Origin of the sequence: Tepidanaerobacter sp. EBM-38 (assembly GCA_001896545.1) — a bacterium.
In the GTDB taxonomy this organism is placed as follows: domain Bacteria; phylum Bacillota; class Thermosediminibacteria; order Thermosediminibacterales; family Tepidanaerobacteraceae; genus Tepidanaerobacter.
On record MPOT01000055.1, the window covers coordinates 1 to 57671 of the forward strand.

Below are 57671 nucleotides of genomic sequence, written 5' to 3' on the forward strand. Positions count from 1 at the left end.
AATTGCCCATTTTATTGTTTTTTTATGGGGTAAAATTATTTTTTGCATGCCATCAAACCATTATATAGTCTGGGCCTTGGAACAAAGCAATTAACTCTTAATAATCGATTTTTGATTTATTTGTTATTTGTAAAATTAAACTGCTACTGTAGATGACCATTTGCCGCATCTGTCGCCCCATCTTGCCATTAGTTTTTTATCTGAAAAGAGTTGTATTACTTCGCAATTATTGGGGCAACCCATGCATTCAAAACTTTTAACTTTATAATTTTGAACGGCTATATCCATTCCTAAAAAACGAGTTGTTTTTTGCTGGGAAATGATATAGTCCGAAGCTAGTATCGCCGCTCCTATTGCACCCATAACATCATAATTCTCAGGAACTGCAACATTATAATTAAGTTGTTCTTCAAAGGCTTCTTTAATACCAATATTTGCTGCTACACCACCTTGAAATAATATTTGAGGTCTTATATCTTTTCCTTTGCCTACATTTGAAAGGAAATTTCTTACCAATGCTTCACAAAGTCCTTTTAAAATATCCTCAATAGCATGTCCCATTTGCTGCTTATGTATCATGTCCGACTCAGCAAAAACCGCACAGCGTCCAGCAATTCTTGTTGGATTTTTTGATCTTAGGGCTATTTCACCAAATTGATTTATGGGAATTTGCAATCGCTGGGCTTGTCTATCTAAAAAAGAACCAGTACCAGCAGCACATACTGTATTCATTGCAAAATCTACGACGGTTTTGTTTCGAAGTATTATTATTTTGGAATCTTGACCGCCTATTTCCAAAATTGTTTGTGTATCAGGGTAATAACTGAGTGCAGCAGTTGCATGAGCTGTAATTTCATTTTTTGTAATATCGGCTCCGACTAATATAGAAGCCAGTTGTCTTCCACTTCCAGTAGTCCCTACAGCATAAATTTTTGCATCTTTCAATTGCTCTTGTAAAATGGCAAGACCATTTTTAATAGTTGCTATGGGGTTACCTGCAGTACTTAAATACAGCTTTTTAACAAGATGTTTTTTTTCATCAAGCAAAACTAGGTTAGTACTTACAGACCCAACATCAATTCCAAGTGCATACTCTTGCAAAATCTTTGCCCTCCTTGTTATGATATATCATATCTATAAAAGCTTCTAATCGAGTTCTAAAACCTGTCTCAGCCGAGTGTTCGTCTAATACGATTGTCATTACCGGAATAGAATACTTTTGACTTACTTTTGGTATAGCGCTTTTCGCTACTATTTCAGGCATGCAAGTAAAAGGAAGTAGATGAATAACACCATCAAAACCCATCTTAGAAAAATTAACAATCTGAGCTATTGATTCTTGGCCATGACCTCCTATAAAACAATTAATAAAAGGTCTAGACAAGTCTAGCATTTTTTTGTAATCTTTGGGCTTCAAAAACGATGGTAAGAGATTTTCACGCACCCAATCAGTTATATATATATTTCTGTATACTTCAGTTCCTAATTCTCCTAACTGCTTTTCAATATCTAGATTCACAAATGGTTCAAGAATAGTATATATTTCTCCTACTATGCCAATTTTTATAGGCTTTTTATCATTATTTACTGGTATAGATGAAAAACTTTTCAGCATTTCAACTTCATATGCACTCATTTCTTTTTCATCATTAATTTCAATTATGCGTTGCAAATTATAATTATATAATCCGTCACTTTGTCCTTTTGTTATTTCAATAGCTCTTAGTTTACAAATTTCTACATCTAATTTGTCTAAAAGAACGGCCTTTTTCCATGCCAAAGTTGCTGCTTTTATAATGTCTTTTATAGAATTATTTTTTTTATTTATAATGAAATTAATTTTTTTAAGCAATTCAAAAAAGTGACCTTGTGGTGGCTCGAGAATAATCATGTTAAAATTAAATCCCAAGTCTTTCAAAATTTCTCTTTGCACTTGTCCATAATATCCAAACCTGCATGGGCCTATACCACCAGCCATTACAATAGTATCAGCTCCTTTTTCAAATGCTTCTATGAAATTGCCAACATTGATTTTAAGTGGTAGACATGCAAATTCAGGTGAATTTGCAACGCCTAATTCAAGAGTTCTTTTTGTGCAAGGAGGCGGTGGAATAACCTCAAAGCCAAGGTTTTCAAACAAGGTTTTTAATGGAATGTATATATTACCCATATGTGGAAATGTTATCTTCAAAATATTTCCTTCCTTCCAATACATCTAAAAATGCTTCCAGTCTTGTATTAAATCCAGTTTCTGCAGCATGTTCATCCAAATTCAAATATAAAAATGGAATATTATAATCACGCTTAGTTCTTTTTTCGATAAGTTCACCTACTAGTGAATCCGGACCACATCCAAAAGACGCCACATGAATTATCCCATCTACCTTCTTTCTATCCAAAAAATAATATGCCGTACCAATAGTTTGTTTTCCTAAAGTCCAAAACATGTCTTTTTCTAATTTTTTAGTTCCTTCAAGAATGATTTTTTTCGTTACCATTTCACTAGTTATGAAATTAATATTTTGTTTCTGTAGTTTTCTAATAAGACCCATGCTTATAAAATCATCATATATATTATAATTATGACCTAATAACAGAACTTTTAAATTATTAGAGTTTTTTATATGAGAGTTATTAGAAGAGATTTCCTGATTATTATATAGAGCATCTTGAGGAATCATCTGTTTTTCAACTAACTGAGAGTCAAACTGCCGTTGAATTCTTAGCGATTTATTATAAGCTACAAAGGCCTTTCTCTTGCTTACATTTAGAAATTCACTTATTTGTAAAATATGATTCAGAATCTTATTTTTCCCTCTATATAGATTTAGCTCGGGATCAATAACATATGGAAGATTAGGTATACTATTTCTAATCATGTCAGGTAATCCTAAAAATTTTGGACAAATGTACTCCTTTGGTTCTATGCTTATTATCCTAGGTATATAAATTGCATCAGTTTTACCTATTAAGTCGGCCACATGGCCATGGAAAACTTTAATGGGGAGACAAGCATCATCGACGCAGAGTTCAATGCCTTTTTTTACTATTTCTTTATTTGTAGGTGAAGACAAAACTACTTTATAACCTAATGATTCAAAGAAATTCTTCCAAAAAGGATAATATTTGTAATAAAATAACGCTCTCGGTATTCCAATATACAAAGCTCCTACTCTCCTAAGTAATATAATATTTTGATTCTGTTATAGAAACTTTCTTTTTCTAAATTTACGTTCAAAACATAGTGTATCTTATTATTAATTAAAACAAACAAGTATTTTAATTTTTAGGTCAAAATTCACTTTTTACAGCAGAATCATTTTTTATTGTTGTCTAGTTTAGTAAATATATAACCATGATTCTGAATAATGAGGTCTTTATCATCAATGCCGGCCAAGGTCTTTTAAAATTTGCAATTGGATTAATTAAATCTAGCCATGGTATTTTTTTATCTTTATGAAGTCCCAATCCCAACATAAGAAAGAAAAGAGGACTTAGTATAAGCAAAAAGTTTTTATTATTTGGACCGGCCACTGTAGTAAAAATACCTCCAGCAATTACTTCTGTTATGTTTGACTCTAAAACCATTGAAATTAAAATAGTTAAAGCAGATTCTGCAAAACATAGTGGTAAAACAATAAACCAATATCTGGGGCTTACAATTATAACCGTAAGTAGGATTCCAACAACATCTATAAACATAATCGTTTCCTTACTTAGGCTTTGGATTAAAAATCACAGCCATAAGATACCCAAAAACTATAGCAGCTGTTATCCCGCCGGCAGCAGCTCTTAGACCTCCGGTAAATACACCTAAAAGGCCATATTCATCTACATCTTGAATAACTCCAGTTACAAGGTTATGACCAAAACCTGTAAGCGGTATAGTCGCACCGGCCTTTCCAATATCTACTAACGGTTGATAAAGACCTATCCCACTAAGAACTGCACCTGATGTTACAAAAAAAACTAAAACATGTGCCGGTGTCAATTTTGTTGCATCCATAAGTATTTGCCCTATTACGCATATTAAACCCCCAACAATAAAAGCATTTATAACATCCATTTACTTCTCTCCCTATTTTTATAAATTTTCCAAAGAGATTGCATGGGCAATACAAGGTATGGTTTCTCCTTGTTGGCTGCTCGTAGTACTCAATAAAGCACCGGTAGCTATCAGCAGCACCTTATTATATTGCCCTTTTAACATTTCTTTAAAAATATAACCGCAAGTAACAACTGCAGAACATGCACAGCCGCTACCTCCAGCATGAACATCTTGCTCTGGATAATATATCAAAACTCCGCAATCAGCATATTTATTTGATATATTATAGCCTTTTTGTTTTAATAGCTCTTCAGTTATTTCTTTACCAAGACTTCCTAAATCACCAGTTACAATTAAGTCGTAATCATCAGGAGTCTTCCCCGTATCTTGAAAATGTCTTATAATAGTATCTATGGCAGCAGGTGCCATAGCTGCTCCCATATTGTTAGAATCTGACTCCCCCATATCAATTACTTTTCCGGTAGTTGCAAGAGTCACTCTGGGGTTTTGCTGTTTTGAAGATAGCACCATTGCTCCTGCACCTGTTACTGTCCATTGAGATGTAGGAGATCTTTGGTTACCCAATTCCAAGGGGAATCTAAATTGTCGCTCAGCAGTACAAAAATGACTCGAAACTGCTGCTACCAAGTTTTCAGCAAAACCACCGTCCACTATAATAGAACCTAACGTAACCCCTTCAGCTAAAGTAGAACACGCACCATATATTCCTAAAAATGGTATTTCCAATTCACGAGCAGCAAAACCTGCAGATATAATTTGATTCAATAAATCACCGGCAATAAGATAGTCTATTTTAGGGGTAGTAAGATCGGCGTTTTTTATAGCAATTTCAATAGCTTCTTTCAATATTTTTTTTTCTGCTTTTTCCCAACTGCTTTCAGCATAAATGTTATCACTTAAGATCAAATCATAGTAATCCTTAAATTGGCCTTGACCTTCTTTGGGACCGACAATCGATGCAGTCCCGATTATAGAAGGAGGATTTTCGAATCTAATAGTTTGACTTCCAAGTTTTTTTATAGACAAAAAATCTTTCCTCCTAAAGTTTAATTAAATAATAAATTAAACCTATAATGGTTGCAGAATTTATACCATATACCAGTACCGGCCCAGCTATTACGAACATTTTAGCTGCAACTCCAAATACATAACCTTCTCTTTTAAACTCCATAGCAGGAGAAACAATGGAATTAGCAAAACCGGTTATTGGAACCACTGAACCAGCTCCAGCAAACTTACCAATTTTATCATAGACCCCTAGACCCGTTAAAAGAGCTCCTAAAAAAATCATGATAATAGAAGTAGGAGCACCGGCTTGTTCAGGAGTCATACCTCGAGAAACAAAGAAATTCAAGATTACTTGGCCAATAGCACATATAGTTCCTCCTACAGCAAATGCTGCAATTATATTTTTCAACATGGGTGGCTTTGGCCGTTTTTGCTTTACAAGTTTTTGATAATCTTTTTGTTCTTTTGTAAAAGCAGACATGCAATCACCTTAATCTCAAAATATAAAAATCCGTTTAAAAACGAGCACTTTTAGTGCCCGTTTTTCTTAGCTTTCTGTTGTTCCGTCTACTTTAAAGGCTATTTGTACATTAGATTTATATTCCACTATTTTCCCGTTCTGTACATTTGCAGTATTGTTTAAGACCTCTACTCCTGTAATATTTCTAATTGTCTTATTAGCGTCCTGCACTGCATTTTGCACTGCTTCCTGCCAGCTATTTTTGGACTCCCCTACCAATTCTAAGACCTTAACTGTCATGCAAAAAGTCCTCCTTGTTTTATCACCTTATTATTCTTTTATAGTTTGCCCAATAATTGAGCAGTTATTCTTTTAACATAAAAACTAATTTAGCACTTTTAGGTATTCTACTATTGTCAAAACTTCTGAAAATAGACAGTCCTGCTATTAGGAATAATAATAAACATATTATTATAACAAGCTTTTTGTTTATACTTGTCATTCGGATTTCCTCCTCATCTTTTATTATGTATGATTAAGTTTTTTTTATACAAAAAAAGCCTAAACTAACTTAGGCTTAAGATAATAACTTTTTTACTTTTGTCAAAACCTTTCTTTCTAATCGCGATACTTGAACTTGAGTCATATTTAATTTTTTTGCAACATCTATTTGAGTCATGTCCTTAAAATATCTAAGAGTAATAATTTGTCGTTCATCCCTATCAAGCTTTGAGAGTGCTTCCTTCAAAGCTATTTTGTCATGCAATAAATTTTCTTGATATTCATTTTCATTGAGTTGATCTATTAAATAAATAGGAGAACCGTCATCTTGGTAAACCACATCATTTAATGAAACTAAAGATTGAGAAGCTTCCATTGCCATTACAATTTCTTCTACAGGAACTTCCATTTCGTCAGAAATTTCGTTAATTGTTGGTTCTCTATCTAAAGTATTTGTGAGTTCTTCTTGAGTTTTTTGAATTTTATAGCCTAATTCTTTTAATGAACGAGATACCTTTATAGGCTTATCATCACGTATGTACCTTCGAATTTCACCCATTATCATAGGAACAGCATATGTGGAAAATTTGACATCATATGAAAAATCAAATTTTTCTATTGCTTTTAATAGCCCAATACTTCCAATTTGAAACAGGTCTTCAGGCTCATAGCCTCTATTATTAAATCTCTTTACTATGCTCCATACCAAACCCAGGTTAAGGGATACAAGCTCATCTCTTGCCTTTTTTTCACCTCTTTTAGCTTCTTTTAAAAGTTCTATAATAATTTCAGAACTCATGAATTATTCCTCTCTGAACTATCTCCTAAATTTTTAACCATTGTAATAATTGTTCCCTCACCCGGGGTGGATTCAATTTCCAACTTGTCCATAAAATCTTCCATTATTGTAAATCCCATACCGGATCTTTCTAACTCAGGTTTGGAAGTCCATAAAGGCTGTCTTGCTTTCTGTATATCTTCAATACCTTTTCCCCAGTCTTGAACAGATATAATTATTTTATCAGTATAAAGTTTCGATTTGATTCTTATGACTCCTACGGTATTCTCATAGCCATGAATTATACAATTTGTTACGGCTTCTGAAACTGCTGTTTTTATATCTGCAAGCTCGTCCAAAGTAGGATCCAGCTGTGATGCAAAAGCTGCTACAACAACTCGTGCAAAAGATTCGTTTTGAGATTTGCTTAAAAAATCTAATTGCATTTCATTTAATGCAGTCACAAAATCACCCCTCATAATTTTTCTATGGCCTCTCTCTCATCGCTAAAACAATTTACAATATTTAAAAGTCCTGATATCTCAAAAATCTTTTTGACTTGAGGAGTTAAATAAATAACCCCTATCTTCCCTCCTGCTTTTTGGAGCTTTTTATAACGTCCTATAATCATACCTACGCCGGAACTATCCATAAAAGAAACATCTTTAAAATCAAATAAGATATTTTTAATTTTGTGTTTTTCAATATATCGGTCTATTTCATCTTTAATAATCGATGCTATATGATGATCTATTTCTCCCCTTAGGTTAATCTTTAACATATCATCCTTTACTTTTATTACCCCGCCCATACTCCACCCCCCTTTATTCTATTAAAATAATTCGATGAATTTTATTAATTTCCTTCTATAAAATTACATGATTTACATATATTTCTCTTTAATGATTTAAGACTTCCTTTAATTTTATAAGGAAGTCTTAAATCATTAAAATCCACGTATTAGTAACAGAATGTCTAGCAGAGGATGAAAATAGTCCTCTAAATCTTCAATTGTAGGGGAAATGTATTCATCAATTAAAGAAAAAAGGAAAAATATATTTAAAAATTAAACCATTTATTAAATATCTTTTTAAACATCTCAATAATATTTGCTTTCATTACATCTTCAGCTATGACAAGATTTACTTTTTTTACTATTTTACCACCTTGCTCAATTAAAAGAGTTCCTGCCGTATTACCTTTCTTTAAAGGTGCACATAGTTTATCAGGCACATCAACTTTTGTCCTAATTTCTCCTTCTTTGCCCTTTTCTATTAAAAGACTTACATCCTCTGGAACAATTACATTTACATTTTCTAAATGACCTTTTTCGACAGGGAGAATTTTTTGTATTGAGCCCTTTTCCACTACTTTAATTGCGTCAAAATGTCCAAAGCCATAATCCAGTAATTTTACTGTATCTTCAAATCTCTGACTGCTAGTATCTGCATTTAGTACTACTGATATTAACCGAAAATCTCCCCTTCTTGCAGTACCTGCAAAACAATGTCCAGCTTTATTATGAAAGCCGGTTTTTAAACCGTCCAATCCTTCATATTTCCCAAGTAGCTTATTTGTGTTAGCAAGCATTGTCGCATCACGTTTTTTATCAGTATGTTCGAGATAGTCTATCCATATGGTTGACCAATTAAAAAACAAAGGATATTTGACTAATTCTCTTGACATCAGTGCAATATCATGTGCAGTAGTATAATGTTCAGGCGATGACAAACCATGTGGATTTACGAAATTTGTATTCCTCATCCCTAGTTGTTTTGCTTTATCGTTCATTAGCTTAACAAATCCTTCAACGCTGCCCCCAATATGCTCAGCCACAGCCATCGATGCATCATTAGCTGAAGCAATAACAATACACTTCAAAAGTGTTTCAAGAGTCTGTTCTTCTCCAGGTGCAAGAAAAACTTGACTACCTCCAGTTCCCCATGCCCTTTCACTTACCCTAACAATATCCGACAAACTGACTTTGCCCGATTCGAGAGCTTCAAGAGCAATAATCATGGTCATTATCTTTGTAATACTAGCAGGTTCCATTTTTTCATGGGAGTTTTTTTCAAAGAGAATTGTTCCAGTGCCAGCATCCATCAAAATTGCCGATGGAGATTTGATATCAAGTTGTGGCGCGGCTGCAACAGGACTTATAATGATAAAAGGAATTAGAAACGTAATAAGTAGAATGCAGGATATCTTTTTATTATAATAAACCATTTATCGTTCCTCCCTTCTTATAATAGTTTTCCATAAGGAAGGAATGTTATACACTCTTATGCTCTAGGATGAGTATTATCATATACTTCTTTTATTTTATTTCGTGTTATATGAGTGTATATTTGTGTTGTAGAAATATCGGAATGCCCTAATATTTCCTGGACAACTCTTAAATCCGCACCATTTTCTAATAGATGTGTAGCAAAAGAATGTCTGAATGTATGGGGAGTTATTTTTTTATCAATACCGGCTTGCTGAGAGTATTTTTTAATTATTTTCCAAAAACCTTGACGCGTCATTGCGTTACCTTGCCGATTAAGGAATAAAATTTTCGATTTCTTTCCATTTAAAATTTTATTCCTGGCATTAAGGGTATAAAGCTCTAAATACTTTACAGCAATGGAACAGATAGGAACAATCCTTTCTTTCGAACCTTTTCCTATACAACGTAAAAATCCCATTTCTAAGTTCACATCTTCAACACTTATTGAAATTAGTTCTGAAACTCTCATACCGGTAGCATATAATAATTCAAGCATACTTCGATCTCTTATTCCTAAAGGATTTGACATATCGGGCTGAGATAATAATTTTTCAATTTCTTCTACACTTAGCACTTTAGGCAATCGCTGTTCTTGCTTCGGTGCATCTAAATTTACTGTTGGATCTTCACTAATTATATGTTCCATAAATAGAAATTGATAAAAAGATTTTATGGCAGCACATGCTCTAGAAATACTGCTGCTTGCTTTACCATTCTTTTGCATTAATAACAAATAAGATACAATAATTGATCGATTAGTGCAGTTTATATTTGTTATGTTTTTTGTTTTTAAATAGTATATGTAACTTTTTAAATCCCGTCTATAAGCATCAATGGTATTTTTTGCAAGTCCTCTTTCAACTGATGAATATTGAAGAAAATTCTCTAAAAGATCTTTCATATTACTCATCCTCTCTAAGCTTGCCCATATTTTGATATTCAATATTATGTCTACAATTCCTGCCTTATTAATAAAAAATAAAGGCTTTATTAAAAAAGCAGCCTTAGTTTTAGACAAACTTTGTTAAAAATTTAAATGATTAGAGTAAAATTTAATAAATGCAGGAGAAATATAACCTTCGATTAAACCAGATATAATAAGTAAAAAGCTAAAAAAAAGATTTAGTAACAAATACCCGGCTACCATTTGTGAGTAATTTTCATGATGGTTTTTGATTTTATTTTTAATTACTGTCGTAGCGAATGTTAAACTTGTTACGCCTATTGATAAGATACACGGTAATATAACTATATTTTGTGGAAGAATTGATAATGCTGATAAAACTATACCTTTAGGACCTAATTGTTCAATTAGAAACCCTACGGTAAAGCCTAATACGAATCCTCTGAAAAAAATTAATGCTAAAATAAATGGTAAACCTACAACCGAAAGACCAAATAATATTAACGCAATGGCGGTTTTAAAATTATTGGACAATGATAAATAAAAAACAGAAGAATTGTCAATTGAAATATTGCTGATATTGGCTAAAAAACCGCTAATTAGACTTAATATGCTTTCTCTCTGGATATCTGATATCATGTTTACCGTAAAACTACCTACTATGATACCAACTATTAATATAATACTTAAAAGCACATACTGTATTATATTTTTTCTTAAATATTCTAAAAAAAATCTGGGGAAATGGCTCATTAAAATAATCCCCCTTCCTTACATTTCCATAGAAAATATTATGCTGGAAGGGACGAGATTATACATTTCTATTTAAAACCTTACCGTAAAAACCCCCACCACCTACTTGTAGACTTATTTTTCCTTCTCTTGCTAATACTATATTTTCAGCTTTTTGCTCTCCAACTACTTCCGCTAATTCTTTTATATCAGTATTATGAATTACATCCATTTCTGTACCAAAATTTAAAAGTAGTTTTTCAATGGTTTTTTTACCGATTCCTGGAATAAATTCTAAAGGAATCTGATAATGGTATGGAGGCCTATGTTTCGGATGAATGGGAGTATTATAATCAGCTATAAGAGTTATTCTATCAAGTACACCGAGCGTTACTGTCTCATTGTTGCAGTTAAGGCATTTTGTTACTGGTGGAGTTCCTTTTGAAATGTTACTACAAACTGGGCAAAAAGTTCTATGATATTTACCAAGTTTGGGATTTAAACCATAATTAGCTATTATGCAATTATTATCTAAATGTCTTAATGCAGAAAAAACATTGTTAAAATCCGGAAATTTTAAATTCATTTTGTTATATTCTCTTGCTATTTTTTCTAGTGAATGAGCATCTGAGTTACTTAAAAACGTCTTATCAGACAGTTCAACTATAGTATCAGCAAAATCCGTATCAGCGCTTAAGCCTAATTCCACTGCTATAATGTTGTCAATGTTATCTCCAAAAGCTAGCGAAAGCCTATCATAACAGCTACCATAAAAACTCTTAAATGGAGTAAAAACATGAGCGGGTATTAGTTCGCCGCCTAAACCGCACACTATTTTAAACAAATCTTTTGCAGAAAGACGTGCTTTTTGAGAACTTAAAGTAATATTCGTTATATACTTGGAAACAATTGTAGAAAATTCTTTGATTTGTTCGTAATAAGGGAAAAAAGCAATACTATGAGCTACGCCTTTTTCTTCTGTAGTTTCAATCTCAGCTCCGAGAATAATTGTAAGCTTATCTTTATACCTAAGGCCTCCTCCTTCCAAAGGCCTCACTACTCCAGTTTTTAATTGCTCTGCTATCTCCTCCAGGACATATGGCGAGGCACAATCTACGATGCCTATAATATTAATACCTTTCCTATTAAGGCAGCAGTCATAAATATTATCAAGAGTTAAATTTCTAGAAGCAGTAATCTTTATAGGTTGCTTTTTGGCTTGACCGATGTGAATATGTAAATCTGCAAAATATTCCATTTATACATCACCCATAATAAAAGAATATGTCAAAAGAAGCCCAGTAATTGTTTTACCATCAACGATTTGTCCACTGTAAATTTTTTTAATAGCATCCTTAAATGGCATAATTTCTAATTGCAAATATTCATCGAAGTCAGCTTCCGCATCCTTTTTTTCTAAATTCTTTGCTAAAAATAAGTGTATTATTTCATTGGAAAAACCAGGAGAAGTGTAAAAACTTATTATATGCTGTATTTCATTAGGATAATACCCTGTTTCTTCCATCAATTCTCTTCTAGCACAGATTTCTTTAGACTCGTCTTTTTCTAATTTTCCTGCAGGAATTTCTAAAAGTTCTTTTTCTATTGGTTTCCTATACTGCCTTACCATTAATATATTATTTTCCTCGTCCAAAGCTACTATAGCAACAGCACCAGGATGTTCAACAATTTCTCTGGTAGACTTTCTGCCATTCGGTAGCAAAACTTCATCTAAACGAAGTTTTAGAATACGACCAGAAAAAATATTCTTAGAATTTAGTGTGATTTCATTAAAGTTCATTTTTTCATCTCCTAATTATTGAATATACTTTTGGTTTATATATAATATTTTAAGACAAGTTTAGAAAGAGGTAAAGACTAAAACGCAGTTTTGAACAACTTAAGCACCTTTATTTATTTAGATATATCTAAATAAATAAAGGTGCTTAAGTAAATTTTATTATTTATATATATTTTTAGTATAAACCACAACAATTGTATATTTCTCTCTTTTTCCTTTATATTGTCTTATATGTTCTCAATTGACTTTTTTAACTTCAATAATCTTGCATTCTTTATCTAAAAATTGTATGGAAAATAATAACGCTTGTTAATATGAATTTATTAGTAAATATTTATCAATAAACTAGAGATGTTCATGATTTCAAATTTAAGGCTTCATAGTATTGTGGCAATACTGTTTTAAGTAATTTGTCGGTTTAATTAAAAAATATAACCCTTGATATAACCGCATTAACTTGCTTCAAGCTCCATCCTTAATTTGTCTTAAATCATGGCAATAAACTCTGAGTTGGTAGGTTTTCCTCTATCATTTGTAGTGGTATATCCGAAAAGATTATTAAGAGTTTCTACACATCCTCTATTCCAAGCTACCTCAATAGCATGTCTTATAGCTCTTTCTACACGACTAGGAGTAGTATTATATTTATTTGCTATATTAGGATACAGCTCTTTGGTTACCGCAGAAAGTAAATCAACATTGTTGATTACCATATATATGGCTTCTCGAACATAAAAATATCCTTTGATATGCGCAGGTATACCTATTTCATGAATAATATTAGTGATTAATAATTCTAAATTATTCTTTTTATCGATAGAAAATCCCGTGTCTTTTTTCTGCGTTCGATACTGTGAAGGAATATTACTATCTACTATTTGTCTTACGCGATCTACAAGAATATTTAAGTCGAAAGGTTTTACAATATAATAATCCGCACCAAGGTTTATTGCTTTTTGTGTAATTTTGTCCTGCCCAACAGCAGAAAGGACTATAATTTTAGGTTTTTTAGGTTTATTTGATAGTCTTTCAATTACGCCTAAGCCATCGAGATTAGGCATAATTAAATCTAGGATTAAAACCTCAGGTTCGAGCTTTTCTGTTTTTTCTAATACTTCCAAGCCATCATAAGCCACCCCTACAATTTCAATATCTTCTTCATTCTCAAAAAACTCTACAACCAGATTACAAAACTCCTTGTTGTCATCTGCAACTAGTAACCTTATTTCTTGTTTCTCCAACATGAAAAACCCCCCAAAAAAGATTATTTGTAATAATTAAGTAATTCGACAATCTCTGGAATATTCCTCCTTGTATTCCATATTTTGTTTTATTTTTTAAACTTTTTCGCGAAAATTTAAATTATTTACTTCGTTTAGCATCCATTCGATGAAAATACCATAGCCTTTTGTCGGATCATTTACAAACACATGAGTTACAGCTCCTACTATATAACCGTCTTGGATAATCGGGCTTCCACTCATACCCTGAACAATGCCACCGGTTTTTGCAATTAATTCCTCATCGGTGATTTTTATTATCATGCCTTTCCCGTTGGGAGATGATTGTTTTATTATTTTTTGTATTTCAATATCATATTCTTGAATTTTTTCATCCTCTACTACTGTTAGGATTTTTGCACGACCTTCGTGAACTTGGCTTACAGTTGCTACTGGAAGTGAGGTATAATATGGGTTTTCAAATGATTGATAGGCTTTCCCAAAAATCCCATATGGTGTATTTGCAATTATATTTCCAATAATCTTTTCTTCATCTATAAAAACACCTCTTTTTTCTCCTGGCTGGTTTTTTTTGCCTGGAGATATGGATGAAACTCTTGCACGAATTATTTCACCCTCGCCCACTTCAATAATTTTTCCTGTGTCTGCATCAGAAATTATATGACCTAATGCGCCATAAAATCCGGTTTGTGGGTCATAAAAAGTAAGAGTACCAACTCCAGCTGTTATATCTCTAACCCATAATCCTATCTGATAAAGACCAAAATTATTTTTCACAGGGGTTAAGTTCACATCAAATATTTTATCATTCCTTTTAACGGTCAAAATAACTGATTTTTGATTATCAATAATTTGGGACAGTTCCTCTGCTTGAAATATCTTTTTGTTATTTACCATAACAATAATATCGCCAATCTGTATACCCGCTTCCTGAGCCGGTTGATGCTTCAGGCCGTTTTTATCTGTAATAGATGCAAATCCCACAACTATAACACCATTGGGACGAAGTTTAACTCCAAGAGAATGTCCACCGGGCACTACACGAGTTTCAGGTAATACATGAACTTTAATTTTTTTCAATGGTATAAATCCTAATAATCTAAACTCGAAATCATAAGTTCCTTTAACAGAAGATTTTAAAATCAGAGGTTCTTTTAAATTTATTATTAACTTTTCGTTTAAATAATTGCCATTAACAAAAAAAGGTTCTTTGCAACATAATTGCAAAGTCATTGGAACCTTGAATTCTAGTTTTTGCTCTTTGCCTTCAATTATTTTTATTTCTTCTGGCAAAGTTACAAGAAAGATATTCAAGATTGATGTAATTAAAATCAATATTACTAATAAAAGCATACTCAATTTACTCGATTTACTTTTTTGCAAGTCTTTCACTCCCTGCAGAAGAATGCGTATAATTCTATATAATTTAATAGCATGACTACAAGCTATTAAACTTTCCTATGGGTTATAAGATAACCTTAAAAAATCTTTTTTATACGCCGATATATCAGGGAGTTAATTTTTGTAAAAAAATAAAAAGCCTTATCCAGTTTACAAGGCTTTTAAATCTTTATATTTATGTTTTATATTACAAGAGTTATGCTAAGCGTTAAATAAGATGATTCAAGATCCCTTTATTTTTTTTGCCATATTCAACATTTCCTGAGCATGAATTATTGTATTTTCTGTAATTTCAGCTCCTCCCAACATCCGTGCTAGCTCATTTATACGTTCCTGACCTTCTAGATTATAAACTCTGGTAAATGTCTGTCCATTTATATTTTCTTTTTTTATTAAAAAATGAACATCACCAAGGCTTGCAATTTGTGGTGAATGAGTCACACAGAGAATTTGATGCTTGCTACTAATTCTCGAAAGCTTTTCTCCAACTACTTGTGCAGTCCTTCCACCTATCCCAGCATCAATTTCATCAAAAATCAGACAAGAAATATTGTCAACTTGAGCTATGATGCTCTTCATTGCCAACATAATGCGAGAAGATTCTCCACCTGAAACAATTTTAGCCAATGGTTTTAGAGGTTCTCCGGGGTTTGTAGAGATTAAAAATTCTATATTATCAATACCTTCTTCGGATATATTAACTCTTTTACCATCAATTTCAATACCATTTAAATCTTCCTTTAAAGTCATACTTACTTTAAATTTAACATTTTTCATACCTAGATCTTTTAATTCTTTTGATATGCTTTGTTCTAATTTCTTCGCTGTATACTTTCGTTTTTTATGTAATTCTAAAGCACTTTGGCTTAAAGCCAATTTTATTTTTTCCTGCTCTGCTTTTAACTCGCTAATTTCTTCATTTATATTAAGTGCTTTATCCAATTCAGCAGCAGCTTGAGCTTTATAGCTTAATAGCTCAGGTATATTTTTACCATATTTTGACTTAAGTCTATTTAGTAATTCTAATCTTGCATTGATGGTATTGAGTTTTTCTGCATCAAAATCTATTGAATCTCGAAGATTTCTTATTGTAAATGAAATATCTTCTAATTCATATAAAATACTTTTTAAAGATTCTGTAATATTATCAATTGGTTTATAAAAATCCATTATGGCTTCGAAATTATCAACAATTTTACTTAGATTATCAATCACAGATGAAGCTTCATAACCTTGATACAAAACACTATATGCAAATTCCATGGCACTGAATATCTTCTCAGCATTCTCTATAACTTTTCTATTTTCCTCTAACAAAATATCTTCTTCAGGCTCCAATTGAGCCATTTCTAATTCTTCTACTTCATATCTTAATCTATCTTGTCGTCTATAAAAATCTGCATATTCCTTCTCTAAAACTTTAATATCATCCTGTACCCGACAGTATTTTCTATAAAGAGAACTAAACTCGTCTTTCGATTCTGATATACTTTCATGGCCTAGTAAATCCAATATACGAATATGATTTTTGCTATCCAACAATGATTGATGTTGATGCTGACCGTGAATATCAATTAATAATTTTCCTATTTTTTTTAGTGCAGAGGCAGGAACCATTTTGCCATTCAAACGAGAAAAACTGCGACCTTGTGCATTTATTTCCCTACTTATAATCAATGTATTATCTTCTGGTTCTATACCATATTCTTCCAGAATATCGTCTATGGCTGCATCTTCATAGTCAAAAGCTGCCTCTACGCTAGCATTTTGTTTTCCTGTACGAATAAAATCGGTATAAGCCCTTTCCCCAATAATAAGATTAATCGCGTCTATTATTATTGATTTTCCTGCTCCAGTCTCGCCGGTAAGAATATTCAATCCTGGACTAAAAGCAATTGATAAATTATCAATTAACGCATAATCTTTAATGCAGAGGTTAAGGAGCATAAGTCTGCCTCCTTATCTCATGATTTCTTCAAATTTCTTTAAAATATCATTTACAACTTTTTTAGATTTAGCAATAATTAAAATAGTGTTATCACCTGCTACAGTTCCTACTATATCGGACCAATTAAGCCCGTCAATAGCCTCAGCCACAGCCGACGCAGTTCCTGATGACGTTTTAATCACAATAAGATTTTCTGCTGTATCAAAACTTATAATAGATTCTTTAAACATTTTGAGCAATCTGTCTGAGGATATTGAGGTTTTTTCAGGCTCTGCATAACAATAATGTTCATTGTCTCTTAAAACTTTTATGAGCTTTAATTCTTTAATATCTCTGGATACTGTTGCTTGAGTTACATTAAATCCTTCTTTTCTAAGTTCAGCCGCCAATTCTTCTTGAGTTTCTATTGGCTTTTCTCTTATTATTTCACGAATTTTGAAGTGCCTTTTTTGTTTCACAGATGCACCTCCCTCATATTATTGTGATTTCGCTCATTCACTTAGTTTTTTCCTAAGCACATCATAAAAGCTCCTTTTTTTAATACGTATTAAACGAGTTGAAAAGGAAGACTTCTTGACGATAATTTGATCTCCGGGTAGCAACTCATATCCTTGTTGTCCATCTACAGTCAACATAATTTCAGGGTGTTCAGCTAAAAGTTTTACTTTAATAATATCATCTTTAGATACAACAATAGACCGACTTCGCAGTGTATGAGGACATATTGGGGTCAATAACAATAAGTCCATGTCAGGATTTATAATTGGTCCTCCCGCTGATAAAGAGTAAGCAGTAGAACCAGTAGGTGTAGCAATAATTAACCCATCAGCATGATAAGTATCTATATAATCTTCATTAGCATAAGTTTTGAGACGTATTAATCTTGCAAAAGGTCCTTTAGTCACAACCACATCATTGAGAGCCAAAAAACTTTTTAAAACTTCACCGTTCCGAACCACTTCAGCCTCTAACATCATTCGAATATCTATACTGTAATCCTTTTGGTTGAAACGCTCTAAATCGGTATATAAATCAGATATCTCTATTTCCGTCAAAAATCCTACATGGCCTAAATTTATACCTAATATAGGTACTTCATAAGGGGCTACTTGTCTGGCAACATTTAAAAGTGTGCCATCACCGCCTAAAGTCACAGCAACATCTATTTTTTTTACAAGTTCATTTTTATCAGCCGAAAGATGAGATAAGTTAAGTGAATCAGCAACTTCTTTTGGTAGCATTACTGAATAGTTCCGGTTCTCAAACCAGTTAATCAAACCTCCAGCTATTTTTATCAAATTTTTTTTATAAACATTTGGATACAAACCTACTGTGAACATTTCATCCTCCCCTGGTTAAGAAACCAATGATAAATCCAATAACAATTAAAATCACAATCCGTATCAAATATTTTATATATACTGTTTTATCATATTCTAAGATAGAGTATTCTACCGTCCTGATTTTTTGTCTTTCCATATCAACTAAAATTAGGCCATTGGGTTTGAATACCATGTAATACTCCAATAACTGGCGGCGTGTATCAGTATGTTTGGGTGAAGTTACTTTTTCACCGGTTTTTACTTCCGCAACATAGGACCTATTGCCCTTCTTAACTATCATATCGGCTCTAACTGTTATTTTATGTGGCTTATCATCAATAAATAATGTATAGGAACCTTCTTTTTGTAAATCTAATATTTGATAGCCCTTATTCTGCATAAACTCTATAGCCTTATATTCACTTTTTTTTGCCTTTTGCATTCTCTTTTTTAGATTATATCTTCTTAAATATTTTAAAATATTAACAGTTAAAATAGCCCCAATTATCACGCCAAATATTATGTAAGAGCTAATATCCATTTTCATACCTTTCATGAGCAATATAATAGAAACAGGCAGTATGCACTTGTCCCCTTATGTTCAATTCTACAAGAATAGAAGAATTCCTTTCATCTTTATAACAATTCAATATGCGACTTTTTTACTATATCTTCTACATCAACGGAATTGCCAACTTTTAAATCCTTCCTGAAATGGGCAAGATACTCTATATTGCCCTTTGGGCCTTTTATAGGAGAAAATGTTAGACCGAGTACATGGAAATTATGTTCAGCAGCATTGGAAATTATCTTGTTAATTGCTTTTACATGAAGATTAAAATCTTTAACAACACCTTTTTTGCCAACCTCTTCCCTGCCAACTTCAAACTGAGGCTTTATTAGAGTGATTAAATCTCCATTTTCATTAAGTAGTTGATAAAAAGGCTCAAATACCTTAGATAAAGATATAAATGATAAATCCGCAGTGATAATATCCACTTTTTCGCCAATATCTTCAAAATTCAAATACCTAACATTTTTTCTTTCTAAGACTACAACCCTTGCATCTTCTCTCAGACTATATGCTAGCTGGCCATATCCAACATCTACCGCGTAAACTTTCTTCGCACCTTTTTTCAACATACAGTCAGTAAAACCTCCAGTAGAAGCACCTGCATCTAACGCTATTTTGTCTTTAACCTTGATATTAAATGATTCAAGAGCTTTTTCTAGCTTAAGTCCTCCTCTGCTTACATATGGAAGTGATTTTTGTTTAATTGTAATATTACTTTCTACATCAATTAAGGTTCCAGGCTTATCAATAATTTGAGCATTTACTGACACATTTCCGCACATTATTTCTGCTTTTGCTTTTTCCCTGCTATCAATCATGCCTTTATTTACCAATAATACATCTAACCTTTGTTTGTTTTGACTCATTATTATTCTCTCCTAATTTTCCCCTTAGTTCCACCATTTTTTGGTAAAATATCAATATGCAGTCTATTGCTTAACATATATAAAAATAAAGCTACATTATATACAACCTTTTTGGAATTGTTTATAGCTATACCCTTTCCTATTGCTTTTCCTCCGATGGTCAGTGTTGAAATAATCCCGGTCAATAATATGCTGAGAATTATATCATTGTTACCATAGGCAACCTTAAGTATTATAGCCGCTCCAGCAGCTCCGCTTATAATCCCACATATATCGCCAACGACGTCATTACAAAAGTTCGATACTATGTCAGCATTTCTAATCAACTTTACTGCTTCTTTTCCACCTGGAATCTTATCTGCAGCCATAGCATGAAAAGGTGCCTCATTTGCTGAAGTAACAGCTATACCAATTATATCAAAAATAATTCCTATAGCAATTATTATAAGCAAAACTACTAATGATACAACAACATTAACCTTTTTCAATAGCAGTTCTGAAATCAAACTAAAAAAAACGGAAAGTCCAAAAGCCAAAATGCACGCTCTATGCACCCATCTGGTTTTTGAATTCCCGTTATTTTTTTTAAACTTTTTGTTTTCTACATCTGAATTCAATAAACTACCTCCGTTTTTTTTGACGAGAACAGGTGGTAATGGAAAGGGTAAATTTTGTGGCTTAGGTCTAGCAGGATTTCCCCAGCAGACATCTAATCGTTGCCGAAAAGACGGTTCCCCTTTAAGTCCGCTACTGCTATGTCACCATAAGCAGGGCTAGATTACCACTTAGTCCACACTGTAATCCCCAGTCCATTTCCCAAAAGGACAGTCTAGGAGATTTCCTCACCAAAATCACTCTCCTCCTAGCCTCTTTTGCAAAATGGATTTCAAAGGTAAAAAATTGATTTGCAATTTGGCCAAATTACAAATCAACCGATAAGCCTTTTTCCGCCCATCTCACTCAAGGCAGGCTACACTGCACCCAACATTTCATCGAATGCAGGTTCACACCCTAAGCCATAGCAATTGAGGATCTCTCTCAAACCACGCACTTAGGTCTCCGCGGAGGTAGGGTCAACGCCTACATGCCTTTGTAGATCGCCCCATCCTCCTTACTCCCAGCACCAGCTCCCAACTGGGCGTCGGCAGCCAGCACTAAGAACTTCATCGATATGCCCTTGACGGATTTTTAGCCCCGCCTTCAGAGGAGCGATTTTGACTAGAATACTGTACCACCTGTTTTTCTTATTTAGAAATTATTATACCACAAAAAATAGATGGATTCAATAATTGTAACCGTACATTTTAATAATCTCGTTTTGAAATAAAATCAGTTAATTGCATAAAGAAATCATTATTATTATAATTTGATATTAATTGTTTTGCCTCTAATGATAAATTGTTAACTATTTCTACTGATTTATTAAAGCCCAATAAATTGACAAAAGTATTTTTTTTATTTTTCATATCGCTTCCTACTGGCTTACCCAAAACTGCTTCACTGCCTTTGATATCTAAAATATCATCGACGATTTGAAAAATCAAGCCCAGCTTTTCTCCAAAACATTTAATTGTTTCCAAATCTTTCTTTGATGCTCCTGCAAGCCTAGCGCCAGACCAAAAAGAAACGCTCATCAAGCATCCCGTTTTATGGGTACTTATATAAAAAAGTGTGTCACTATTAACATCTTTTCCTGATGTAATAATATCAACGGTTTGTCCCCCAACCATCCCATATCCTCCAGCTGCTAGAGAAACTTTCTCAATAACATCTACGACTGCAGCAGGATTTATACCACTAATTTGTGAATTTTTAGCTATTGTTGCAAAAGCATGTGTCAAAAGGGCATCACCTGCCAACAGTGCCACTGCATCTCCATATACCTTATGACATGTCGGCTTTCCTCTACGGAAATCGTCATTGTCCATAACAGGTAAATCATCATGTATTAAAGAATATGTATGTATCATCTCAATACCACAGGCTGTAGGAATTACTTTTTCATAAGGTGTTCCAAAAAGTTCTGCAGCCTTCATAACTATTATAGGCCGGAGTCTTTTACCGCCTGAAAGAGTGCTGTAATGCATTGCTTCATAAAGTTTTGAGGGTAATTCATCTTTTCGAGGAAGATAGTGGGGCAACTCTTGTTCCACAACTTGTGCCATATATTTCATTTCACTTTCGAATTTATTCAATTACTTCCGAACCCCCGTTAAAATCTTGTATAATTAAATCTCCATTTAAATCTTTTGTCAAAACTTGTATTTTGCCTTCAGCTTCATCCAATATTTTTGAACATGTCTTGATAAGGTTGATTCCTTCCTCAAAAAAAGTAAGGGCTTCTTCTAATGTTAAATCACCTTTTTCTAGCTGCTCTGCGATATATTCTAATCGAGCTATAGCATCCTCATATTTGAGAGTAGAATTCAATCATCATCACCCTTTCCTTTGCTATCTTCCACACTACATAAAAGGCGGCCACCAGACAATAATACAATAACGGAATCGCCATTTTTAACATCCTTTGGGCGTTTTATAATTTTGTTCTCATCAGGGCTCATACATATACTGTAGCCTCTCTTTAATATGGATAGAGGGTTTAAAGCTTCAAGTCTAGCAATATAATGATTTAAAATTGATTTCTTTTTCGATATGTAAAAGTCAATATCCTTTTGCAATCTTTTTGAAAGCTGGTCCATTATCAGACTGCAGTTAATAATATATGTTTCTGGCCTTTTAAAAATAGGTGCTCTTTTTAGATATTCAAGTTTTTGCCTTCTGGCACCTATATAACCTAATATGCCATTAATTAACCTAAGACTTATGTATCGAATTTCATTTTGTAGCACTCGTTTTTCAGGTACAGCAATTTCACCTGCAGCCGATGGAGTTGGCGCTCTTTTATCAGCCACAAAATCACTTATGGTATAATCAGTTTCATGGCCAACAGCAGAAATAACAGGAATTGGCGAATTTGCAATTGCCCTAGCAACTTTCTCTTCATTAAATGCCCATAATTCCTCAATAGAGCCGCCACCTCTACCTACTATAATTACATCAATATCTTTTAACCTATTAAGTTCAAGTATGGCAGAACAAATCTCTTCAGCCGCATCTCTACCTTGAACCAGCACTGGAGCAATTATAATATCAACATTGGGAAATCGCCTTTTTATTACAGTTAATAAATCTCTTATTGCTGCCCCTGTCAAAGATGTTATTATGCCAATCTTTTTGGGCAAGAAAGGTATCGGTTGCTTTCGTTGTAATTCAAAAAGGCCTTCTTTAGCCAATCGTTCCTTTAGCTTTTCAAAAGCAATATGTAATGCCCCAATGCCGTCTGGCTGTAAATCTTCTACATATAGCTGATACTCACCACTTTTAGCAAAAATACTTATAAAACCAAACGCTACTACTCTCATTCCGTTCTCTGGTATGAAAGGAAGTAATATATTGCTGTTTCTGAACATCACACATCGAATTTGAGATTTTTCATCCTTTAAAGTAAAATACATATGCCCAGATATATGATGCTTAAAGTTGGAAATTTCTCCTCGTATATACACATGCCTTAAAATCTCATTTGTATCAAAAAGATATTTTATTATATTGGTGATTTCACTTACGGTTAAAACAGGTTTCAAAGTAAGCCTCCCTAAAATTTACGGCGATTAGCAAAATAATGCCTTGAAAATATACTCTTTGATCATCATAATGAACTTCAATTTTATTACACAGTTTGCTAATTTAAGAAAAACATAAAACAAGATAATGGCTATGCTATTGCTTTGACGAGTAATCTTTAGCAATAGATCCTAATAGCCCATTTATAAATTTGTAAGACTGCTCATCGCCATACTTCTTTGCAATTTCAACAGCTTCATTTATAGAAACACTCATTGGTATATCTTGAGAATAAATAATCTCATATACAGCAAGTCTTAATATATTTCTATCTGTGGAAGCCATTCGATCTATTGTCCAGTCATCGGAATATTTATTTATAACCTTGTCAATATTCGTTAGATTGTTAAGCACTCCCCTAACTTCACTTTGAATAAATGACTTTTGGTTTTCATCTTTTAAAAATTCAATCACAATTTCTGATGCTTCTTCAACTGTATTATTACCGACATCAATAGCAAAAAGTATTTTAAATGCTTGTTCTCTTGCAATTTTCCTACTCAAAAAAGGCACTCCTCATCTACTACCCGGAGGTAAGATTTTATCTAATATATCACGAATATCCTCTTTGCTGTCTATAGATTTACCTATATAATATCCCGCTAGAGTACATAGGATAACAAATAAAGCTTTTAAAAAACCCATCGTAATTATTATTATGCCAATTAGGAGTCCAAAGATTCCCCCAAGTATTTTCCCTCGATGCTCAATCCATAACTCATGTAAGAAGTCCAATTACTCTCACCTCTCATTTTGCAACTTTTTGCTTGGGCTGATTTGAAATGTTATCTATGCTTATTTGTATATCATTAACTGAAATTCCTGCAGTAGTTTCTATGTAATCTTTAATAGTTTTTTGTAGTTCTAAAGTCATCTCGGGTATTATAACATCATAATTGACCGTAAGTTTTAGTAGTATTGAAACTCCATTTTCTTGTTTTTTAACCTTTATCTTAGAATCTTTTATATTTTCAATATCTCTTATTACTTTTAAAGCAAGGTTTTCTATAGCGTCTAAGGTTATGCATACTTTCCCTAACTCGCTGTCTTTTACAGTAGTCTCAGACACTCTATTAGATTTTAAGCCATAGAATAAAAACCTCAAGCTTATAAGTAGCAAAACTAGACCTATAGCACATGTCTCCCATCTACCATATAAAATTGATAGACTTGTAATAACATATTGAAAACTAACTATTTTAATGGAAAATAGAATGAGAACAATAGACAGTAAAGAAAAAAACAGTGCATAAATAGCTAGTATAATCCTATCGAAAAGATTCATATTAAAAGCCTCCTCCCAAGCTGAATCAGCCCCCTGATAGCAATTCAGGGGGCATTATTAGATTTTATTTATTATTTTCTTCCTTTACTGTTGGAGAATCAAAATTTACACCTTGGACATGGATATTTACTTCAGCAACGGATAAACCCGTCATATTTTCAATAGCTTTTTTTACATTTTCCTGCACGTTCCATGCTACTTCGGGTATGCGCACACCATAGTCTACAATAACATATAAATCTACAACAGCTTCTTTTTCGTTTACTTCAACTTTAACACCTTTAGCCAAGTTTTTACGTCCCAATATTTCCGTAATTCCACCAACAATGCCTCCACTCATACCTGCTATGCCTTCAACTTCTGTAGCAGCAAGCCCTGCTATCACCTCAACAACATCATCAGCAATTTTTATAGAACCTTTTTCGTTATTCTCATCTTTATTATTATTCATACCTTTTCTCCTTTCAAAAAGTATCAAAACCTAAGGTTATTATAGCAAAATAATCGGAGTATTACAATTGCAATTGAAGTATTACAATTAAATCTCTTATTTTCTTTCTATAATAGTAATTTTATCTACAGTAACACCAGTTGTTTTTGTAACCACATCTGTAATTTGTGCAATATCTTTAGGCAAAAGGCCATCGGCCTTAACTACAATATTGATAAATTCATCAGAGAAGAAAATTACTGCATCCTCAAATCCTTTTGCTTTTATCAAGTTCTCCACAATCATCTCTTTCTCAATTTTTTGAGACAATGTAATTAAATCATGTTGTGCTTTTTCTTTAGAATCATTACTTGCATTAGGATTGTTTATTAGTTCCCGCAAATAATCAGCTTCTTGACTCCTCAAACGGTCTCTTTCAAGTTTGTAGTCTATAAAAAAATCACTTTCTAGGTTTTTGATAATTTCAGTGTTAACATCATCAGTATTTGTATGAATTGTTGATGTTTTTTCTAAGTCTGTTTCTAAGTCTGAAGGATTAAGCTGTTTTTCATATGTTACTTTAGGAAAGTTACCTAAAAACATCATGTAAATTGATAATAATAATACTAAAGCAAATAGAATTATTAAAATGGTTCTTTTTCTCACCACAAATGACATCTTATTTTCCCTCCTGTAAAGAATTGTTTTCGATAAACCAAGGCATGGTACCAAGTTGTAATAGAGTTTTATCAATTAATTATATTTGATTTATAATTTTATTTTTTTGCAATTATTTTTCCAATACACTTATTTTATAAATTGGAATATCAAATAATGTAGCTGTTGATTTGATAATTTTTTCCCTAACCTTCGATGAAAAAGCTCCATCAGCAATAATAAGTATTCCTTTTATCTTAGGGGTTGTTTTCTTTAAAATCAAAGGCTGTTCTTCTCCGTTTTTTTTAAGCAGTACTAATTGAGTATTTGTTTGTTTTTCTACAATAGTTCTCACACCCCCTTCATTATCTTTCTCCTCAGAATTTTTCTCAGTACTGGCAATATTGAACGCAGGTTCTACTGAGCTTTCATCTTCTAATGTAATCATTATTTCTACATCCCCAACGTCTTTAACCTGGTGTAGTAATTCAGAAAGTTGTTTTTCCAGTTTTGCTTCATATGAGAGCTCTTTTATAATCAAGTCTTGCTCTGCTTCATTACCTATATTTTCGGATGAAATATTATCATATTCATTTTTATTTGCAGTCAAAAGTTTGCTTAAAGATAACATCAGTAATCCTAGAATAAATAAAGAAATAAGCCTTGACACTGCTTTGTTTTTAGGATTTTTAATCCAGTCCGTTAACAAACTTATATTTAGGTTTGGTCTCATATGTTCATTCCTCCAAATTTATGTGAATATTTTCTTTCGGGATGCCAAATGTTATATGTAAATATTCCTTGATGTTTTCAACTTCATTATTTTTTTGCTCGCGCTCAATATCAATATTTTCCTTTTCGCTTTTGTCATATCCAATTTTAATTGTTTCAACTGAAATTTTTTCTTTTTTTGATTCATTTTTTTTATCTGGCTCTTTCACTAATACTACTGAAAGTTGAGTTATCCTTCCAAAGTTTTCGTCTGAGTCATCCTCATCTATTGCAATTCTTACATTTTTTACATCATAAATGCTAATATTTTTTATCTCTTGGGTTAAATGTTTTTCAACCTTATCTTTATACTTATTGATAGCTAACTCATTATTTTTTTTATTCATAATATTTGCGTTATATTTTATGGTATTCTTATCGACAAAGTCTTCAAAAGCAAGCGTAATCGCAGTTGAATGTATATCTTTTTGAAAAATTTGTAGCAGTGGATTTATTATTGCTAACATAACTAGAAGACCAAGAAATACTTTAATATATTTCAAAAATTTGTTTTCAGGTATTAGGAAGTCAACAAAGGTTGTAAACATAACTACTAGAACAATCTGCTTTATCCAAAGACTAATAGCATCAATCATGAACTCACCTCATCATTACAGTTATATTTCCAGAAGCGATTATTACTGTAATTGCTACAAAAAACATTAATGCTACAGAACCCACTGTAATTGCAATAAATGTTATATGGCTTGCCATATTATCCAGGCATTTAACCATTGTTTCTTCTCCAAGTGGTTGTATGATTGCACCAGCTAATTTATAAATAAATACGATTGTCAAAATCCTAATTATCGGAAATAAAATAGTTAATAATATTATTATTAATCCAGTAAATCCAATGGTATTTTTTAAAATTAAAGAACAACTTACAATCGTATCTACTGTATCTGAAAAAATGCCGCCAACAATAGGAATAAAATTTTTCGAGGCAAATTTAGCAGTTCGTATTGATATTCCATCTACTACCGATGCCGCAGCTCCTTGAACAACTAATATGCCTAAGAATGTGCTTAGGAAAAGCCCTAATAGAAAAACACATATTTGTTTTAATAATGTAGATAGTGCAGATACATGTAAATGCTCTGAAAAATTGCTTATCAATCCTAATACGGCTACAAAATATATTATTGGTAGAAGAATATTTCTAATCCACATACTTGATATCGTTATACCTATGAAAATTAGTGGATTAAAAACTGCAACAGAAGTCATTCCACCTACAGAAGCTAAAAGTGTTAAAATTATTGGCATCAAGGCTTGAATAATGCTAACCATTTGATCAATAGCATCTTTACCTATATTTAGTGCTAAATTAAAGCTCTGAATAGCAATTGTACTTAATACTAAAAACACAAAACCATAAGTTACTTTTTCTATATTATCGTTTTCAAAAGCGCTTTGGACATTTTTTAAAATAGCACAAATTATCGATAAAGTAATGAGTTCACCTAATAAATGAAGGTTTATTGATATTTCGCGAACAAAATACTCTGTTATACCTTTTAATAAACTCTTGAAATCATAAGATTTTTGTCCTCTAATAACCTTAATCAGCTCATTAAGACTGTACTGAGGTATATAATCTTTATAGTCGTAATTTAACCGGTTTACAAAGGTATCAAACTCGGATTTGTCAATCATTTCAAGCTGCTGTTCTATAATTTCATCATCAGCAATAGCCATCGTATTTATTGGGAAAAATACAGTAAATAGCATAATAAGAATTACGGATGTTTTTTTTAAAATAATACCAGCCCCCTTCATGGAAGAATTCTCAATATTAAATTCATAACAGCCATAAGAATCGGCAAAGATAAAACTAAAATTAATATTTTTGCGGCAAATTCTATTTTTGACGCTATTGAAGATGAACCAGCATCTTTACAAATCTGTGACCCAAACTCAGCAATATAAGCAATGCCAATAATTTTAAAAATAGTAGAAATATATAAATTATCGATATTTGCCTTTTGGGATAAATCCTTTAAAAACTCTATCACTACAAAAATTTGATTCATTATTCGTAAAAAAATTATTATCCCTGCAACTAAGGTCATTTGAAGTGCTATTTCTGGCCTATCTTCACGTATCAGCACAATAAGTATACTCGCTATAAGACTTAATGCTACGATTTGTATAATTTCCATCAAACAACCTCCTAGTAAAGCTGAAACAAGGTTTTTACACTTGAAAAAAGTTGATTGACTAATTGTATTACCATCATGAGAACAATCACTACACCGGCAAGAGTTGTCAATTGTGCTTGTTCCTTTCTTCCTGCCTCATCTAACACTTTACTTAAGATAGAAATAACTATACCAATAGCGGCAATTTTAAACAAAATATCTACATCCACTCTAACACCCCTCTTACTAATTAATATAATAGTAAAAATATCATGAGTCCTGATAGTATTCCTAAATATTTCCATAACTTTTCATTTTTTTGTTTCTCTTCAAGTGCCATAATTTCTTGTTGCTTTAAATTATCTATAGTCAGTCTAATATTTTTAATTTGATCCTTCTTATCTGTAAAACCTAAATATTTACCAAAAGCTATTAATATTTCATAATCGTTTTTTGTAATATATGAATTGTTGTAAAATTTATTCAATGCTTTTTCCCAAGCTTCACATGCAGTAAATCCATTGCGCACAGCTAGGTTATTTGTGGTTAGAACAAAAAGCTCAGCAACATCTTTTTCACATTTCCTACTTATGCTTCTAAGGGCCTCAGGCAGTGTTGAATGCCCATAATTTATTTCAGTTTCAAGCATAGAAAGAGCTACTTGCAAATCCCTTAAGATCTTGGGCCTGTATTTGAAATTATCAGCAATAATAAATCCTATAATACTGCAAGAAATAACAACTGTTGTACCACCTATCATCTTCAACCACATTGCATTTTCTTTCCTTTCTTACATTTATATATATTCTTAAAATTATCACCTTCAAGTATAGCTTCAATACTTCCCACGCCGGAGCTTGTGCCAAGGATTATGTACCTGTTAAAAAAACCTTTGTTTATCAGTTTCCTAATAGTGGGTCGCCTCCTTATATCATCAAGGTCCGAGCCATGTGCCGTTGTAATAATTGCAACTCCAGTATTTATTGCTTCTTCAATTGCTATAACATCTTCATTTCTCCCAATCTCATCAGTTGCTATTATATCCGGTGACATAGATCTAAGAAGTAACATAATACCTTTAGCTTTAGGACAACCATCAAGAACATCAGTCCTTATACCAACATCATTTTGAGGTATACCTTCATAGCAACAAGCAATTTCTGATCGTTCATCCACAAGGCCTATATTAAAGCCTTTTATTCCCAATTCATTAACTCCAGAACTAAGTTGCCTTATAATATCCCTTAAAAGCGTAGTTTTACCGGCTTTCGGTGGAGAAATAATAAGAGTGTTTAGTACCTTGCCGCAATTTATTATATAAGGTAAAACCTTATCCGCAGCTCCAATAACTTCTCTTGCAATTCTAATGTTAAAACCCGAGATATATTTAATAGTTTTAATATTTTCATTTTCCAACAAAACATGTCCCGAAAAGCCGACCCTATGACCACCCGATAACGTTATATAGCCATTTCTTAACTCTTCTTCAAAAGAATAAACTGAATACTGACTTATAAAATGAAATGTTTTATAAATATCATCCCTTGTTGTATGATAAGCCTTGGTGTATTCCTTTGTTATTCTTCCGTCATAATTAATCATAAAATCCTCATTATTCATTACTAGCATTAAAGGTTTAGTTGGCCGTAATCTAATTTCTTCTAAATTTAAGAGCTGATTAATTGGTACCTTTTTTATCAGTTCTGCTATGTTAAGTGGTAACAATGGTAATATTTCAAAATCTAAGATTCTTTTTATAGTTTTTTTATTATATGTATCTTCCATTGCCTTGTCCTCCTTTTTATAAATTTATATTTATGGGTTTTGTTTATTATGACTGAGATAAAAAAAAGAGGGGTTAAACCCTCTTAATTAGTAGTAATATTACTTAGTTTAATCATTATTATTTTGAATTTCGTTCAACTCAATAACTGCTTTACAGTTAGGACATTCGGCTTTGCCATCATCAATAAAATCTTCGTCGATATACACAGTTTCATGACAGCTTGGACAATCAATTTCTATAAAATCGTCATAATTAAAATCAAACTCATCATCATCGTCGTCGTAATCAAAATCGTCCTCATACTCTTCGTAGTCTTCGCAATCGTCATTATAGAAATCCTCTTCCAATTCACCCAAATCTTCATCAATGCTTTCAACGTACTCTTGAGTATCTTCTACCGTTATTGTTAAATCATGAATAGCTTCAGCCATTTCATCTAAGACATTTATTATCTCAGACATTAGTTTTTTGATCTTATTGTCCTCAATCTCTAGACCTTCTACGAGACCTTTTACATAAGATACTTTTAATCTGACATCATACATTCTTAATTCCTCCTTTATAATGTTTTATACTCTACTTAAATACTCTCCTGTTCTTGTATCCACTCTTATAACATCCCCAATATTTACAAATAATGGAACCTGCACTATTGCTCCAGTTTCAAGGGTTGCGGGCTTTGACCCACCAGTTGCTGTGTCGCCCTTAAATCCTGGTTCGGTTTGCACCACTTCCAGTTCAACAAAAGTTGGCATCTCTATACCTATCGAAATACCCTCGTAAAACATTACCATAACTTCCATATTTTCCTTTAAGTAATTAATTGAATCTCCTATTTGCTCCTTATTCAGGGGTATTTGTTCAAAAGTCTGCGTATCCATAAAATAGAACACATCGCCTTCCGAATACAAAAATTGCATATTTTTTCTTTCTATTATAGCTCGATTAAGTTTTTCTCCTGCTCGAAAGGTTCTTTCAAATACTTGCCCTGTTTTCACATTTTTTATTTTGGTCCTAACAAAAGCAGCTCCTTTTCCAGGTTTTACATGTTGAAAATCCACTACCATATAAACATCGCCATCAATTTCTACAGTTACACCTGTCCTTAAATCATTGGTTGATATCAAAAAAAGCACCTCCAACTATAAACTATAAACATATTAATTGTTTTTCACTTTTTGTCAAGTTTTCAAATCCATTTTCAGTTATGACAAGCATGTCTTCTATTCTCACTCCGCCAAAGTTCTCTATGTAAATTCCGGGTTCGATGGTTACTATCATTCCGGGTAAAAGTTTATTTTCGCCTTTTGGAGACAATTTTGGCGCTTCATGAATCTCTAGACCTACACCATGTCCTAAACCATGACCAAAGTAATCACCAAAGCCTTCTTCTTGAATAAATTTTCGAGCTACTCCATCTATATCTTTGCCAGTCAAACCAGGTTTGACATGCTCAATAGCCTTAACTTGAGCATCAAGAACCGTATTATAAATAGAAAGCTGTTTTTCTGAAGGCTTACCGATAATTACAGTTCTGGTCATATCTGAACAATATCCGGAAAAACGGGCACCAAAATCTATAGTCACCAAATCTCCTGCCTGCAACACACGTTTTGATGGAATACCGTGAGGCAATGAAGTTCTTGGTCCGGAAACCAATATAGTCTGAAAGGCTGTGCTTTGGGAGCCGTTTTTCTTCATAAAATATTCCAGTTCAGCAACTAACTCCAATTCACTTGCGCCCGGTTTTATAAAATCCAAAATATGTTCAAAAGCCTTGTCAGTTATTTCCTGAGCTGATTTTATAAGACTAATTTCATGTATGTCTTTTATAGCCCTCAGTTGCTCAATCAACCCTTCTGTTTTTATCAGGCTTGTATCTTTAAAACTCTCAGTCAGTTCATCATATTCTTTAACAGTGAGTGAATGGCTTTCAATGCCTATTCTCCGCAAGCCCAATTCTTTTATTATTTGAAAGGAAATTGAAAAAGGCGAGAAACCGGCTTTTGTTTCAATAATTTCAAAATCTGAAGCCTCTTTCTTTGCTTGCTCAGTATATCTGGAATCCGTAATAATATAATTTTTATTTCCCGTAATTATTGTTAAACCTTCACCGCTAAAACTACTTAAATAATATTGGTTTTCTGGTTTGCTTACAATAAACCCATCTATATTATTTTCCATGAACTTTTCTACTAACTTTTTCACGCGAGTCAAAATACATATCCCCCCTTTTTAATAAAAGTCATGTATAATTTCATTGAAGATGCTACTTTGAGTATTTCCCCCGAAGTTTACAATTATTCTATTATTTATATTATCATATTTCCTTTTTTTTGAATAGGTTTTAGCGCTCATATTTAATTTGGGATGGTAGGTAATAAAGATTAACTTTGACCGTAAGTTCCCATGGAAATTGCAATTTTACCGATGAATCAGTTGATGCATTTAATTTTAATCCTTCAATCTTTAAAATCCTTGAATAGTTTTCCATCTGGCCAATAAAACCCAAAAGTGAATCATAGCTACCTTTGATGATGATTTCGAAGGGAATAAAATTAACAGTAGTTTCTGCAATATTTTCTGTCATTATGCTTTGGGAGTAAATTGAAATAATAGTAACTCCTTGCTCATCAGCCCATTCCTCAATATCTACTAAAAATCCTGATACATCTTTGTTTTTTGGCACTTTTTTAATAATATCACTAGACCTAACTACTGCCGCTTTATAATTATTATGGTTTTCATAAAGCCGACTATAAGTTACTTTAGAATTTGTTACTTCCTGTAATTGTTTCCTTAAATTACTAAGGTCAATTATTTTAGGATAAAATATAAAATACAAGCCGTAGAATATTAAACAAATAGTAAAAGCAATCACTAATTTATGCTCTCGTTTTGTAATAGGTCTGTTTAAAATCGACCACTGTACTTTCAATTCTTCATCAATCCTCTGCTAGTTCTGCTACTATTTCAAAATAATAGCTATGACTAGATTTATCTTCATCTTCTTTATACAGAATAAATCCCAGTGATACATCAGATATATCATCAATACTCTTTACATCTTCCATAATTTCAGCCACATATCTATTGTAGGGAGCATAACCATTTATTATTAAGCAACTAGATTCATCTATTTTCAAAGAAATTATAGTTGTTTCTTCCGGTATCAGCGATATCAATTTACTTAAGATTTGTGAGTAATCAATTCTATTTTCTGTTAAATTCTCGTATATATTTTGCCTTTTTTCACATTCTTCCAACATTGCCTCAAGGTTATCCCAACTTTGCATTTTGGTCTTTATATCAGCTATATCTTGGTAGGTATTTTCAATTTCACCTTTAAGAAGAATCTCAGAATTTTTTATAAACATCAGGATACATATTAATGATACTAGAAAAGCACTTACAATCAAGATTAAAAATAGACGATGTTTCTTTTTTGATTGATTAATCAATACTTCTGTTGGAAGAAGATTCAACCTATGCATAATACTCTTAACCCCTTAGTGCAAATCCAATGGCGCTAATATAATCAACATAGTCGCCATTTGGCTTAACATTTTCATTTATAAAATCAAGCTTAATTTCTCTACCTGTGTAAACTTCAAGATTAAAATAGCTTCTAAGAATGTCTTTACAGTACCGTGATTCTCCACCCTTCCCTATTAACATAATTTCATTTATTTGGCGATCTTTGCTTTGCAAAGAATAAAATTCAAAGGTTCTTGAAATTTCTAAAATAATGTTTTGATAAGGCAATGGTAAAAAATCAAAACCTGTTCTGATGTTATCAAACCAGCTACTATCAGTTTTAATAATTTTACATAATTCATCATCAATTTTATTGATATCAAAAAAATCTAGGCATCTGTTAAAAATAATTTTGCCATTGTCTACCATAGTTATTTCACTATGGCTTGAATTCAGGTCTATGATTGCTGTTACGCAATGTCTTTTTTGAGTTTCTAAAACACGTGCATTAGCAAGAGGATATACATCTAATGCTTTTAAGTGGAGCCCTGCATTGACGGCAATTTCTGTATAATCCACAGCTATGTCTTTAGGCATTGCAGCCAATATAACGTGATATATGTTGTTTCGATTATCTAGCAACTCATAGTCACTTATAAATTCGCCATTAAACATCGCAGAAAATTCCTGAATTTCCCAAAAAATGGCTTCATCTAGTTCCCTTTTTTTTAATAAGGGAAACTTCACATGCCTGAATATTACATGCTTACTAGAAATTCCAATTACTGCACTCTTAGAAGGAAAAATCTTATTTATCTTTGCAAAGCATTGACGTATTGCATCTTTTTCTTCCGGTCTGCTAAATGCTATCTTGCCTATAGGATTTTCTATTTCATAAAGACTTTTTATAGTTTTTGTATTTCTTTTCTTTGATAAATGTGCCACCTTAATACTATCTGCCCCTAAATCAATGCCTATACATAATTGTTCGAATAGCATTTTAATCCTCAAATATACTTATGATGTGGATTTTTCGAAACAATTTCCATAGCTTTTAGTAATTGGATAATAACATCTGTTCGATATTGCCTACTCAAAAGATCGGTTTTGGCATAAACTTCACCTTTTTTTGTTACGATATATTTCGTAGGCAGATTATTTAAAGCAATGGCCATTATGTCCAAGCGACAAAGTTCGCATTTACACATATCCCTATCTCTTATAAGCTCATCTAGTAATAAAGCTACTACATCTTCCATATAGTTTTTAAGTTTCAATTCATCTTTCTTCATTTCTATGCCCCTCATTCCAAAAATCGTTACATTGCTTTTAATTTATCCAAGATCCAAAAGGTGTTGCTTTTGTTTTTATTATTATATCGTCGCCTTTCTTTACCTGTATAGCTAAAAAGATTTCTACATACTTTTTGTCTTTAGGCTGCTTAAATTTTAACTGACTTAATTCGGCTATTGGATTTGTACCATTGTTTTTTTGCCTGTAGAGCACCCCATTTTCAAAATAGTATATCAGCTTTTCTCCATCACTGGTTACAATTTTTATGCTATTTTCAGATATTACTTCAACACTTCTAGCCTGCTTGACGGAAGTAGACAGCCATAAAAAAGCTTGTCTTGCATTTTGCTGAGCAAAAATCTTATTATTCTCATTTTCATAAGACTTTTGCCCAGCATCGTAAAGGTTAAATGATGTGGTCAGAATTAAGCTTAAAAGTCCTAATGAAAGAATTAATTCAATAAGTGTAAACCCATTTTTACGCTTAGTATTTGCCTCGATATGTAACAAGATTAATCTCTCCGTTTTTCCCTTTTACTTTAACAGTAATTTTTAAAAGATTTTCTTTTTTTATTTGTACATTTACACTTCGTTGAAAGTAATGATTATTAAATTCTATTCGCTCTTCTATTTGTTCTCCAAGCTTAGCCATTATTTCGTTAAAAGAATCGGCCTTTAGTTCTTCAATTGTATCTTGAGCCAAGGCAGTAGCGACCATCATTTCTTTGACTTTTAAATTTGAATATACGCTCTCGGATAAAAGAGTGCATATAGGAACAGTAATTAAAGCTAATATGGTTACAGCAATAATAATTTCAATAAGAGTTGAGCCTTTTTCATGCATTATAATCACCTCTTCGGAGGTACTCTCGCTACTCTTACCCGGCCAGTCGCAACAGAAACAATCACATAAAGTGTATTATCGCCACTCATAATCGCTATAGTACCTCCTTGGTTTGGAGCTCCCGAGGGGCTAAACGACAAAGTCTTATTAACCTCATAATAAGTTGTCCACTCAAAAAATACTCCAGAAGGTAATTTTATAAACTTGCCACGTCCGGAAGAAAGCATTTGATAACCATTTTTCTGATTCAAATCGAATACTATTTTACAGGGAATACCCTCTGAAATAGATTTTTGCTGAGTCAAACGGATATTCTGGGCAAGTTCATAAGCAGCCACTTCTAATTTGTACTTTGACATAGTCCTTTTAAAATTAGGAAATGCTACTGTAGATAATAAACCCAACAATGCTATTACCATGACAATTTCAATCAGAGAATAACCATCGCTATTTATTTTTCTTTGTAATTTACCTTTCGAGTTAAAATTCATCATAACATTTTAATACCAATTTATTCTCCTTGTTAAAATAGATTGTAAATGTCAAACATTGGAATGACTACAGAAATTACAATAAAGGAAATTATGAGTGTTAATACTATTATTATCACTGGTTCAACAAACAAAATTAGTCTATCTTCTAGAATTTTCGCTTCATTTAATGAAAATGAAGCGGCTTTATCAAGCATTTCTTCTAAAGCACCGGACTCTTCCCCTATAGCTATAATCTTGACCATCATAGGAGAAAAAATTTTTTCAGACATAAGCTCTGATAGGTTTTTCCCCTGCTTTAGACCCTTATGGACTTTTTTAAGCTCCATTTTTATAACCTGGTTTTTAACAGTATTACAAGAAACTTCTAGAGCTTTCAATATCGGAATTCCACTGGAGGTTAAGATATATAATAGCCTAGCTATTTGAGATGAAATAGATTTTTTTATTAGTTGACCCATAAATGGAATTGAAAGCTTTAATTTGTCAATCTGGTACATGATTTTTGCTGATTCTTGATATTTTATTATTCCTAAAAATAACAAAACAAACAACACAAAAACTATTATACATAAATTTACAATATTTGAGCCTAGAAACATGAATATTTGGGTAATCTTGGGCAACTGCACTCCAACTGAGGAAAATATATTCACGTAAACAGGTAAAACTTTTGTGGTTAGAAAAATAACTACAAACAAAGATGTAACACCTAATATACTAGGATATATCATAGCACTTTTAATTTTTTCATTTTGTTTTGACATATCGGAATAATAAGCAGATAAAATCTTTAAAATATCACTTAAATTTCCCGATAATTCTCCTGCCTCAATCATACAAATAAAAATTTCTGAAAATACATAAGGTTGATTTCTGCATGCCTCAGCTAAAGAGTCTCCACGTCTTATATGCAAATTTAGATTAAATATGATTTCACGTAACCGCTTATTTTCTGTTTGTTTTGCTATTGAAGTAAGACTTTCTAAAATAGTTACTCCGGCATCAAGCATCACTGCAAGTTGCCTACAAAATACAGCTAAATCACAGAAGCTAATCTTATTAAAAAAAGCAGTTACTGTATATGTAAAACTATTAATATTAATTTTTTTTATTTTAACCGGGATATAACCTTGATTTTTTATTTTTTTTACAATCAAAGATTCATTTTTAGATTCTATAACACCACTAATTTTTTCACCACTTAGATTTTTCCCCTCATAATAAAATAGCGCCAACGTTATCAATCCTTAATCGAGACTTTCCTGAAAAATGACTCGCATTGCTTCTTCAAATGTAGTAATTCCACTTTTAACCAATTTTAGAGCATTATCTTTTATATTTTCATAGCCAAAGCTGCGGGAGACTTTATCGATTTCTTGCAAAGTTGCTTGCCTTGAGATTAATTTGCGGTGTGCGGAATGGATATTAACTATTTCACCGACTACTGTACGACCGCTATAACCGGTAAAATTACAAGAATTACACCCTTTACCTTTAAAAAGCTTAAAGCCTTCATCGCTCACATCCATATAGGCTTTTTCGTTTTCTGATGCCAGGTAATCTTCCTTGCAGATAATACAAGTTTTTCGGACTAACCTTTGCGAGATAATTCCTGCCAGGCATGAAGCCAAAAGATAAGGTTCAACTCCCATGTCTAAAAGGCGCGCAATTGCTCCTGATGCACTATTAGTATGTAAAGTCGAAAACACTAAATGACCGGTAAGTGCTGCTCTAATAGCAATATCAGCAGTTTCCCGATCTCTGATTTCCCCAACCATAATAACATTAGGGTCTTGCCTCAAAATAGCACGAAGTCCATTGGCAAAGGTAATGCCACTTTTGGGATTAATTTGCATCTGATTAATGCCACAAAGTGCATATTCGACCGGATCTTCCAGTGTTACAATATTTTTATTAGGTTTGTTTATATGATTTATCATTGAGTAAAGCGTAGTAGTTTTACCACAACCGGTAGGGCCGCATACCAGAATCATGCCATGAGGTAAATCAAGCATTTTATATATGCAATTTTTTTGTTTTTTATTAAATCCTAGCTGATCTATGCTGAGCAAAAACCTATCACGGTTTAATACCCGCAGCACAGCCTTTTCACCGTTAATGGTAGGAATCGTTGACACGCGGATATCTATTATGTGATTTTCAAATGTAAGTTTAAAGCTCCCATCCTGAGGAACTCTCTTTTTCGTAATATCTAAGTTCGCCATTATCTTAATACGCGCTATAATCGCTTGAAGTAATGCCTTATCAAAAAACATTATTTGAGCTAGTTCACCATCCAATCTATATCTAACACGAACATTTTTTTCTTGAGGTTCAATATGAATATCACTGGCATTTTTCTTTACTGCTTGGTGAACTAAAGTATCGACCAGTTTTATTACAGGTGCTTTTTCAGCTTCTTCCAACTCTTCATTTACATTATTAGTTTCATTTACAACTATATTTGCATATGGATTATAATAAGCTTCTATAGCTTTCTGGATTTCTTTTTTCGTAGCGATAACAACTTGTACATCGCAACCACTCGCTATCTTAATATCATCAACAGCAAAAATATCATAAGGGTTACTTACTGCTAATATTAGTAAATTGCCATCCTTTTTTATTGGCAGAACCGTATGTTTTATCGCTAGATATTCTGGTACTAATTTAATTACATCTGGGCTAATATATAGTTTACTTAAGTTAACGCGCGGAAAACCCGTACTAAGAGCTAATATTTCTGTCAATTCTCCTTCTGAAATAAAACCTTCATCAATAATTATCTCATATAATTTTTTATCACTTGCAATTTGTATTTCTTTAACTCTTTTTAGGTCTGCTTCTGTCATGTAGTTCTCTTCTAATAAGTAATCTTCAAGATTTTTCCTATCCATCAGCACAGGCTCGCTCCCTATCCTTACGTTGTATATGCTATTTTACTATTATTCAACAATTTATCTAAAATTCCTTCTTTATTCGATACAATTAGACAAAAAATAAAAGCCCCACTTTAGCGGCTTTTTAACAAAATACATTTTTGTTTTGCAATGTTTTTAGACCTGATAATTAAAATACATTTCATTTATCGGTTTAATGATATTAGCTTCTTACTTTCCATTATTTTTAATAGAAGGTTTTCCAGCTTTCTTATAATTTTCGTCCAATAAAACTCTTTATCATTTATTGGTTTTACTAAAATTGCAAATAATCCCATCCGCTTTGCTCCTAAAATATCGGTAAATATTTGATCACCAAGAACCGCAGTTTGCTCTGCTTGAGTTCCTAAGATGTCTAGGCCACGCTTAAAGACTTTTTTAAACGGTTTAAATGAGCCGAATACTGCAGGAATCCCAAGCTGTTCTGCGCAATGCTTTATACGACCGTATTTATTGTTAGATATAATGCATAAAGAAATACCTTCTTCTCGACATTGCTGAATCCAACTCATCAATCTATCTTCAATATAGACTGAATCCCATGGAAGCAAAGTGTTGTCAAGGTCTATCAATATTCCTTTTATATTTTTTCTCTTGATATACTGTAAATCTAATTTATAAATATTTTCGATGTAAAGATCTGGACAGAATAGTTTCAGCATAATCCTTCCTCTATAACATGTTTTAAATATATATTATATAATCCACTACTTATTTGCAACTGTTCAATCGTAACAATTGCTTTTTTATCGATAATGATTAAAGTGTTTTAAAACTATCATTTAATTCTTTAGAAAGCTTTTTTATGGCTCGCTTTTCTATTCTTGACACATAAGATCTTGAAATTCCCAATATTTTAGCAATCTCTCTTTGCGTTTTAGTTACTCCGTTAAAGAGGCCATAGCGAAGCTCAATTACTTTACGTTCCTGGCTTTTTAGAGATGAATTGATTTTTTCATATAGTTTTTCATTTTGAAACTTTTTTGTTATTTCATCTGTAACAGCGTCAACCTCGGTACCCAACACATCAATTAGTGAAATTTCATTTCCTTCCTTATCTACACCAATGGGTTCCTGTAGATAAACTTCAGACTTTGTTTTCTTGGTAGATCTTAAATTCATAAGTATTTCATTTTCTATACAGCGGGCTGCATATGTGGCAAGACGGCTGCCTTTGCTATAGTTAAAGGTTGAAATAGCCTTTATAAGGCCTATGGTGCCAATGGAAATTAAATCATCCATATCTTCACCGGTACTTGCAAATTTTTTTACAATATGCGCAACCAACCTTAAGTTATGCTCAATAAGCATATTTCTTGCTTCTTCGTCTCCTTCATTGTATAGTAGTATATACTTTTTTTCTTCTTCCGGAGTAAGAGGCTGTGGAAATGTCGTAGAACCTGTTATAAACGCTAACCATGCTAATATTTCCTTAAAAAACAAAACACCCAAAGTCACTAAAACTGACAGGGCATCTCCCATTTTCTAGAGCACCTCCCCTGTGCGGTACCTATAGTATATGACTTCAGATGCTAAAACGTGCATGTTTTTAATTACCTTATTACTGATATTCTTTCTATTATTTCTTTGAAAATTGGTGCAGCTGTAGCCGAACCCGAGCCGCCATGTTCTACAAATACAGACATTACTAATTCTGGTGCATCAGCCGGGTAATATCCAACGAACCATGCATGTGAAATTTGATTCTCAATTTCAGCGGTTCCGGTTTTTCCACCTACTCGACGATTATTTTGCGGATTAGCACTTTCACCCGTACCATATTCAGTAGCAGCCTCCAAAGATTCCCTCACTTTTTTGGCTGTTTCTGCAGACAGTATTCTTTCAGGTTTTTCATCTGAAAGCTTAAATACTGGTGTATTCCCGTCTTGGTCTATTACCTCTTTTATCAATATTGGCTTCTTAGTAACCCCATCATTAACAATTGTTAAAATAATTTGTGCTGCTTGAATTGGTGTAATACCAATAGCTCCTTGTCCGATTGATAAATTTCCTAAGTCCTGGCAAAAGACTTCATCTTTAGATGGTAAATTACCTTCTTTTTCTTCCGGTAAACCAATAAGAGTCTTTTCGCCCAAACCAAATAAGCTTGCATATTCGAGAATCTTATCTTTTCCCAGTCTAATACCCAATTGAATAAAAACCGAATTACATGAAAAAGCTAAGGCATCTTTTAAAGTTAGTTCTCCATGACCACCGCGTTCATAACTTGAACATTTGAAAATATTATCTCCAACTTTTTCAAATCCTGAGCAGTAAAATACTTCATTTAATTGTGTTAGTTTTTCTTCAAGAGCAGCCGATAAAATTACTATCTTAAAAATTGAACCAGGAGCATAACTTTCAACTGCTCGATTAATCAATGGTGCATTTTCTTGATTTAAATACTGTTCTAATTGAAACTGCTTATAATTAGGTCTGCTTGCCATAGCCAGAATTTCTCCGGACTTCGGTTCAATTACTACAACTGCTCCACTTTCTATACTTTTATCCATAACATCTTCAACTATTTTTTGAAGATCTTTGTCTATAGTTAATTTCACGCCCCAAGTTTTAGCCACTTGTTCGTTTAAAGCAAGACCAGCAATAGGCTGTCCTAAACCATCGTTATATACATACCTACTTTCTATATTACTACTTAAAAAGCTGTCAAAGGTTTTTTCAATTCCGGTTTCACCTTCAAAACCTACCACATGAGTAGCTAAAGCCGTTGGCCCATATCGAATATTTTTATTATAAATAAATATACCAGGTGTTTTATCTTTTAGATTATACAGCACTTCCTGATTTTCATGAGTAACGCTAATGTTTTTGGCATCATCATCGTCAATAGAATTCAAAATATTTTCTTTTACCAACAGTTGTTTTTCCGATAGTGTCAGCCAGTTTGGAGATATAATAGCATAGCTTGAAGAATAAGTTCCTGTTAGAGGTTTACCATTTCTATCAAAAATTTGTCCTCTAACTTTTTCTCCCACACCTGAGGTTTTTTGCAAAAAAGACTCATGAGTCAAAAAAGGGCCTCTCACAAGTTGAATATAAAAAAGTCTAAAAATTAGCATCATACAAATAACAGCAACTGAAAAAAACAAAATTAATATCCTATTGTTTTTTTTCATTTAAAATTCACCCAAAAGTATGATGCCCATACGATAGCTTTTTATGCTCAAAAATAAATCATCTATTACTTGTATTGAACTCTGTTTTGAGCTTTCAAATGTTCGGCATAAGTTCTGCTAAACACATGAGAACCATCTCCCTTAGCTACAAAATAAAGATAATCTACTTTTGCCGGATCGGCTGCCGCTAACAGGGATGAAAGCCCCGGCGCTCCAATCGGTCCAGGTGGCAAGCCTTCGTTTTTGTATGTGTTATATGGGGAATCTATCTCTAAATCATCAAGAGATAACCATTCTTTGTGTTCATCCAAAATAAACTCTATTGTTGCACAGGACTGCAAAGGCATCCCTTTTTTTAGTCGATTATAGAAGACGCCTGCAATTATTGGTCTTTCACTTTCCAGTTTTGCCTCACCTTCTACAATGGAAGCCATGGTTACAATTTGGTATATATTAAAATCAATTTCGTTTTCTCTTACAATCGGATCTACTTTATTGAAATAAATATCTTCAAATCGCTTTAAAAATATATCAATATAAAACTCTGTATTTTTACCAGGCGGTAGAAAATATGTATCAGGGAAGAGGACTCCTTCTAAACTAGCATTTGAAGGAAAATCTTTCATGAAAAAATATTTTTCTTTGAATTTTTCTACCATAGCACAATTTGCAAATTCCTCTATATCATTAACCACACCTTTTTCATTTAAGATTCTAGCTATGTTTTTCAACGTGCTCCCCTCAGGTATTGTCACCTTAATGTCACTGTCGATAGTATCCCCTCTTACTAATTTGTCGAGAATTTGCTCTGCTGTCATTGATGGGCTTAAATAATATTTACCAGATTTTATTTTTATATCTTTCCCTTTTATTTTTGCATATAATCTAAAAGCGTTGTGATTTTTAATTATACCTATCTCCTGCATTTTTACCGCTAGATGGTCTGCAGTGGTACCACTACTGACTTCAACTTCGATAAAAACTTCATTTGCAACATTTTTAGGGTGCAGCATAACTTTAAACCATATTGCTAGGAAAGCTATAATTGATATCATTAAAATTAAAGTAATTAATATTATTTTCTTCTTATTATTTCTTATATATATTAATGCTTTGCTTTCATTCAATCGATAGTAGAGGTTTTTTATATTCAAAAAGCAACACCCCTTTTATTTATTTCTTCTCAAAAAATCCTTCAAGCTTGTCCGTTGTATTAAATAAAATAAGGGAATTCCAAATCCTGCTACAGATATCAGTTCACCAAAACCGATATATAAAGCCGTCATCCAATAGGGAACACTATAGATTTTTGATAAATAATATGCCACACCAAAAGCATTCAAAATAATCGGAGGCAAGGCACCTAAGATGGGGCCAGACATTTTGCCTGTTATATATGCTGCTATTAGTGTTATTAAGCTGCCTAAGCAAATATCCCATAAGCCTAAGCCCCCCAATATGTTAGCTAACAAACAACCTATAAAAAGGCCAGGAACAGCAGAAGATTCTAGAAGAGGTAATAATGTCAATGCTTCAGATACTCTGACCTGAATCGGACCATAGCTTATAGGTTTAAAAATATAGGTAGTTAAGGCATAAATAGCAGCTATAACTGCCGCTCTTGCTATATAAGCGGACCGATTATTAATTTCATCTTTCTTTATTTTACCTAATATATAGCCCGTCAATAAACCAATTATCAAGACAAGTATTGCAACCCACAGCATTCAAACACCTTCCTACATAATTTTTTTACCCTCTTGACTTAGTTTAACGTTACTATCAGCACTAGTCAATATTTCGCAGTTGACAGTTTGTGAATTTTACTATAAGATTATTTGTGAATAAAGTGTTTATTAAATATGTTCATTATCAGATTACCCGTTAAGGGGGAGTAGTCATATTTGATAAAGTCACCAGCACGGCTTTTGCCTGGCTTTATCGTTCAGTTTATCTGAAAGACAAGACCTTTAACATAATCGTATTGATTGTGTTGAAGGTCTTTTTGTGCTTGTAGCAATAAGACCATTAAAAGGTGGTGATTGGTTTCTAATAATTATTTTTTTTCTCCATATAATAATTACATAATTTCGAAGGAGGGTATTTATTGGAAAAAATTAACTGGTACTCCCTGGTAAAAGAAGATATATCTGGAAAATTAAATACAGATTTAAAAAATGGGCTTACCACTGATTTAGCTGAAAAACGATTGGAATCCATTGGATACAACGAACTAGTCGGCAAAAAAAGTGTAACTATTTGGCAAATGTTATTAGAACAATTTAAAGATTTTCTTGTTTTAATCCTCATAGGTGCCAGTTTTGTTTCAGCTATTATCGGAGAGGTAACTGATGCAGTTGTAATAATACTTATTGTAATTTTAAATGCAGTTTTAGGAGTTATTCAAGAGTTCAGAGCTAATAAGGCTTTGGAAGCTCTTAAAAAAATGGCGGCACCTGAAGCAAAGGTCATAAGAAATGGGAAAATAATGGAGATTCCATCTCGTGAGTTAGTCCCTGGTGACCTTGTGCTTTTAGAAGCAGGAAATTATGTTCCTGCTGATATTAGGCTTGTGGAAAGTATAAACTTAAAAATTGAAGAAGCATCTCTTACCGGCGAATCAGTCCCTGCAGAAAAAAATGCAGAAGTGGTATTGGGTGGAGAAGTACCTTTAGGTGATCGAAGCAACTCAGCTTTTATGGGTACGGTAGTAACCTATGGCAGAGGTAAGGGAATAGTTGTTGCTACGGGAATGAACACCGAAATAGGATTAATTGCTGAAATGCTTGAGTCTTATGAAGAGGGAGAAACACCTCTCCAGAAAAAACTAGATGAATTGGGGAAAATCCTCGGAATCGCAAGTTTAGCTATTTGCGGCATCGTTTTCCTATTAGGCATTTTTCGAGGAATTCCAATTTTAGAAATGTTTATGACATCAGTCAGTCTTGCAGTTGCAGCTATACCTGAAGGCCTTCCGGCTATAGTAACCATAGTGTTAGCACTTGGTATGCAGCGAATGGTTCAAAAACATGCAATTATAAAAAAGCTGCACGCAGTTGAGACACTTGGAAGCACCACCGTCATTTGTTCGGATAAAACAGGTACCCTAACTCAAAATGAAATGACAGCAAGAAAAATATTTGTAAACAATAAAGTATATTCAATTTCTGGAGAAGGCTATAAACCTCATGGTGACTTCTTAATTGGCGACTCAAAATGTGAACCCTTAGCAGATACTGATTTAAAAATGCTTCTAACGATTGGATTGTTGTGCAATGATGCAAAATTAGAAGAAAGCAGTTATGGCGACGAAAAGACATGGCGTATAATAGGAGATCCAACCGAAGGATGTCTAGTGGTTGCAGCAGCAAAAGCGGGTTTAGGCACCGACGAATTATGTAACAGCATGCCTCGACTGCAAGAAATACCGTTTGACTCAGAACGCAAACGCATGACTACTTTTCATCCATACGAACAAAAATATATGGCATTTACAAAGGGCGCACCTGATATTATGCTTAATTTATCAAGCAAAATATTTAAAAATGGCAAGGTTTTCGATATTAATGATGAAGATCGCAAACAAATTTTAGAGGTCAATCATAATATGGCTTCTCAAGCATTAAGAGTTCTAGCTTTTGCATTTAAACCAATGAATGATATCCCTGAAAAACCTGACCCTGTTGAGATTGAAAAAGACATGATTTTTGTCGGCCTTATCGGTATGATTGATCCTGCAAGACCTGAGGCAAAAGAGGCCATAAGAACATGTAAAGAGGCAGGTATTAGACCTGTAATGATAACCGGTGATTATAAAGATACCGCTGAGGCTATCGCTCGAGAGTTAGGTATGATTAATGAAAATTCTAAGGCTCTTACCGGAACAGAGCTTGATATGATGGATGAGCAACAATTAGCTGCTGCCGCCAAAGAAGTTTCGGTTTATGCTCGAGTTTCACCTATCCACAAGCTAAGAATTGTAGATGCTATAAAGCAAAATGGTCATATTGTTGCGATGACCGGTGATGGTGTAAATGATGCTCCTGCTCTTAAAAAAGCTGATATCGGTATTGCAATGGGAATTACAGGAACTGATGTCGCAAAAGAAGCTGCTGATATGATTCTCACAGATGATAACTTTGCGAGCATTGTTTCTGCTGTAGAAGAAGGTAGAGTGATTTACTCAAATATACGTAAATTTATCTTTTTCCTCCTGTCATGCAATATTGCTGAGATACTAATCATCTTTGTGGCTATGTTGTTTGGTTTACCAGTGCCACTTAAGCCAATTCAGCTTCTATGGTTAAATTTATTAACTGATGCATTCCCCGCTTTGGCTTTGGGGATGGAAGCTAAAGAGCCTAATATTATGAAAAGGCCACCCAGAAATCCGAATGAACCAATACTCGATAAACAAATGAACTGGCAAATTGCCATTCAAAGTACTTTTATGACTATTGCAGTCCTGGGTGTCTTTGTATTCTCTTTAAACAATACTTCAAATTTGGAAATTGCACGGACCTATGCCTTTGCAACTTTAATTTTCAGTGAACTTCTAAGGGCTTATACATCTCGTTCGGAAACTTTATCAGTATTTAAAATAGGCTTTTTCAGTAATAAATTTATGGTAGGAGGAACTCTAGTGTCTTTCTTGCTACTGCTAGTTGTGCTATATGTACCAGCATTAAGAGAGATATTTGATACTGTGAAACTTTCTATTTATGACTGGGATGTTATAGTGCTCTTTGGTATAATGCCCTTCTTGGCTGCAGAAATAAGTAAAATGTTTTTGAAGACAAAATAAAGATGAGCCCAAATTGGGCTCATCTTTATTTTGTTTCTTTGCAATCCTTACAATATCCGAAGAACTTCACCATATGATCTAACACTGTAAAATCGTTACTTCTATAGATTTTTTCCTCTAATTCATCTAACAAATCATCATCAAACTCATAAACACTTCCACACTTAATACAAATCAAATGGTGATGCTGATGTCTCTGGTCTTCACTTAGTTCATACCTATAACATCCATCATTAAAATCCAATTTTTTAATAATATTAATATCATCAAATAATTGTAGGGTTCTATATATAGTAGCAAGACCTATATCAGGGAATTTATCCTTTACTAATTCATAAATATCTTCTGTGCTAAGATGTTTCGATTGATTCTCAATAAGCACATCAAGCGTAGCTCTTCTTTGGGGTGTAAGCTTACATTCTCTCTCTTTTAGCTTCTCTTCAATGAACCTCATCTTATATTTTTTTTCTTCATCTGTTAACAAAAACACCACTCCTGGCATCTATGCGTTTTTGTATATAAGTATATTGCAAATAATATTCATTGTCAAGAATTTAAAATTTTATAAATACAGCATCAGCAACATCTTTTATCTTTTTTATTTCATCCAATACATTTTCTGGAATTTCTTCATCAGTCCCTAATACCATTAGGGCTTCTCCTCTAAATGATTTACGCCCTAATTGCATATAGGCTATATTGATATCATTGCGCCCTAAAAGATTCCCTACTTCACCTACTATGCCAGGTCTATCTCGATGAAATGACATTAATGCATAGCCTTTTGGAATTAGGTCTATCTTATAATCATCAACAGCGATTATCCTCTGCTCATTTTTTTCAAAAACCGTTCCAGATACGCTGCCTACTCCTTTATCTGTAGTAATTTTTAAAATCACAGTACCTGGTGCATCCTGATCTTTACTTATCTTCTTTTCGATAATCTTAATGCCACGTTCCTTAGCTAAAAAATAAGCATTGACTAAGTTGGCTGGAATTTCTAAGATATTCGTTAAAATGCCTTTTATGCCTGCTGTAGTAATTGGCTTTACGTCAAATCTCGTAATCTTACCAGTATATATCATTTCAACTTCACTAATGCGGCCATTTTTTAGCTGAGTATAAAGTGAGCCCATTTTTTCGGCTAATTCTATAAAAGGTTTTATCTCATTGTATTCTTCAGGTCTAACAGTTATCATATTTACCGGATTTTTTACCATTTCTCCTTTTAATGCCCTGATTATATCCTTTGCTACATCTACTGCTACATTAACCTGAGCTTCTGCCGTAGAAGCACCAAGATGCGGCGTTGCAATTACATTGGGCAGATCAATAAGCGGACTTTCTAATGGCGGTTCATGCTCAAATACATCAAGAGCACAAGCAGCAACTTTGCCTGATACAAGTGCATCATAAAGGGCAGCTTCGTCAATTATACCTCCACGGGCACAATTAATGATTATAACTCCATCTTTCATCATGGCAATACGTTCTTTATCAATCATATGATAAGTTGTTTTTGTAAGAGGAACATGAAATGTTATAAAATCAGCTTCTTTAATTACTGTTTCCAAATCAGCTACTTTAATATGAATATTCTCCACGTGATCTTTTATTACATATGGATCATATGCCAAAACATTCATTCCTAAGCCGATTGCTTTAAAGGCCACATCTTTGCCAATTCGCCCTAAACCCACAACGCCAAGAGTTTTCCCTCGAAGCTCTACACCTACAAAACTTTTTCTATCCCATTTTTTATTTTTTAGGCTTGCTACTGCTGCCGGTATGTTTCTAGCTGCGGCCATTAGTAATGCCACGGTATGTTCACTTGCTGCTATAGTATTTCCTTCCGGAGCATTTACTACTAAAATACCTTTTCTAGTTGCAGAATCAACATCAATATTATCAACGCCAACACCTGCTCTGCCAATAACCTTTAAATTACTTTTATCTATGATGTTTTTCGTAACTTTTGTCGCACTTCGAACAACAAGTGCATCATAATCCTGAATTATTTCCATAAGTTGTTCTTCACTTAAGTTTGTCTTAACATCAACATCAAATTCCTGCTTTAAAATGTCAATACCTTCATGTGCAAGATCATCACTTACTAAAATCCGCATTTTTACCTTCTCCTTTTGCAAAAATCTTTTCGGCCGCACTTATACCAGCCCAAAATAAGTGTTCATCATTTATTGCCATTTCCAATCAGTTTTAAAATCCACTGCTTCTAAACAACTTATCGCATCCACTAAGACCAGTGCCGGATCATTTTACCACTCTCCCAAATATGTACAAATATGTAGTTAAAAATATAATAAAAAAACCGCCCAATGCAAGGGGCGGAATTTACCGCGTTGCCACCCTATTTCAGTTTCCCAAAATATGCAACCCTTTAGAAAATTTAACGGTTAAAACCGTTTGACTCTTCGCCAACGACTCCAAGGCGGAAATAAAGAGTTTTTACCGATTTGCACCAACCATCGGCTCTCTTGAAAAAAACATCTTTAACTTTCCTTTTCATAGTCTTTAACTGATTAAATTATAAGATATTATAAAGCAGGTTAACTATCCTGTCAAGTCTTTTAACAGTATTTATTCATCATATTCGTCAAAATCATCTTCATCATCATCAAGTTCGAACTCATCCACGCATAACGTTTCCCATGCATCCTTAACCATTTCGAATTCTTCGTCATCTTCCACTTCTGAAAGAACTTCCTCACCATTTTCGTCAGTGTCAATTCGGAAGATATATGCTTGTTCTTCGTCTTCATCTTCACTAATGGGAATTAAAATCGCATAGTCATTATCCTCAACGTTAATAACTCCTAATACCTCAAATACGGCTTCCTCACCATTTTCATCCAACAATGTTATAGTTTCTAACTCATCCATATATTTTTCAACTCCAATTCACTTTGAATTAAAATTATTTTATAGTAATTCTTATCTAGTGTCAACTACATATTTAGAATCCAAATAACTTTGAAGTATTAATACAGCTGCTAGTTTATCAATAACTCCTTTCCTTTTTTGACGTGAAACATCTGCTTCAATCAGAATTCTTTCCGCTGCTGCAGTAGTCAACCTCTCATCCCAAAATTCCAAATCTATACTTATAGCTTTTTGTAGTTTCATCGCATAATTCTCAACAGCTTCACTGCTAGGCCCTAGTGTACCGTTCATATTTTTAGGTAGCCCAACTACAACCTTTGTAACATTATAATCTGAAATAATCTGGCATATTCTATCTATGTCTTTATTTTTACCATCATTCTTTCTTTCTATTACATCTATCCCTTGAGCAGTTAAACCAAGTTCATCAGATATGGCAACACCTACTCTTTTTTCACCAACATCCAAACCTAAAATACGCATTAAAGTTTGCCCCTTTTAAAGGATTTTTATACAAAACTCAGGACAATATCCCGAACAATAACCACATAGTATGCAGGCATCAGGATTAACCATAGAATGGCCATTGACAATGTGCAGCGCATTATAAAGGCAATGCTTTACACATTCTCCACAACCTACACACCAATCTTCAATCAATAATTTTCTCTTCTCGTTGCTCAATCGTTTCTCTATATGTGAATCTACAGTTTTACCTTCAAAAATACTAATATTTGCAACAACTTCATCATTAGATTTCATACCAACTGCTACAGAATGTAAATACGGAAATGAAAGTATATAGGAAAATGCTCGTTCCTTATCGCCTATTAAATTTCCCCCACCTAATGCTTTCATTGCATATATACCTTTACCATTTTTATATGCTCTTTCTATGGCTTTTTCCATATCTTGCAAACTTCCGTCTTTTATGCCTATTCCCCGGAAATTTATTATGGGATGAATAACTTCGATTTCTTCGATATCGGCTGCAGCATTTACCACTTCTACTGTATGTGTTGAAACACCAATCGCCTTTATCAATCCCTTTGCCCGAGCATCCACCAAATATTCCAAAGCTTCTCTATGACCTTTTAGTGTCAGCCTCGTTTCTTGCTCATGAAGCATGAATATATCTATAACATCTTTGCCGGTTTCCTTTCTGGCTTTTTCTACACTTTTCTTCATCCCTTCATAGGTATAGGCATAAGATTTTGTGGATATAATAAAGTCTTTTTTTGACCTAGTAAGTGCTTTATTTATGTAACGATAGTTCTGATAGAATTCGGCTGTATCTATAAAATTAACACCCATATCCATAGCCGAAAGTATAATATCAGCTCCATCGTCAACTGGTAAGCCAGCTTGAAGAGGACTTATTGTCAAACTGCCAAAACACAAGCGAGATACTTTTAAATCTGTATCTCCTAGATTTATATATTCCATGTTTCTCTAACCTCTTTACAAAGACAAAATAACATAACATAATCTTATTCATATTCTGAATGCACTTTTATACTGCTAAAATGATAGTGTAAAAAATCAAATACCAATTCTGAAATTCAATTGCTAGAAAATCAAGACCTTATTTTTGAGTCAGTTAGCTTTTGTATTTTTTTGAAGAAAATATCGGCAGGCAGTACCCTCTTTGAATCAACGGCATTACCTGTCGATTTTAAAGTCTAAAACAGTTATTTAGTTTCAATATAGCTTTTTAATAATTCTTCTAGTAATTCATCCCGTTCAAGTTTCCTAATAAGGTTTCTAGCATTATTATGACTAGTAATATATGCTGGATCGCCGGATAAAAGGTAGCCTACAATTTGGTTTATTGGATTATATCCTTTTTCTTCTAATGCTTTGCAAACCTCTTTTAGAATTGTTTGAACATCAATATCGATTTCCTTATCTACTTTAAATTTAACAGTTTCATCCATTTTTTGCCCCACAAAATCTCCCTCCATTTGCTTTTGTACTAAATGTTCATTATAATTTTTGAAACAGATGACAAAGCCTCATCAATTTTGGCTGGAATTTTGCCGCCTGCCTGAGCAAAATCCGGCCTGCCACCACCACTTCCGCCTGCTATTTGAGCTATATTTTTTATTATCTTTCCAGCATGATAACCTTTTTTAGTTAAATCATCTGTTACAGCAACTACAAATAATACCTTGTCATCATTGCAGCTTCCTAAAGCCACAATACCCGTTTTAATCTTTTGCCGCAACATGTCACTCATTTTCCGAAGATCATCGATATCTTTAGACTCTGTTTTAGCAGAAATTACATTAATATTGTTTACGCATTCTGCTTTTTTTAATATTTCTGCAACCTCAGAATTTATAGCCTGCTGCTTTAATGAGTCTATTTCTCTTGCTTGCAATCTAATTTTTTCCTGCAGTTCTTGAATCTTTTGAGTAATCTCATTTGGATACGCCTTAAGCAGTTGTGCCGTTTCATTTAAAATCTCCAAGTTATCATATAAATACTGCATTAAATTAAGGCCACAAACTGCTTCAATGCGTCTAAGACCAGAACCAATGCTATTTTCAGAAATAATCTTAAAAAGTCCTATTTCTGATGAGAAATTTACATGAGTCCCACCACACAGTTCCTTGCTATAATCCCCAAAGCATACAACGCGAACACGTTCTTGATATTTCTCACCAAATAGTGCTACAGCCCCTTGCTCTTGAGCATCATGAAGTGTTGTCCAATATATATTCGCTGGCAGATTTTTCAATATGGCATTATTTACCTTCATTTCTACTTGTAATATTTCATCAGTCGTAAGGCCTGAGAAATGCGAAAAATCAAATCTTAATCTATGTTCATCAACTAATGAACCAGCTTGATTAACATGCTCCCCTAAAACCTCTTTTAGTGCTTTATGCAAAAGGTGTGTAGCACTATGATTTCTGGAAATGCTTTGCCGCCTTTCCGCATCAATTCTGGCTAACACTGTATCACCAACATTAATATTGCCCTTTTCTATTTTCCCTATGTGATAAATTTTCCCATCAGGCGTTTTATGAGTTTCCGACACTCTAAACAAAAAATCTTTTCCCTCAATTATACCCGTATCTCCCACTTGCCCACCTGATTCAGCATAAAATGGAGTTTTGTCAAGCACCAATATAATATCCTTCACTTTATCATTACAGGTTTTTACCGGTTCATCACCTGACAAAATAAATTGCACACTACCACTTGATTCAAAAGTATCGTATCCTACAAAAATCGAAGATGGAAGAGGTGCTAAGATTTTAAAGAGTTCATCAACTTCATACATTTCTTTGCGTGCTGCTTTAGCTTTTTCCCGCTGCTTAGACATAAGTTGTTCAAAAGTCTTAACGTCCACCGACATGCCATTTTCTTCAGCTATATCACAAGTTAAATCGATCGGAAAACCATAGGTGTCATAAAGCATAAAAGCTGTGCGACCAGGTATTTCCTTTTTATTTTCCTTTGATAATATTTCTATATTTTCATATAAAATTTTGAGACCATCGCTTAGTGTTTCGAGAAATCTTTCCTCCTCAGATTTTACTATTTTTTGTATATATGTTATATTCTTTTCAAGTTCAGGATAAGCATCTTTCATTAGTGAAACAACCTGTGGAACTATTTTATATAAAAAAGGCTCATTTAAGTTCAACTCTTTGCCATAACGAGCTGCCCTTCGTATAATTCGCCTTAAAACATAATTTCTTCCTTCATTTCCAGGCAGTACACCATCAGAAATCAAAAAGGTAATAGCTCTAGAATGATCAGCAATGACTCTGAAAGGAAGACCTTCTTCATCTTCTTTATATTTTTTACCAGTCATGTTTTCTAAAAAAGCTATTATGGGCCTTAAGAGATCCGTATCATAATTACTATATACACCTTGCATTACGGTCGCAATACGTTCAAGACCCATACCCGTGTCTATACTGGGTTTGGGCAATGGTGTCATAGTTCCGTTTTCATCTCTGCTGTATTGCATAAAAACCAGATTCCATAATTCACGCCATCTATCACAATCACATTTGCCTAATGCACATTCTGTTGCATTACAGCTATGCTCTTCGCCACGATCAATATATATTTCGCTGCAGGGGCCACATGGTCCCGTATCACCCATACTCCAAAAATTATCCTTTTCACCTAGTCGGACAATTCTATCTGCCGGAATATAAGCTTGCCACAATTCAAAAGCTTCTTCATCTTCCTCAAAAACACTGACCCATAGCTGTTCTTTCGGCAGTTTTAACACATCAGTTAGAAATTCCCATGCATATTCTATTGCTTCTTTTTTAAAATAATCACCAAAAGAAAAATTACCTAACATCTCAAAGAATGTATGATGTCGAGCTGTTTTCCCCACACTCTCCAAATCGTTGTGCTTGCCTCCTGCCCTAACACATTTTTGGCAAGTAACCGCTCGAGAATAAGGAAGGCTTTTAAGACCTAGAAAAACATCTTTAAACTGATTCATACCTGCATTAGTAAATAAAAGCGTAGGATCATTTTGTGGTATCAAAGAAGAACTGTCAACCCTTGTATGACCTTTGCTTTCAAAGTAACTTAAAAATTTTTCTCTAATTTCATGACTGGTCATCATTTTAACACCCTCCGAAATCAAACAAAATCATTATTTCCCCAATTTCTATTACTGCTGGGATTATATAAAAGATATAGTCCATTGTCAATATTTACCTCTTATCATTTGGAAATTCTTATAATGCGAGGAGAATATTTGTTTTCAATTTCCTTGCGTTTAGTAAAAAAATGTATGCTGCCAAAGCTAATAATCATTAACACTAAGCCAATCAAAATTGCGAAAGGTTCAGTTGAATTTATGTTTAATAATCCCGATACTTTATATCCTAAACCTATGCCTACTAAAAATGATAAAAGAGGGATTGCATATACTATTAAAGTAGCTGATAAAAATGTCGATGCACCGAGCTCTACCTCAACAACTTGGCCTACTTTTGCATTAACGCAATTTTTCGCCCAAACTCTTATTGGTTTTCCTTCTTTACCCACAGAACAGCCCCTACAACCCTTACAAGAAGAATTTGGTCTTATTTCTATTTGCGCATGATTTTTTTTATTTGCCACTACAATAGCTTTCTCCCTCATTTTTTTCCTCCATAAATAATAAAAAATTTAAGAGTTCAATTTATTTGACTTCTATCTTTGGAAATATTCAAATAAACAAATCTTGTTTCCGAAATATGAGCAATCGCGTTCATGCTCATAGAATTACCTAATATATCTTATGGGAGTATGGACATATTATATAATATTGCTACAGCTCGGTCAATTTCTTATCAACTTACAGACTACTTCACCAGCAAGCATTAATCCCATTACTGAAGGAACAAATGAAATGCTACCTGGGGGATAATGCTGTTTTAAAGGAATTTCAGTAGAAAATACAACTTGTAATCCTTTTTTTATGCCAAGCTTTCGAAGTTCTTTTCTGACCTTTCTAGCCATAGGACAAACAGAAGTTTCTGATATGTCTGCCACTTTAAATTTAGTAGGGTCTAATTTATTTCCTGCTCCCATAGCTGAAATAATCGGAACGCCTAGTTCTATACAATTTACAATAAGACTTATTTTAGATCTCAAGCTATCTATAGCGTCTACTACATAATCAAAATTACCGCTTAAAATATCCGGAGCGGTATTTTCAGAATAGTATTCTCTTATTCCAGTTACCTTTGCACGAGGATTAATATCTAGAATCCTATTTTTCATCACATCAACTTTATGTAAACCGACAGTAGAACAAGTAGCATGAATTTGACGATTTATGTTAGAAAGAGAAATTATATCATGGTCAACGAGAATGAGTTCACCTATTCCTGCTCGCGCAAGAGCTTCTGCCGTAAAAGATCCGACTCCACCAAGACCTATCACGGCAACTTTGGCATTTTTTAATTTTTCTATACCGTCTTTGCCCACGAGGATTTCTGTTCTGGAAAAAAAATTCTCTTTCACTAAAATCTCTCCAAAATCAAATAAATAAAAACGAACCCCACCATGCCGTGTTTACTGACCGTAAATAGAGACCCGGCTTCCCAGGTGGGTGTCCTCCTGAATACATTATATTTCCCTTCTTTAGAAAGGGCATATATGCAGCATACAGAGACCGGACTCCCTATATTAGAGTGTTGGCTCTTTACTAAGCCAGTTTACACGCACACAGCAGGGTATATTTATTTTCTAAAATTATATTATCACAAAACTTACTATTTATCAAGGTTTCGCCATAATTAAGCCATGCCAATTTATGTTGATACGTTATATTTTTACCTGAACGTGTAGCTCTTTCAGCTGTTTTGCATCAACCTCACTAGGCGCATCAGTCATCGGGCAAGAGGCGTTTTGTGTCTTGGGAAAAGCTATGCAATCCCTTATGCTGTCAAGTCCCAAGAGTAACATAACCATACGATCAAGCCCATAAGCTATACCTCCGTGAGGTGGTGTCCCATACTCAAAAGCCTTGAGCAGAAAGCCAAAATTATTCCAGGCTCTTTCTTTAGAGAAACCAAGGGTTTCAAACATTTTTTCCTGTAGGGCTGTATCATGGATTCTTATACTTCCGCCCCCTAGTTCAGTACCATTTAAAACAATGTCATAAGCTTTTGCCCTAACTCGTGAAGGTTCTTTGTCAAGTAAAGGAATATCTTCCTCCATTGGCGAAGTAAATGGATGATGCTTTGCTACAAACCTCTTTTCTTCCTCATTATATTCTAGTAGGGGAAACTCAGTAATCCATAAGAAGTTAAGCTTATTTTTATCTATCAAGTTTAATACCTTCGCCAAGTAAATCCTAAGGCTGCCTAGAGAAGTCATCACTAGCTCGGCATTGCTGTCGGCTATAAATACTATTAAATCGCCTACTTCACAATCAAATTTATCCTTAATTTCTTTGATAGTTTGTTCGTCAAAAAATTTAGTTATAGGAGACTTTATGCCTTCTGATGTAACATTCATCCAGGCAAGGCCCTTTGCTCCAAATTCTTTTGCCTTCTCTACCAACTCATCAATCTGTCTACGGCTAAAAACTTCTCCTCCATTTTTAATATTTATGCCCTTGACTCTTCCGCCATTTTTAATTGCATCACTAAACACTTTAAAGCTACTGCTAC

67 protein-coding genes, 1 other RNA gene and 1 other annotated feature (1 of these 69 running past the window's edge) are annotated in these 57671 nt (G+C 33.3%); of the genes, 1 reads left to right on the top strand and 67 read right to left on the bottom strand.

Features of this window, described 5'->3' with window-relative positions:
• Window positions 1-135: 135 nt before the first annotated feature.
• The 56 genes from BUC45_RS06475 to BUC45_RS06750 all read right to left on the bottom strand — a co-directional run bounded on the left by BUC45_RS06475 (window position 136) and on the right by BUC45_RS06750 (window position 44542).
• The gene (locus BUC45_RS06475; RefSeq protein ID WP_296971099.1) at window positions 136-1101 is read right to left on the bottom strand and encodes an acyl-CoA dehydratase activase; all 966 of its coding nucleotides are present in this window, start codon (window positions 1099-1101) and stop codon (window positions 136-138) included.
• Window positions 1076-2191 (bottom strand): acyl-CoA dehydratase activase-related protein, encoded by a 1116-nt coding sequence (locus BUC45_RS06480; protein ID WP_296971100.1) that lies wholly within the window; start codon window positions 2189-2191, stop codon window positions 1076-1078. The genes BUC45_RS06475 and BUC45_RS06480 overlap by 26 nt, the downstream gene beginning before the upstream one ends.
• Window positions 2163-3164, bottom strand: a complete 1002-nt coding sequence (locus BUC45_RS06485) for an acyl-CoA dehydratase activase-related protein (RefSeq protein ID WP_296971101.1) — start codon at window positions 3162-3164, stop codon at window positions 2163-2165. Before BUC45_RS06485 ends, BUC45_RS06480 begins: the two co-directional genes overlap by 29 nt.
• A 169-nt stretch (window positions 3165-3333) precedes the next feature.
• Window positions 3334-3702 carry a hypothetical protein gene (locus BUC45_RS06490; protein ID WP_296971102.1) on the bottom strand — a complete coding sequence of 123 codons (369 nt, stop codon included), beginning with the start codon at window positions 3700-3702 and terminating at the stop codon, window positions 3334-3336.
• Between the two features lie 10 nt (window positions 3703-3712).
• Entirely contained in the window at window positions 3713-4066 is a 354-nt protein-coding gene (spoVAE, locus tag BUC45_RS06495; RefSeq protein WP_296971103.1) for a stage V sporulation protein AE, read from the bottom strand.
• Between the two features lie 18 nt (window positions 4067-4084).
• A complete protein-coding gene (gene spoVAD, locus BUC45_RS06500; RefSeq protein ID WP_296971104.1) occupies window positions 4085-5095 on the bottom strand; it encodes a stage V sporulation protein AD in 1011 nt (336 codons plus the stop codon).
• A 13-nt stretch (window positions 5096-5108) separates the two neighbouring features.
• Window positions 5109-5558 (bottom strand): stage V sporulation protein AC, encoded by a 450-nt coding sequence (gene spoVAC / locus BUC45_RS06505; protein WP_296971105.1) that lies wholly within the window; start codon window positions 5556-5558, stop codon window positions 5109-5111.
• Between the two features lie 66 nt (window positions 5559-5624).
• The gene (locus tag BUC45_RS06510; protein WP_296971106.1) at window positions 5625-5837 is read right to left on the bottom strand and encodes a dodecin family protein; all 213 of its coding nucleotides are present in this window, start codon (window positions 5835-5837) and stop codon (window positions 5625-5627) included.
• Between the two features lie 277 nt (window positions 5838-6114).
• Entirely contained in the window at window positions 6115-6837 is a 723-nt protein-coding gene (gene sigF, locus BUC45_RS06515) for an RNA polymerase sporulation sigma factor SigF (protein ID WP_296971107.1), read from the bottom strand.
• Window positions 6834-7262 (bottom strand): anti-sigma F factor, encoded by a 429-nt coding sequence (gene spoIIAB / locus BUC45_RS06520; protein ID WP_366749886.1) that lies wholly within the window; start codon window positions 7260-7262, stop codon window positions 6834-6836. The genes sigF and spoIIAB overlap by 4 nt, the downstream gene beginning before the upstream one ends.
• Window positions 7263-7291: 29 nt before the next feature.
• On the bottom strand, window positions 7292-7627 hold the full coding sequence (spoIIAA, locus tag BUC45_RS06525; RefSeq protein ID WP_296971109.1) for an anti-sigma F factor antagonist: 336 nt from the start codon (window positions 7625-7627) through the stop codon (window positions 7292-7294).
• Between the two features lie 248 nt (window positions 7628-7875).
• Window positions 7876-9042, bottom strand: coding sequence for a D-alanyl-D-alanine carboxypeptidase family protein (locus BUC45_RS06530; protein ID WP_296971110.1), 1167 nt, complete (start codon window positions 9040-9042; stop codon window positions 7876-7878).
• A gap of 56 nt (window positions 9043-9098) precedes the next feature.
• Entirely contained in the window at window positions 9099-9986 is an 888-nt protein-coding gene (xerD, locus tag BUC45_RS06535) for a site-specific tyrosine recombinase XerD (RefSeq protein ID WP_303872813.1), read from the bottom strand.
• 123 nt (window positions 9987-10109) lie between these two features.
• Window positions 10110-10742, bottom strand: coding sequence for a stage II sporulation protein M (gene spoIIM / locus BUC45_RS06540; protein ID WP_296971112.1), 633 nt, complete (start codon window positions 10740-10742; stop codon window positions 10110-10112).
• Between the two features lie 58 nt (window positions 10743-10800).
• A complete protein-coding gene (locus tag BUC45_RS06545; RefSeq protein ID WP_296971113.1) occupies window positions 10801-11979 on the bottom strand; it encodes an endonuclease Q family protein in 1179 nt (392 codons plus the stop codon).
• A complete protein-coding gene (locus tag BUC45_RS06550) occupies window positions 11980-12522 on the bottom strand; it encodes an NUDIX hydrolase (RefSeq protein ID WP_296971114.1) in 543 nt (180 codons plus the stop codon).
• A gap of 485 nt (window positions 12523-13007) precedes the next feature.
• Window positions 13008-13766 (bottom strand): sporulation transcription factor Spo0A, encoded by a 759-nt coding sequence (gene spo0A / locus BUC45_RS06555; protein ID WP_296971115.1) that lies wholly within the window; start codon window positions 13764-13766, stop codon window positions 13008-13010.
• A 93-nt stretch (window positions 13767-13859) separates the two neighbouring features.
• Window positions 13860-15122 (bottom strand): SpoIVB peptidase, encoded by a 1263-nt coding sequence (gene spoIVB, locus BUC45_RS06560; protein ID WP_296971116.1) that lies wholly within the window; start codon window positions 15120-15122, stop codon window positions 13860-13862.
• A 264-nt stretch (window positions 15123-15386) separates the two neighbouring features.
• Window positions 15387-17111, bottom strand: a complete 1725-nt coding sequence (gene recN / locus BUC45_RS06565; RefSeq protein ID WP_296971117.1) for a DNA repair protein RecN — start codon at window positions 17109-17111, stop codon at window positions 15387-15389.
• Window positions 17112-17123: 12 nt separating this feature from the next.
• A complete protein-coding gene (locus BUC45_RS06570; RefSeq protein WP_296971118.1) occupies window positions 17124-17570 on the bottom strand; it encodes an arginine repressor in 447 nt (148 codons plus the stop codon).
• Window positions 17571-17603: 33 nt separating this feature from the next.
• The gene (locus BUC45_RS06575) at window positions 17604-18452 is read right to left on the bottom strand and encodes an NAD(+)/NADH kinase (RefSeq protein WP_296971119.1); all 849 of its coding nucleotides are present in this window, start codon (window positions 18450-18452) and stop codon (window positions 17604-17606) included.
• Between the two features lies 1 nt (window position 18453).
• Window positions 18454-18990: a hypothetical protein gene (locus BUC45_RS06580; RefSeq protein ID WP_296971120.1), complete on the bottom strand. Its 537-nt coding sequence runs from the start codon at window positions 18988-18990 to the stop codon at window positions 18454-18456.
• A gap of 80 nt (window positions 18991-19070) precedes the next feature.
• Window positions 19071-19874, bottom strand: coding sequence for a TlyA family RNA methyltransferase (locus BUC45_RS06585; protein ID WP_296971121.1), 804 nt, complete (start codon window positions 19872-19874; stop codon window positions 19071-19073).
• Between the two features lie 2 nt (window positions 19875-19876).
• Entirely contained in the window at window positions 19877-20491 is a 615-nt protein-coding gene (locus BUC45_RS06590; protein WP_296971123.1) for a hypothetical protein, read from the bottom strand.
• A gap of 687 nt (window positions 20492-21178) precedes the next feature.
• Window positions 21179-22069 carry a polyprenyl synthetase family protein gene (locus BUC45_RS06595; RefSeq protein WP_296971124.1) on the bottom strand — a complete coding sequence of 297 codons (891 nt, stop codon included), beginning with the start codon at window positions 22067-22069 and terminating at the stop codon, window positions 21179-21181.
• A complete protein-coding gene (locus BUC45_RS06600; protein WP_296971125.1) occupies window positions 22062-22304 on the bottom strand; it encodes an exodeoxyribonuclease VII small subunit in 243 nt (80 codons plus the stop codon). Before BUC45_RS06600 ends, BUC45_RS06595 begins: the two co-directional genes overlap by 8 nt.
• Window positions 22301-23518, bottom strand: coding sequence for an exodeoxyribonuclease VII large subunit (xseA, locus tag BUC45_RS06605; RefSeq protein WP_296971126.1), 1218 nt, complete (start codon window positions 23516-23518; stop codon window positions 22301-22303). The genes BUC45_RS06600 and xseA overlap by 4 nt, the downstream gene beginning before the upstream one ends.
• A 136-nt stretch (window positions 23519-23654) precedes the next feature.
• Entirely contained in the window at window positions 23655-24062 is a 408-nt protein-coding gene (nusB, locus tag BUC45_RS06610) for a transcription antitermination factor NusB (RefSeq protein WP_296971127.1), read from the bottom strand.
• A 12-nt stretch (window positions 24063-24074) separates the two neighbouring features.
• Window positions 24075-24293, bottom strand: coding sequence for a DUF2273 domain-containing protein (locus tag BUC45_RS06615; protein WP_296971128.1), 219 nt, complete (start codon window positions 24291-24293; stop codon window positions 24075-24077).
• A 13-nt stretch (window positions 24294-24306) separates the two neighbouring features.
• The gene (gene amaP / locus BUC45_RS06620; protein ID WP_296971129.1) at window positions 24307-24843 is read right to left on the bottom strand and encodes an alkaline shock response membrane anchor protein AmaP; all 537 of its coding nucleotides are present in this window, start codon (window positions 24841-24843) and stop codon (window positions 24307-24309) included.
• 64 nt (window positions 24844-24907) lie between these two features.
• Window positions 24908-25294: an Asp23/Gls24 family envelope stress response protein gene (locus BUC45_RS06625; protein ID WP_296971130.1), complete on the bottom strand. Its 387-nt coding sequence runs from the start codon at window positions 25292-25294 to the stop codon at window positions 24908-24910.
• Between the two features lie 96 nt (window positions 25295-25390).
• Complete coding sequence (locus BUC45_RS06630) at window positions 25391-25951, bottom strand: SpoIIIAH-like family protein (protein ID WP_296971131.1); 561 nt, start codon at window positions 25949-25951, stop codon at window positions 25391-25393.
• Between the two features lie 112 nt (window positions 25952-26063).
• Window positions 26064-26663 (bottom strand): stage III sporulation protein AG, encoded by a 600-nt coding sequence (locus BUC45_RS06635; RefSeq protein WP_296971132.1) that lies wholly within the window; start codon window positions 26661-26663, stop codon window positions 26064-26066.
• Between the two features lie 4 nt (window positions 26664-26667).
• Window positions 26668-27297, bottom strand: coding sequence for a stage III sporulation protein AF (spoIIIAF, locus tag BUC45_RS06640; RefSeq protein WP_296971133.1), 630 nt, complete (start codon window positions 27295-27297; stop codon window positions 26668-26670).
• A gap of 4 nt (window positions 27298-27301) precedes the next feature.
• Entirely contained in the window at window positions 27302-28483 is a 1182-nt protein-coding gene (spoIIIAE, locus tag BUC45_RS06645; protein ID WP_296971134.1) for a stage III sporulation protein AE, read from the bottom strand.
• Entirely contained in the window at window positions 28480-28866 is a 387-nt protein-coding gene (spoIIIAD, locus tag BUC45_RS06650) for a stage III sporulation protein AD (RefSeq protein ID WP_296971135.1), read from the bottom strand. The genes spoIIIAE and spoIIIAD overlap by 4 nt, the downstream gene beginning before the upstream one ends.
• Before the next feature lie 11 nt (window positions 28867-28877).
• A complete protein-coding gene (gene spoIIIAC, locus BUC45_RS06655) occupies window positions 28878-29075 on the bottom strand; it encodes a stage III sporulation protein AC (protein WP_013778474.1) in 198 nt (65 codons plus the stop codon).
• A gap of 20 nt (window positions 29076-29095) precedes the next feature.
• On the bottom strand, window positions 29096-29605 hold the full coding sequence (gene spoIIIAB, locus BUC45_RS06660; RefSeq protein ID WP_296971136.1) for a stage III sporulation protein SpoIIIAB: 510 nt from the start codon (window positions 29603-29605) through the stop codon (window positions 29096-29098).
• Window positions 29606-29607: 2 nt separating this feature from the next.
• A complete protein-coding gene (gene spoIIIAA / locus BUC45_RS06665) occupies window positions 29608-30630 on the bottom strand; it encodes a stage III sporulation protein AA (RefSeq protein ID WP_296971137.1) in 1023 nt (340 codons plus the stop codon).
• Window positions 30631-30738: 108 nt separating this feature from the next.
• Window positions 30739-31176 carry a CD1247 N-terminal domain-containing protein gene (locus BUC45_RS06670; protein WP_296971138.1) on the bottom strand — a complete coding sequence of 146 codons (438 nt, stop codon included), beginning with the start codon at window positions 31174-31176 and terminating at the stop codon, window positions 30739-30741.
• Between the two features lie 24 nt (window positions 31177-31200).
• Window positions 31201-31758, bottom strand: coding sequence for an elongation factor P (efp, locus tag BUC45_RS06675; RefSeq protein ID WP_296971139.1), 558 nt, complete (start codon window positions 31756-31758; stop codon window positions 31201-31203).
• A 22-nt stretch (window positions 31759-31780) separates the two neighbouring features.
• Window positions 31781-32848, bottom strand: a complete 1068-nt coding sequence (locus BUC45_RS06680; protein ID WP_366749872.1) for a Xaa-Pro peptidase family protein — start codon at window positions 32846-32848, stop codon at window positions 31781-31783.
• Between the two features lie 130 nt (window positions 32849-32978).
• A complete protein-coding gene (pilO, locus tag BUC45_RS06685; RefSeq protein ID WP_296971140.1) occupies window positions 32979-33569 on the bottom strand; it encodes a type 4a pilus biogenesis protein PilO in 591 nt (196 codons plus the stop codon).
• A gap of 7 nt (window positions 33570-33576) precedes the next feature.
• Window positions 33577-34125: a PilN domain-containing protein gene (locus tag BUC45_RS06690; RefSeq protein WP_296971141.1), complete on the bottom strand. Its 549-nt coding sequence runs from the start codon at window positions 34123-34125 to the stop codon at window positions 33577-33579.
• A gap of 7 nt (window positions 34126-34132) precedes the next feature.
• A complete protein-coding gene (pilM, locus tag BUC45_RS06695) occupies window positions 34133-35107 on the bottom strand; it encodes a pilus assembly protein PilM (protein WP_296971142.1) in 975 nt (324 codons plus the stop codon).
• A gap of 8 nt (window positions 35108-35115) precedes the next feature.
• On the bottom strand, window positions 35116-35385 hold the full coding sequence (locus tag BUC45_RS06700; protein WP_366749888.1) for a late competence development ComFB family protein: 270 nt from the start codon (window positions 35383-35385) through the stop codon (window positions 35116-35118).
• A 52-nt stretch (window positions 35386-35437) separates the two neighbouring features.
• A complete protein-coding gene (locus tag BUC45_RS06705) occupies window positions 35438-35911 on the bottom strand; it encodes a prepilin-type N-terminal cleavage/methylation domain-containing protein (protein WP_296971144.1) in 474 nt (157 codons plus the stop codon).
• Window positions 35886-36245: a type II secretion system protein gene (locus tag BUC45_RS06710; protein WP_296971145.1), complete on the bottom strand. Its 360-nt coding sequence runs from the start codon at window positions 36243-36245 to the stop codon at window positions 35886-35888. The genes BUC45_RS06705 and BUC45_RS06710 overlap by 26 nt, the downstream gene beginning before the upstream one ends.
• Window positions 36246-36250: 5 nt before the next feature.
• Window positions 36251-36736, bottom strand: coding sequence for a prepilin-type N-terminal cleavage/methylation domain-containing protein (locus tag BUC45_RS06715; RefSeq protein WP_296971146.1), 486 nt, complete (start codon window positions 36734-36736; stop codon window positions 36251-36253).
• Window positions 36737-36768: 32 nt separating this feature from the next.
• The gene (locus BUC45_RS06720; RefSeq protein ID WP_296971147.1) at window positions 36769-37974 is read right to left on the bottom strand and encodes a type II secretion system F family protein; all 1206 of its coding nucleotides are present in this window, start codon (window positions 37972-37974) and stop codon (window positions 36769-36771) included.
• Window positions 37975-37986: 12 nt separating this feature from the next.
• Complete coding sequence (locus tag BUC45_RS06725; protein ID WP_296971148.1) at window positions 37987-39636, bottom strand: GspE/PulE family protein; 1650 nt, start codon at window positions 39634-39636, stop codon at window positions 37987-37989.
• A 188-nt stretch (window positions 39637-39824) separates the two neighbouring features.
• Window positions 39825-40340: a YqeG family HAD IIIA-type phosphatase gene (locus BUC45_RS06730; protein WP_296971149.1), complete on the bottom strand. Its 516-nt coding sequence runs from the start codon at window positions 40338-40340 to the stop codon at window positions 39825-39827.
• 97 nt (window positions 40341-40437) lie between these two features.
• Window positions 40438-41160 carry an RNA polymerase sporulation sigma factor SigK gene (gene sigK / locus BUC45_RS06735; RefSeq protein WP_296971150.1) on the bottom strand — a complete coding sequence of 241 codons (723 nt, stop codon included), beginning with the start codon at window positions 41158-41160 and terminating at the stop codon, window positions 40438-40440.
• A gap of 71 nt (window positions 41161-41231) precedes the next feature.
• A complete protein-coding gene (locus BUC45_RS06740; protein ID WP_296971151.1) occupies window positions 41232-42710 on the bottom strand; it encodes a penicillin-binding protein 2 in 1479 nt (492 codons plus the stop codon).
• Between the two features lie 170 nt (window positions 42711-42880).
• Window positions 42881-43969: an endolytic transglycosylase MltG gene (gene mltG, locus BUC45_RS06745; protein ID WP_296971152.1), complete on the bottom strand. Its 1089-nt coding sequence runs from the start codon at window positions 43967-43969 to the stop codon at window positions 42881-42883.
• Window positions 43970-43984: 15 nt separating this feature from the next.
• Window positions 43985-44542, bottom strand: coding sequence for a QueT transporter family protein (locus BUC45_RS06750; RefSeq protein ID WP_296971153.1), 558 nt, complete (start codon window positions 44540-44542; stop codon window positions 43985-43987).
• A gap of 380 nt (window positions 44543-44922) precedes the next feature.
• Here BUC45_RS06750 and BUC45_RS06755 point away from each other — a divergent pair, with 380 nt between their 5' ends.
• On the top strand, window positions 44923-47619 hold the full coding sequence (locus BUC45_RS06755) for a calcium-transporting P-type ATPase, PMR1-type (RefSeq protein WP_296971154.1): 2697 nt from the start codon (window positions 44923-44925) through the stop codon (window positions 47617-47619).
• A 25-nt stretch (window positions 47620-47644) separates the two neighbouring features.
• Here the strand turns inward: BUC45_RS06755 and BUC45_RS06760 are convergent, their stop codons facing one another.
• The 11 genes from BUC45_RS06760 to aspS all read right to left on the bottom strand — a co-directional run.
• The gene (locus tag BUC45_RS06760) at window positions 47645-48121 is read right to left on the bottom strand and encodes a Fur family transcriptional regulator (RefSeq protein ID WP_296971155.1); all 477 of its coding nucleotides are present in this window, start codon (window positions 48119-48121) and stop codon (window positions 47645-47647) included.
• A gap of 52 nt (window positions 48122-48173) precedes the next feature.
• The gene (gene serA, locus BUC45_RS06765; RefSeq protein WP_296971156.1) at window positions 48174-49745 is read right to left on the bottom strand and encodes a phosphoglycerate dehydrogenase; all 1572 of its coding nucleotides are present in this window, start codon (window positions 49743-49745) and stop codon (window positions 48174-48176) included.
• A 212-nt stretch (window positions 49746-49957) separates the two neighbouring features.
• Window positions 49958-50155: a binding site (T-box leader), on the bottom strand.
• 62 nt (window positions 50156-50217) lie between these two features.
• Window positions 50218-50520, bottom strand: a complete 303-nt coding sequence (locus BUC45_RS06770) for a DUF1292 domain-containing protein (protein ID WP_296971157.1) — start codon at window positions 50518-50520, stop codon at window positions 50218-50220.
• A gap of 51 nt (window positions 50521-50571) precedes the next feature.
• Window positions 50572-51003, bottom strand: a complete 432-nt coding sequence (gene ruvX, locus BUC45_RS06775) for a Holliday junction resolvase RuvX (RefSeq protein ID WP_296971158.1) — start codon at window positions 51001-51003, stop codon at window positions 50572-50574.
• 15 nt (window positions 51004-51018) lie between these two features.
• Entirely contained in the window at window positions 51019-51966 is a 948-nt protein-coding gene (locus tag BUC45_RS06780) for an aldo/keto reductase (RefSeq protein ID WP_296971159.1), read from the bottom strand.
• A 245-nt stretch (window positions 51967-52211) separates the two neighbouring features.
• Window positions 52212-52469 carry an IreB family regulatory phosphoprotein gene (locus tag BUC45_RS06785; protein ID WP_296971160.1) on the bottom strand — a complete coding sequence of 86 codons (258 nt, stop codon included), beginning with the start codon at window positions 52467-52469 and terminating at the stop codon, window positions 52212-52214.
• Window positions 52470-52495: 26 nt separating this feature from the next.
• Entirely contained in the window at window positions 52496-55126 is a 2631-nt protein-coding gene (gene alaS, locus BUC45_RS06790; protein WP_296971161.1) for an alanine--tRNA ligase, read from the bottom strand.
• Between the two features lie 101 nt (window positions 55127-55227).
• Complete coding sequence (locus BUC45_RS06795) at window positions 55228-55629, bottom strand: SoxR reducing system RseC family protein (protein ID WP_296971162.1); 402 nt, start codon at window positions 55627-55629, stop codon at window positions 55228-55230.
• 201 nt (window positions 55630-55830) lie between these two features.
• Entirely contained in the window at window positions 55831-56517 is a 687-nt protein-coding gene (locus BUC45_RS06800; RefSeq protein ID WP_296971163.1) for a tRNA threonylcarbamoyladenosine dehydratase, read from the bottom strand.
• Between the two features lie 30 nt (window positions 56518-56547).
• Window positions 56548-56734, bottom strand: a non-coding RNA gene (gene ssrS, locus BUC45_RS06805) — 6S RNA.
• 86 nt (window positions 56735-56820) lie between these two features.
• Window positions 56821-57671, bottom strand: partial view of an aspartate--tRNA ligase gene (gene aspS / locus BUC45_RS06810; RefSeq protein WP_296971164.1) — the end only. Its footprint extends 922 nt past the window's final position; 851 of the gene's 1773 nt are visible here — the last part of the coding sequence; its start codon lies off the right edge, out of view; the stop codon is at window positions 56821-56823.

Excerpts from the sequence above, each read along its gene's own strand:
- BUC45_RS06490 (WP_296971102.1), bottom strand. The coding sequence starts at position 3,702 with ATGTTTATAGATGTTGTTGGAATCCTACTTACGGTTATAATTGTAAGC.
- spoVAE (WP_296971103.1), bottom strand. The coding sequence starts at position 4,066 with ATGGATGTTATAAATGCTTTTATTGTTGGGGGTTTAATATGCGTAATA.
- spoVAC (WP_296971105.1), bottom strand. The coding sequence starts at position 5,558 with ATGTCTGCTTTTACAAAAGAACAAAAAGATTATCAAAAACTTGTAAAG.
- BUC45_RS06510 (WP_296971106.1), bottom strand. The coding sequence starts at position 5,837 with ATGACAGTTAAGGTCTTAGAATTGGTAGGGGAGTCCAAAAATAGCTGG.
- sigF (WP_296971107.1), bottom strand. The coding sequence starts at position 6,837 with ATGAGTTCTGAAATTATTATAGAACTTTTAAAAGAAGCTAAAAGAGGT.
- spoIIAB (WP_366749886.1), bottom strand. The coding sequence starts at position 7,262 with ATGCAATTAGATTTTTTAAGCAAATCTCAAAACGAATCTTTTGCACGA.
- spoIIAA (WP_296971109.1), bottom strand. The coding sequence starts at position 7,627 with ATGGGCGGGGTAATAAAAGTAAAGGATGATATGTTAAAGATTAACCTA.
- BUC45_RS06530 (WP_296971110.1), bottom strand. The coding sequence starts at position 9,042 with ATGGTTTATTATAATAAAAAGATATCCTGCATTCTACTTATTACGTTT.
- xerD (WP_303872813.1), bottom strand. The coding sequence starts at position 9,986 with ATGAAAGATCTTTTAGAGAATTTTCTTCAATATTCATCAGTTGAAAGA.
- spoIIM (WP_296971112.1), bottom strand. The coding sequence starts at position 10,742 with ATGAGCCATTTCCCCAGATTTTTTTTAGAATATTTAAGAAAAAATATA.
- BUC45_RS06545 (WP_296971113.1), bottom strand. The coding sequence starts at position 11,979 with ATGGAATATTTTGCAGATTTACATATTCACATCGGTCAAGCCAAAAAG.
- BUC45_RS06550 (WP_296971114.1), bottom strand. The coding sequence starts at position 12,522 with ATGAACTTTAATGAAATCACACTAAATTCTAAGAATATTTTTTCTGGT.
- spo0A (WP_296971115.1), bottom strand. The coding sequence starts at position 13,766 with ATGTTGGAGAAACAAGAAATAAGGTTACTAGTTGCAGATGACAACAAG.
- recN (WP_296971117.1), bottom strand. The coding sequence starts at position 17,111 with ATGCTCCTTAACCTCTGCATTAAAGATTATGCGTTAATTGATAATTTA.
- BUC45_RS06575 (WP_296971119.1), bottom strand. The coding sequence starts at position 18,452 with ATGTTCACAGTAGGTTTGTATCCAAATGTTTATAAAAAAAATTTGATA.
- BUC45_RS06580 (WP_296971120.1), bottom strand. The coding sequence starts at position 18,990 with ATGAAAGGTATGAAAATGGATATTAGCTCTTACATAATATTTGGCGTG.
- BUC45_RS06585 (WP_296971121.1), bottom strand. The coding sequence starts at position 19,874 with ATGAGTCAAAACAAACAAAGGTTAGATGTATTATTGGTAAATAAAGGC.
- amaP (WP_296971129.1), bottom strand. The coding sequence starts at position 24,843 with ATGAATCTTTTCGATAGGATTATACTAGCTATTTATGCACTGTTTTTT.
- BUC45_RS06625 (WP_296971130.1), bottom strand. The coding sequence starts at position 25,294 with ATGAATAATAATAAAGATGAGAATAACGAAAAAGGTTCTATAAAAATT.
- BUC45_RS06630 (WP_296971131.1), bottom strand. The coding sequence starts at position 25,951 with ATGTCATTTGTGGTGAGAAAAAGAACCATTTTAATAATTCTATTTGCT.
- BUC45_RS06635 (WP_296971132.1), bottom strand. The coding sequence starts at position 26,663 with ATGAGACCAAACCTAAATATAAGTTTGTTAACGGACTGGATTAAAAAT.
- spoIIIAF (WP_296971133.1), bottom strand. The coding sequence starts at position 27,297 with ATGATTGATGCTATTAGTCTTTGGATAAAGCAGATTGTTCTAGTAGTT.
- spoIIIAE (WP_296971134.1), bottom strand. The coding sequence starts at position 28,483 with ATGAAGGGGGCTGGTATTATTTTAAAAAAAACATCCGTAATTCTTATT.
- spoIIIAD (WP_296971135.1), bottom strand. The coding sequence starts at position 28,866 with ATGGAAATTATACAAATCGTAGCATTAAGTCTTATAGCGAGTATACTT.
- spoIIIAB (WP_296971136.1), bottom strand. The coding sequence starts at position 29,605 with ATGATAGGTGGTACAACAGTTGTTATTTCTTGCAGTATTATAGGATTT.
- spoIIIAA (WP_296971137.1), bottom strand. The coding sequence starts at position 30,630 with ATGGAAGATACATATAATAAAAAAACTATAAAAAGAATCTTAGATTTT.
- BUC45_RS06670 (WP_296971138.1), bottom strand. The coding sequence starts at position 31,176 with ATGTATGATGTCAGATTAAAAGTATCTTATGTAAAAGGTCTCGTAGAA.
- BUC45_RS06690 (WP_296971141.1), bottom strand. The coding sequence starts at position 34,125 with ATGCATAGGTTGAATCTTCTTCCAACAGAAGTATTGATTAATCAATCA.
- pilM (WP_296971142.1), bottom strand. The coding sequence starts at position 35,107 with ATGCTATTCGAACAATTATGTATAGGCATTGATTTAGGGGCAGATAGT.
- BUC45_RS06710 (WP_296971145.1), bottom strand. The coding sequence starts at position 36,245 with ATGCATGAAAAAGGCTCAACTCTTATTGAAATTATTATTGCTGTAACC.
- BUC45_RS06715 (WP_296971146.1), bottom strand. The coding sequence starts at position 36,736 with ATGAATTTTAACTCGAAAGGTAAATTACAAAGAAAAATAAATAGCGAT.
- BUC45_RS06725 (WP_296971148.1), bottom strand. The coding sequence starts at position 39,636 with ATGGATAGGAAAAATCTTGAAGATTACTTATTAGAAGAGAACTACATG.
- BUC45_RS06730 (WP_296971149.1), bottom strand. The coding sequence starts at position 40,340 with ATGCTGAAACTATTCTGTCCAGATCTTTACATCGAAAATATTTATAAA.
- sigK (WP_296971150.1), bottom strand. The coding sequence starts at position 41,160 with ATGGGAGATGCCCTGTCAGTTTTAGTGACTTTGGGTGTTTTGTTTTTT.
- BUC45_RS06750 (WP_296971153.1), bottom strand. The coding sequence starts at position 44,542 with ATGCTGTGGGTTGCAATACTTGTCTTGATAATTGGTTTATTGACGGGC.
- BUC45_RS06760 (WP_296971155.1), bottom strand. The coding sequence starts at position 48,121 with ATGCCAGGAGTGGTGTTTTTGTTAACAGATGAAGAAAAAAAATATAAG.
- serA (WP_296971156.1), bottom strand. The coding sequence starts at position 49,745 with ATGCGGATTTTAGTAAGTGATGATCTTGCACATGAAGGTATTGACATT.
- BUC45_RS06770 (WP_296971157.1), bottom strand. The coding sequence starts at position 50,520 with ATGGATGAGTTAGAAACTATAACATTGTTGGATGAAAATGGTGAGGAA.
- ruvX (WP_296971158.1), bottom strand. The coding sequence starts at position 51,003 with ATGCGTATTTTAGGTTTGGATGTTGGTGAAAAAAGAGTAGGTGTTGCC.
- BUC45_RS06780 (WP_296971159.1), bottom strand. The coding sequence starts at position 51,966 with ATGGAATATATAAATCTAGGAGATACAGATTTAAAAGTATCTCGCTTG.
- alaS (WP_296971161.1), bottom strand. The coding sequence starts at position 55,126 with ATGATGACCAGTCATGAAATTAGAGAAAAATTTTTAAGTTACTTTGAA.